This is a genomic window from Streptococcus ictaluri 707-05, assembly GCF_000188015.2.
Classification (GTDB): domain Bacteria; phylum Bacillota; class Bacilli; order Lactobacillales; family Streptococcaceae; genus Streptococcus; species Streptococcus ictaluri.
Genome location: NZ_AEUX02000005.1, coordinates 57,672 through 114,042 on the forward strand (window position 1 = coordinate 57,672; position 56,371 = coordinate 114,042).

60 protein-coding genes and 3 pseudogenes (2 of these 63 only partly in view) are annotated in these 56,371 nt (G+C 39.4%); 44 read left to right on the forward strand and 19 right to left on the reverse strand.

The window, feature by feature from the left end; translation table 11 throughout:
* The 4 genes from pflA to STRIC_RS03535 all read left to right on the forward strand — a co-directional run.
* Positions 1–129: the final stretch of a pyruvate formate-lyase-activating protein gene (pflA, locus tag STRIC_RS03520; protein ID WP_008088629.1), read on the forward strand. Its footprint begins 663 nt before the window's first position; only the last 129 of its 792 coding nucleotides appear in the window; its start codon lies off the left edge, out of view; the stop codon is at positions 127–129.
* Positions 130–261: 132 nt separating this feature from the next.
* A complete protein-coding gene (locus tag STRIC_RS03525; protein ID WP_008088410.1) occupies positions 262–1,197 on the forward strand; it encodes a manganese-dependent inorganic pyrophosphatase in 936 nt (311 codons plus the stop codon).
* 71 nt (positions 1,198–1,268) lie between these two features.
* Positions 1,269–1,928, forward strand: a complete 660-nt coding sequence (locus STRIC_RS03530; RefSeq protein WP_040831999.1) for a DUF1803 domain-containing protein — start codon at positions 1,269–1,271, stop codon at positions 1,926–1,928.
* 30 nt (positions 1,929–1,958) lie between these two features.
* The gene (locus STRIC_RS03535) at positions 1,959–3,026 is read left to right on the forward strand and encodes a hypothetical protein (protein WP_008088633.1); all 1,068 of its coding nucleotides are present in this window, start codon (positions 1,959–1,961) and stop codon (positions 3,024–3,026) included.
* A gap of 28 nt (positions 3,027–3,054) precedes the next feature.
* Here the strand turns inward: STRIC_RS03535 and STRIC_RS03540 are convergent, their stop codons facing one another.
* The 6 genes from STRIC_RS03540 to STRIC_RS03565 all read right to left on the reverse strand — a co-directional run bounded on the left by STRIC_RS03540 (position 3,055) and on the right by STRIC_RS03565 (position 9,647).
* Positions 3,055–4,062 carry a FecCD family ABC transporter permease gene (locus STRIC_RS03540; RefSeq protein ID WP_008088333.1) on the reverse strand — a complete coding sequence of 336 codons (1,008 nt, stop codon included), beginning with the start codon at positions 4,060–4,062 and terminating at the stop codon, positions 3,055–3,057.
* Positions 4,059–5,024, reverse strand: a complete 966-nt coding sequence (locus tag STRIC_RS03545; protein ID WP_234944188.1) for a FecCD family ABC transporter permease — start codon at positions 5,022–5,024, stop codon at positions 4,059–4,061. The genes STRIC_RS03540 and STRIC_RS03545 overlap by 4 nt, the downstream gene beginning before the upstream one ends.
* A 76-nt stretch (positions 5,025–5,100) precedes the next feature.
* Positions 5,101–6,024 carry an iron-hydroxamate ABC transporter substrate-binding protein gene (locus STRIC_RS03550; RefSeq protein WP_008088074.1) on the reverse strand — a complete coding sequence of 308 codons (924 nt, stop codon included), beginning with the start codon at positions 6,022–6,024 and terminating at the stop codon, positions 5,101–5,103.
* Positions 6,025–6,048: 24 nt separating this feature from the next.
* The gene (locus tag STRIC_RS03555) at positions 6,049–6,831 is read right to left on the reverse strand and encodes an ABC transporter ATP-binding protein (protein ID WP_008088567.1); all 783 of its coding nucleotides are present in this window, start codon (positions 6,829–6,831) and stop codon (positions 6,049–6,051) included.
* 192 nt (positions 6,832–7,023) lie between these two features.
* On the reverse strand, positions 7,024–8,046 hold the full coding sequence (locus STRIC_RS03560; RefSeq protein ID WP_200857370.1) for an IS30 family transposase: 1,023 nt from the start codon (positions 8,044–8,046) through the stop codon (positions 7,024–7,026).
* Between the two features lie 155 nt (positions 8,047–8,201).
* Positions 8,202–9,647 (reverse strand): UDP-N-acetylmuramoyl-L-alanyl-D-glutamate--L-lysine ligase, encoded by a 1,446-nt coding sequence (locus STRIC_RS03565; protein WP_008088281.1) that lies wholly within the window; start codon positions 9,645–9,647, stop codon positions 8,202–8,204.
* Positions 9,648–9,734: 87 nt separating this feature from the next.
* On the opposite strand from STRIC_RS03565, the gene STRIC_RS03570 reads away from it, so the two are divergent.
* Together STRIC_RS03570 and STRIC_RS03575 are read left to right on the forward strand one after the other, a co-directional pair.
* On the forward strand, positions 9,735–11,369 hold the full coding sequence (locus tag STRIC_RS03570) for a putative polysaccharide biosynthesis protein (protein WP_008088427.1): 1,635 nt from the start codon (positions 9,735–9,737) through the stop codon (positions 11,367–11,369).
* Positions 11,370–11,664: 295 nt separating this feature from the next.
* A complete protein-coding gene (locus STRIC_RS03575) occupies positions 11,665–11,838 on the forward strand; it encodes a hypothetical protein (RefSeq protein WP_156033578.1) in 174 nt (57 codons plus the stop codon).
* Positions 11,839–12,336: 498 nt separating this feature from the next.
* On the opposite strand, the gene STRIC_RS03580 is transcribed toward STRIC_RS03575, so the two are convergent.
* Complete coding sequence (locus tag STRIC_RS03580; protein WP_200857358.1) at positions 12,337–13,359, reverse strand: IS30 family transposase; 1,023 nt, start codon at positions 13,357–13,359, stop codon at positions 12,337–12,339.
* A gap of 181 nt (positions 13,360–13,540) precedes the next feature.
* On the opposite strand from STRIC_RS03580, the gene STRIC_RS03585 reads away from it, so the two are divergent.
* From STRIC_RS03585 to STRIC_RS03600, 4 genes are all read left to right on the forward strand, one after another.
* On the forward strand, positions 13,541–13,876 hold the full coding sequence (locus STRIC_RS03585; protein WP_008088060.1) for a hypothetical protein: 336 nt from the start codon (positions 13,541–13,543) through the stop codon (positions 13,874–13,876).
* A gap of 138 nt (positions 13,877–14,014) precedes the next feature.
* Positions 14,015–14,644: a uracil phosphoribosyltransferase gene (gene upp / locus STRIC_RS03590; RefSeq protein ID WP_008088459.1), complete on the forward strand. Its 630-nt coding sequence runs from the start codon at positions 14,015–14,017 to the stop codon at positions 14,642–14,644.
* 214 nt (positions 14,645–14,858) lie between these two features.
* Positions 14,859–15,449, forward strand: coding sequence for an ATP-dependent Clp protease proteolytic subunit (locus STRIC_RS03595; RefSeq protein ID WP_008088122.1), 591 nt, complete (start codon positions 14,859–14,861; stop codon positions 15,447–15,449).
* Positions 15,450–15,560: 111 nt separating this feature from the next.
* Complete coding sequence (locus tag STRIC_RS03600) at positions 15,561–16,142, forward strand: hypothetical protein (RefSeq protein WP_008088560.1); 582 nt, start codon at positions 15,561–15,563, stop codon at positions 16,140–16,142.
* A gap of 86 nt (positions 16,143–16,228) precedes the next feature.
* On the opposite strand, the gene STRIC_RS11540 is transcribed toward STRIC_RS03600, so the two are convergent.
* Positions 16,229–17,194 carry a zinc-binding metallopeptidase family protein gene (locus STRIC_RS11540; protein ID WP_008088150.1) on the reverse strand — a complete coding sequence of 322 codons (966 nt, stop codon included), beginning with the start codon at positions 17,192–17,194 and terminating at the stop codon, positions 16,229–16,231.
* Positions 17,182–18,360, reverse strand: coding sequence for a M28 family peptidase (locus STRIC_RS11545; RefSeq protein ID WP_234944189.1), 1,179 nt, complete (start codon positions 18,358–18,360; stop codon positions 17,182–17,184). Before STRIC_RS11545 ends, STRIC_RS11540 begins: the two co-directional genes overlap by 13 nt.
* Before the next feature lie 187 nt (positions 18,361–18,547).
* Between STRIC_RS11545 and STRIC_RS03610 the strand changes: the two genes are divergently transcribed.
* From STRIC_RS03610 to STRIC_RS03650, 10 genes are all read left to right on the forward strand, one after another.
* The gene (locus STRIC_RS03610) at positions 18,548–18,844 is read left to right on the forward strand and encodes a DUF4298 domain-containing protein (RefSeq protein WP_008088385.1); all 297 of its coding nucleotides are present in this window, start codon (positions 18,548–18,550) and stop codon (positions 18,842–18,844) included.
* A gap of 63 nt (positions 18,845–18,907) precedes the next feature.
* Positions 18,908–19,129 (forward strand): YlbF family regulator, encoded by a 222-nt coding sequence (locus STRIC_RS12590; RefSeq protein WP_008088223.1) that lies wholly within the window; start codon positions 18,908–18,910, stop codon positions 19,127–19,129.
* Entirely contained in the window at positions 19,126–19,353 is a 228-nt protein-coding gene (locus tag STRIC_RS12595; protein WP_008088105.1) for a hypothetical protein, read from the forward strand. The genes STRIC_RS12590 and STRIC_RS12595 overlap by 4 nt, the downstream gene beginning before the upstream one ends.
* Positions 19,353–19,631: a YlbG family protein gene (locus STRIC_RS03620; protein WP_008088616.1), complete on the forward strand. Its 279-nt coding sequence runs from the start codon at positions 19,353–19,355 to the stop codon at positions 19,629–19,631. The genes STRIC_RS12595 and STRIC_RS03620 overlap by 1 nt, the downstream gene beginning before the upstream one ends.
* 163 nt (positions 19,632–19,794) lie before the next feature.
* On the forward strand, positions 19,795–20,430 hold the full coding sequence (gene tmk / locus STRIC_RS03625; protein WP_008088476.1) for a dTMP kinase: 636 nt from the start codon (positions 19,795–19,797) through the stop codon (positions 20,428–20,430).
* 13 nt (positions 20,431–20,443) lie between these two features.
* A complete protein-coding gene (locus STRIC_RS03630) occupies positions 20,444–21,319 on the forward strand; it encodes a DNA polymerase III subunit delta' (RefSeq protein ID WP_008088115.1) in 876 nt (291 codons plus the stop codon).
* Positions 21,316–22,116 (forward strand): regulatory iron-sulfur-containing complex subunit RicT, encoded by an 801-nt coding sequence (gene ricT, locus STRIC_RS03635; protein ID WP_008088607.1) that lies wholly within the window; start codon positions 21,316–21,318, stop codon positions 22,114–22,116. Before STRIC_RS03630 ends, ricT begins: the two co-directional genes overlap by 4 nt.
* Positions 22,109–22,432, forward strand: coding sequence for a DNA replication initiation control protein YabA (yabA, locus tag STRIC_RS03640; protein WP_008088120.1), 324 nt, complete (start codon positions 22,109–22,111; stop codon positions 22,430–22,432). The genes ricT and yabA overlap by 8 nt, the downstream gene beginning before the upstream one ends.
* Positions 22,433–22,436: 4 nt before the next feature.
* Positions 22,437–23,300, forward strand: a complete 864-nt coding sequence (rsmI, locus tag STRIC_RS03645) for a 16S rRNA (cytidine(1402)-2'-O)-methyltransferase (protein ID WP_008088606.1) — start codon at positions 22,437–22,439, stop codon at positions 23,298–23,300.
* Positions 23,301–23,318: 18 nt separating this feature from the next.
* Entirely contained in the window at positions 23,319–23,714 is a 396-nt protein-coding gene (locus tag STRIC_RS03650) for a DUF5684 domain-containing protein (RefSeq protein ID WP_008088482.1), read from the forward strand.
* Positions 23,715–23,748: 34 nt separating this feature from the next.
* On the opposite strand, the gene STRIC_RS03655 is transcribed toward STRIC_RS03650, so the two are convergent.
* Positions 23,749–24,378, reverse strand: coding sequence for a copper homeostasis protein CutC (locus STRIC_RS03655; RefSeq protein WP_008088265.1), 630 nt, complete (start codon positions 24,376–24,378; stop codon positions 23,749–23,751).
* A gap of 119 nt (positions 24,379–24,497) precedes the next feature.
* Between STRIC_RS03655 and serC the strand changes: the two genes are divergently transcribed.
* From serC to STRIC_RS03675, 4 genes and pseudogenes are all read left to right on the forward strand, one after another.
* The gene (gene serC / locus STRIC_RS03660; RefSeq protein WP_008088179.1) at positions 24,498–25,598 is read left to right on the forward strand and encodes a 3-phosphoserine/phosphohydroxythreonine transaminase; all 1,101 of its coding nucleotides are present in this window, start codon (positions 24,498–24,500) and stop codon (positions 25,596–25,598) included.
* A gap of 10 nt (positions 25,599–25,608) precedes the next feature.
* Complete coding sequence (locus STRIC_RS03665) at positions 25,609–26,109, forward strand: GNAT family N-acetyltransferase (protein WP_008088626.1); 501 nt, start codon at positions 25,609–25,611, stop codon at positions 26,107–26,109.
* A gap of 110 nt (positions 26,110–26,219) precedes the next feature.
* A pseudogene (locus STRIC_RS03670) lies at positions 26,220–26,755 on the forward strand (methylated-DNA--[protein]-cysteine S-methyltransferase).
* Complete coding sequence (locus STRIC_RS03675) at positions 26,752–27,105, forward strand: arsenate reductase family protein (RefSeq protein ID WP_008088026.1); 354 nt, start codon at positions 26,752–26,754, stop codon at positions 27,103–27,105. The pseudogene STRIC_RS03670 and the gene STRIC_RS03675 overlap by 4 nt, the downstream one beginning before the upstream one ends.
* Positions 27,106–27,168: 63 nt before the next feature.
* Here STRIC_RS03675 and STRIC_RS03680 read toward each other — a convergent pair whose 3' ends face one another.
* The 6 genes from STRIC_RS03680 to STRIC_RS03700 all read right to left on the reverse strand — a co-directional run bounded on the left by STRIC_RS03680 (position 27,169) and on the right by STRIC_RS03700 (position 30,762).
* A complete protein-coding gene (locus tag STRIC_RS03680) occupies positions 27,169–27,585 on the reverse strand; it encodes a VOC family protein (protein WP_008088151.1) in 417 nt (138 codons plus the stop codon).
* Between the two features lie 11 nt (positions 27,586–27,596).
* Entirely contained in the window at positions 27,597–27,974 is a 378-nt protein-coding gene (locus STRIC_RS03685; protein WP_008088339.1) for a glyoxalase/bleomycin resistance/extradiol dioxygenase family protein, read from the reverse strand.
* A 105-nt stretch (positions 27,975–28,079) separates the two neighbouring features.
* Positions 28,080–28,706, reverse strand: coding sequence for a type 1 periplasmic-binding domain-containing protein (locus STRIC_RS03690; RefSeq protein ID WP_008088463.1), 627 nt, complete (start codon positions 28,704–28,706; stop codon positions 28,080–28,082).
* A gap of 29 nt (positions 28,707–28,735) precedes the next feature.
* Positions 28,736–29,011 (reverse strand): LacI family DNA-binding transcriptional regulator, encoded by a 276-nt coding sequence (locus STRIC_RS12600; RefSeq protein ID WP_008088248.1) that lies wholly within the window; start codon positions 29,009–29,011, stop codon positions 28,736–28,738.
* Complete coding sequence (locus STRIC_RS03695) at positions 29,004–29,825, reverse strand: Cof-type HAD-IIB family hydrolase (protein ID WP_008088114.1); 822 nt, start codon at positions 29,823–29,825, stop codon at positions 29,004–29,006. The genes STRIC_RS12600 and STRIC_RS03695 overlap by 8 nt, the downstream gene beginning before the upstream one ends.
* Before the next feature lie 109 nt (positions 29,826–29,934).
* A complete protein-coding gene (locus STRIC_RS03700) occupies positions 29,935–30,762 on the reverse strand; it encodes an exodeoxyribonuclease III (RefSeq protein WP_008088646.1) in 828 nt (275 codons plus the stop codon).
* A 309-nt stretch (positions 30,763–31,071) separates the two neighbouring features.
* Between STRIC_RS03700 and STRIC_RS03705 the strand changes: the two genes are divergently transcribed.
* From STRIC_RS03705 to STRIC_RS03775, 14 genes and pseudogenes are all read left to right on the forward strand, one after another.
* Positions 31,072–32,589: an L-lactate permease gene (locus STRIC_RS03705; RefSeq protein ID WP_008088183.1), complete on the forward strand. Its 1,518-nt coding sequence runs from the start codon at positions 31,072–31,074 to the stop codon at positions 32,587–32,589.
* 196 nt (positions 32,590–32,785) lie between these two features.
* Positions 32,786–33,922, forward strand: coding sequence for an L-lactate oxidase (lctO, locus tag STRIC_RS03710; protein ID WP_008088140.1), 1,137 nt, complete (start codon positions 32,786–32,788; stop codon positions 33,920–33,922).
* 180 nt (positions 33,923–34,102) lie between these two features.
* A complete protein-coding gene (locus STRIC_RS03715) occupies positions 34,103–35,773 on the forward strand; it encodes a hypothetical protein (protein WP_008088558.1) in 1,671 nt (556 codons plus the stop codon).
* Between the two features lie 314 nt (positions 35,774–36,087).
* A pseudogene (locus tag STRIC_RS03720) lies at positions 36,088–36,795 on the forward strand (YoaK family protein).
* Between the two features lie 139 nt (positions 36,796–36,934).
* Positions 36,935–38,938, forward strand: coding sequence for a methionine--tRNA ligase (gene metG, locus STRIC_RS03725; protein ID WP_008088538.1), 2,004 nt, complete (start codon positions 36,935–36,937; stop codon positions 38,936–38,938).
* 302 nt (positions 38,939–39,240) lie between these two features.
* Positions 39,241–40,254: a class 1b ribonucleoside-diphosphate reductase subunit beta gene (nrdF, locus tag STRIC_RS03730; protein ID WP_008088352.1), complete on the forward strand. Its 1,014-nt coding sequence runs from the start codon at positions 39,241–39,243 to the stop codon at positions 40,252–40,254.
* Between the two features lie 4 nt (positions 40,255–40,258).
* A complete protein-coding gene (gene nrdI / locus STRIC_RS03735; RefSeq protein ID WP_050897385.1) occupies positions 40,259–40,678 on the forward strand; it encodes a class Ib ribonucleoside-diphosphate reductase assembly flavoprotein NrdI in 420 nt (139 codons plus the stop codon).
* 25 nt (positions 40,679–40,703) lie between these two features.
* Positions 40,704–42,878 (forward strand): class 1b ribonucleoside-diphosphate reductase subunit alpha, encoded by a 2,175-nt coding sequence (gene nrdE / locus STRIC_RS03740; RefSeq protein WP_008088055.1) that lies wholly within the window; start codon positions 40,704–40,706, stop codon positions 42,876–42,878.
* Between the two features lie 51 nt (positions 42,879–42,929).
* Positions 42,930–44,035, forward strand: a protein-coding gene (locus STRIC_RS03750; RefSeq protein WP_156033570.1) for an IS3 family transposase whose coding sequence is annotated in 2 segments (ribosomal slippage) — positions 42,930–43,206 and positions 43,206–44,035 — 1,107 coding nt in all. Because the reading frame shifts where the segments join, the coding sequence is not laid out codon by codon here.
* 348 nt (positions 44,036–44,383) lie between these two features.
* The gene (gene brnQ / locus STRIC_RS03755) at positions 44,384–45,727 is read left to right on the forward strand and encodes a branched-chain amino acid transport system II carrier protein (protein WP_008088612.1); all 1,344 of its coding nucleotides are present in this window, start codon (positions 44,384–44,386) and stop codon (positions 45,725–45,727) included.
* 99 nt (positions 45,728–45,826) lie between these two features.
* Positions 45,827–46,441, forward strand: a complete 615-nt coding sequence (locus tag STRIC_RS03760) for a L,D-transpeptidase (RefSeq protein ID WP_008088149.1) — start codon at positions 45,827–45,829, stop codon at positions 46,439–46,441.
* Positions 46,442–46,542: 101 nt separating this feature from the next.
* Positions 46,543–46,779: a DUF2829 domain-containing protein gene (locus tag STRIC_RS03765; RefSeq protein ID WP_008088044.1), complete on the forward strand. Its 237-nt coding sequence runs from the start codon at positions 46,543–46,545 to the stop codon at positions 46,777–46,779.
* Positions 46,772–47,470 (forward strand): 3-oxoacyl-ACP reductase, encoded by a 699-nt coding sequence (locus tag STRIC_RS03770; protein WP_008088404.1) that lies wholly within the window; start codon positions 46,772–46,774, stop codon positions 47,468–47,470. Before STRIC_RS03765 ends, STRIC_RS03770 begins: the two co-directional genes overlap by 8 nt.
* Before the next feature lie 16 nt (positions 47,471–47,486).
* Positions 47,487–47,936: an ASCH domain-containing protein gene (locus STRIC_RS03775; RefSeq protein WP_008088128.1), complete on the forward strand. Its 450-nt coding sequence runs from the start codon at positions 47,487–47,489 to the stop codon at positions 47,934–47,936.
* A 46-nt stretch (positions 47,937–47,982) separates the two neighbouring features.
* On the opposite strand, the gene STRIC_RS03780 is transcribed toward STRIC_RS03775, so the two are convergent.
* Positions 47,983–49,089 carry a hypothetical protein gene (locus STRIC_RS03780; protein WP_162097582.1) on the reverse strand — a complete coding sequence of 369 codons (1,107 nt, stop codon included), beginning with the start codon at positions 49,087–49,089 and terminating at the stop codon, positions 47,983–47,985.
* Positions 49,090–49,428: 339 nt separating this feature from the next.
* Between STRIC_RS03780 and STRIC_RS03785 the strand changes: the two genes are divergently transcribed.
* The 5 genes from STRIC_RS03785 to STRIC_RS03805 all read left to right on the forward strand — a co-directional run bounded on the left by STRIC_RS03785 (position 49,429) and on the right by STRIC_RS03805 (position 53,492).
* A complete protein-coding gene (locus tag STRIC_RS03785) occupies positions 49,429–50,391 on the forward strand; it encodes a Gfo/Idh/MocA family protein (RefSeq protein WP_008088587.1) in 963 nt (320 codons plus the stop codon).
* Between the two features lie 173 nt (positions 50,392–50,564).
* Complete coding sequence (gene glmU / locus STRIC_RS03790) at positions 50,565–51,947, forward strand: bifunctional UDP-N-acetylglucosamine diphosphorylase/glucosamine-1-phosphate N-acetyltransferase GlmU (protein ID WP_008088501.1); 1,383 nt, start codon at positions 50,565–50,567, stop codon at positions 51,945–51,947.
* Between the two features lie 34 nt (positions 51,948–51,981).
* On the forward strand, positions 51,982–52,536 hold the full coding sequence (locus STRIC_RS03795) for an NUDIX hydrolase (protein WP_008088187.1): 555 nt from the start codon (positions 51,982–51,984) through the stop codon (positions 52,534–52,536).
* Positions 52,537–52,782 (forward strand): cell wall synthase accessory phosphoprotein MacP, encoded by a 246-nt coding sequence (gene macP / locus STRIC_RS03800; protein ID WP_008088349.1) that lies wholly within the window; start codon positions 52,537–52,539, stop codon positions 52,780–52,782.
* 14 nt (positions 52,783–52,796) lie between these two features.
* The gene (locus tag STRIC_RS03805) at positions 52,797–53,492 is read left to right on the forward strand and encodes a 5'-methylthioadenosine/adenosylhomocysteine nucleosidase (protein ID WP_008088608.1); all 696 of its coding nucleotides are present in this window, start codon (positions 52,797–52,799) and stop codon (positions 53,490–53,492) included.
* Between the two features lie 61 nt (positions 53,493–53,553).
* Here STRIC_RS03805 and STRIC_RS03810 read toward each other — a convergent pair whose 3' ends face one another.
* The gene (locus STRIC_RS03810; RefSeq protein WP_008088126.1) at positions 53,554–54,201 is read right to left on the reverse strand and encodes a metal-dependent transcriptional regulator; all 648 of its coding nucleotides are present in this window, start codon (positions 54,199–54,201) and stop codon (positions 53,554–53,556) included.
* A gap of 98 nt (positions 54,202–54,299) precedes the next feature.
* Positions 54,300–55,324: pseudogene (locus STRIC_RS03815) on the reverse strand (IS30 family transposase).
* A gap of 208 nt (positions 55,325–55,532) precedes the next feature.
* Here STRIC_RS03815 and STRIC_RS03820 point away from each other — a divergent pair.
* Positions 55,533–56,371: the 5' portion of a metal ABC transporter substrate-binding protein gene (locus STRIC_RS03820; protein ID WP_008088054.1), read on the forward strand. 94 nt of this gene lie beyond the right edge of the window; the window shows 839 of its 933 coding nt (coding positions 1–839); its start codon is at positions 55,533–55,535; the stop codon falls past the right edge of the window.

Below are 56,371 nucleotides of genomic sequence, written 5' to 3' on the forward strand. Positions count from 1 at the left end.
CGCGAGCTTGGCATTCCCTACCCACTAGAAGGGGTTAAACCACCTACAAAAGAACGGGTTCAAAATGCTAAGGAGCTGATGAAGACAGAATCTTATACCGAATACATGAAACGTGTTCATCAATCATAATAGGGATAGAGTTGGGATGATTTCCCAGCTTTTTTGATCTACTTAGCTCTCGTTAAGCAGGCATTCTCCCTTTGATTTTAGGGCTTTTTTCTGCTAAAATAAGATGAATAAAGAGAATGAGGTAGAAATATTATGTCAAAAATTTTAGTTTTTGGTCATCAAAATCCGGATACGGATGCCATTGCATCATCCTATGCTTTTGATTACCTATGCCAGAAGGCCTTTGGTTTAGATACAGAAGTGGTTGCACTTGGTGAGCCAAATGAAGAAACAGCTTTTGCTTTAGATTACTTTGGTGTCACAGCACCGCGCGTGGTGACATCAGCTAAAGAAGAAGGAGCTGAAAAAGTTATTTTGACAGACCATAATGAATTCCAACAATCCATTTCAGATATCCGTGAGGTTGAAGTACATGGTATTGTGGATCATCACCGTGTGGCTAACTTTGAAACAGCAAACCCTCTTTATATGCGTTTAGAGCCAGTTGGATCAGCATCATCAATCGTTTACCGTCTTTTTAAAGAAAACAATGTTGACGTGCCAAAAGAAATGGCAGGCTTATTGTTATCAGGTTTAATCTCTGATACTTTGCTTTTGAAATCTCCAACTACTCATCCATCTGACCGTCAAGTGGCTCAAGAATTATCTGAGCTAGCAGGTGTTAATTTTGAAGAGTATGGTATGGCATTACTAAAAGCAGGGACAAACCTTGCTAACAAATCAGAAGTTGAATTGATTGATATTGATGCTAAGACTTTTGAGTTAAATGGCAATGCCGTGCGTGTCGCTCAGGTCAATACCGTTGATATTGCAGATGTTTTAGAGCGTCAAGAAGCTATTGAAACAGCCATTAAAGATGCTATGGCAACAGAAGGCTATTCTGACTTTGTCTTGATGATTACTGATATTGTTAATTCTAATTCAGAAATCCTTGCCTTAGGCGCAAACATGGACAAGGTTGAAGCTGCTTTTGACTTTACTTTAGAGAATAACCATGCGTTCTTAGCGGGAGCTGTTTCTCGTAAGAAACAAGTGGTTCCACAATTAACAGAGAGCTTTGGAGCCTAAATCACTAAAAGAGCTTATTGCATATGAAAAGTCACCTGTTGTTGCAGGTGACTTTTTGCTATAATAAAGGCATGATAAAAGCACTGAATCCTAATAAGCTAACTTGCCAACCCTTTTTTCAGAGTTTGATCAACTACTTGGCAACTAACCAAGAGGTGACCTTGCGAGCGATCAAAAAATCCTTTCCTCATGTCAAAAATGTAGATCGCTCTATTGAAGCTTATGTGCAGGCTAACTATATTCTTCGAGAAGAGAAGCGTTATTACCTTAATCTCCCTATGCTTGAACAGTTAGATGACCTTATCTTAGACCAGCAAGTGTTTGTTGAGACCAAAAGTTCTGCCTATCAAGATTTACTGCGATTACGTTTTGAGACTTGCCTGACCAATCAGACCAATCAAGTACTGATTAAAGAAATCACAGGTTTTGAGCGTGAGGAGCTGACTCTGGCAAATTATTTTTATCGCCTCAATCGACAAGAACCTCTTTCTGATGCTCAAAAAGTGCTCTATGACTTGCTTGGAGATGTGAATCCTCAATATGCCTTGAAGTACATGACTACTTTTTTGATGAAATATAGCCGAAAAACAGAGCTTATGCAAAAGCGTCGAGACATCTTTGTCGAAGCATTAGTTTTATTAGGTTATATTACCAAAAATGAGGCTGGAAAATATGAGTTGCTAATGGATTTTGACAGTGAGAGCTTGACCTTTAGCTCTCCGATCGAGTAGTTGTTGACGTCAAAAAGGAAGGTTCTTTGAATGATTAGAGAGAAATTCTTATGTCTTCTTTTCTTCTTTTTAACCAGTCTTTTGGTTTTAGGAGGCTGTTCCCAACAAGTGCCGAGTAAAGACTATGACATAGCCATTTTTGACCAAAAGTCAGTGATGACTTTTGCATTTGATAATGACAAATTGCAGCTGATCGAAAAGTTGAAGCGGCAAAAAAGTCTGGCTTTTGATCAGGAGAGTTTTCAAAAAGCTAAGGGAACCTATGTCGCTAAAACTAAGGAAGGGAAAGATTTTAGCACTTATCTAGCTAGTATTAACAGTTCTACCCTTCAAGAGACTTTTCGTAAAGCCAAAGCTGGTGAGGCTTATAGTTCAACCACAGATGGGACTTATTTTTACACCAGTCAGAATTCCTCAGATGGGATTGATTTTTACCGATACGATAAGGCCTTAAATGAAAAGAAACATGGCTCTATAGCGAGTGAGAATGCTGTGCTTGTCTGTTGTCATCAGATGCTTGTTATTGATGATAGTCTCTATGCTTTAATAAGTACTCTTAATACGGATACTCAACGTACTTCTACAGAAATTTGGAAACTAGATAAGTCTTTAGCCTTACTGGAAAAAATGGATTTGGAAGAAGAAGCTGCTTATATCCGAATGGTTAATGTTGGAAAGACCCTTTATCTGCCTGAGGCTTATAAAGCTAAGGATAGTCATGGTGAGCCTCAATCAGGAGATATACTCTTGGTTTATGATGTGGACACGAAGACCAAAGATTTTATCCCATTAGCTAATGCCTTTCCAAAGCGCATTGTCTATCAAGAAGCATCCCATCAGTTGCTGATAGAATATGACCACAATTCCAATGGGCAAACCGCATGGTCGACACTAGCTTTAGATACTTTAGCCGAAAAGCCTTTAACAATAGGGACTAAAAAAGATCAGTTATCAGCTTATCTGACGATTAATGGCCCGGATGTGTATTTTCTCTTTCCAGATAGACTTGTCTCTTATCATAGTCTGACTGGTAAAATCACAGATTTTTCTCTAGCAAAGTATGGCATGACAAAGGCTCATGCCATGATTATTAAATAAAAAAGGTTATCTCAAGTGAGATAGCCTTTTAATGTTGTTTTGTCATTTGCATCAGGTATAAGAAGTAGGGTGCTCCAATAATAGAAACCAAAAGGCCAGTTGGAATTGAATGTCCAACTAGAAAGACCCTTCCGATAGTATCTGCCGTTAGAAGCAGCAACATCCCCAAGAGCAGGCTAAAGGGTATCAGTCGTCGGTGATCATTTCCTAGTAGTTGTCGACTAGCGTGCCCTGCCATCAGTCCAATAAAAGTGATATTGCCAATTAAAAGCACACTTAGGGCAGCTAAAGCAGTAGCTAAAAGGAGGCAAATTTGTCGACTTTGCTTTAAAGGAAAGCCAAGTGAAAGACTAGTTTCATCAGATAAGGTCATCAGATTTAGTTGGTAACCTTGTGTCAATGTTAGTCCCCACAATAGGATTAAGAAAGGTCCCAAGAGACTTAAACTGTGCCAGTCATCTCCTTTAATCTGACCGCTTAGCCAGTTAATGACGTAATCGATTTTGTAACGATTGACATTCCCAACAAGAGCAACCATCAAACTGGCTAGCATGGTAGAGATACCAACACCACTGATAATTAACTTGGTAGGGTTAATGGAATGATCTGGATTAAGGGATAAAAGGTAAACAACTAAAATAGTTAGTCCTGACCCTAATAGGCTAAAGAGTGGAAGCCAGTGTTGGATTGTTGGATTTTCAATAGTACCAAAGGCAACTAAGACAGAGATACTAATGCCGGCACCGGTGTTGATACCTAAAATACCAGAATCTGCCAAGGGGTTTTTAGTTAAACTTTGCAGGAGCAAGCCAGATAGGGCTAATGAACCTCCTCCTAAGCAAGCTGCCAAGAGGCGTGGAAGACGTATCTTAGTAATGATTAAGGTCATGGCAGGAGATGATTTGCCTATCAAAACCTTGAGCACTTCTAGAAAAGAGAACTTTGCTTCACCAATAGAAAGTGATAAAATGATTAGACAAAGTAAGACAAGCGTCACGCTAACAAATAACATCATTTGATAAGTCAGAGATTTCAAGAACTTCCTCCTTTCTTCACCAGCCATAAAAAGCAAGGCAAACCAATAAGACTTACTAAAGCAGACAAAGGTGTTTCATAAGGTGGGTTTATGTTACGACAGGCGAAATCAACCCACAACATAAAACTAGCACCCAAAAGTCCGGTCAATGGAATCATTTGGCGATAATTTTTAGCACTATAGGGTTTAATCAAGTGAGGGATGATTAAACCGACAAAGGCAATGCTACCAGCAATAGCAACAGCAGCTGAAGCCAGAACTAAGACGAGGAGCATAAAGAAGCTAGTTATTAAAAAGGTTTTCTGACCAAGTGCTTTAGCATGATTGTCGCTTAAACTTAAAATCGTTAACTGATAAGAAAAAAGGTAAGCTAAGCTCAGCGCTATAAGGATGAGAGGGGCAATATAAGTTAACATTTTCCAATTAACACCAACTAGGCCACCAGCTTGCCAACCAATAATGGCATTAGCTAAATGAAAATAGTTAGTCAAGGCTTGTCCTAGAGCTGATAATAGGAGGGAAACCATAGCACCAGCTAAAATGAGTCGCATCTGCTGATAGCCACGTCCTCTTTGATGAGCCAGGCCAAAAACAAGGAGAGCAGATAAGGTAGATCCTGTCAGACATAAAGCCATAATAGCAGAATAATGAAGATGAGGAAAAAAGGCATAGCCCAGAACCAGAGCCAAACCAGCACCAGATTGGATACCTAATATACCAGGATCAGCAATGGGATTTCGTGTCAGTCCTTGCATGATTGCTCCAGAAACAGCTAAAGCAGCCCCTACTAAAGCAGCTGCCAACTGACGAGGTAAACGAATAGTCCAAAAGATCGTAGCCAGTCGACTGCTCCTATCACCTGTCAATAATAAGTGGAGTAGCGCACGATTTGAGATTGAAATAGCACCAAAACGACTGTTACAGTAGAGAGCTAATAAAAGACTGCTGCTAATCAGTATCAAAAGAAGATAAAAGCTGCGATTTGAAGGAACTTTGGCTTTATATTGGGAGCCTAGCTTAGTTTTTGCAGGTAAAGAATTAGGATTGGTTTTCACTTGAGAGGATAGCCTTTCGCAAGGTTTGAAGTTGATGTTCTAAAGACATGGGATCTGTAAAGTAAAAGACATTAGCATCTACTTTAATCACATGATTTGCTTTTACTGCAGGAATATTTTTCCAAAGTTGGCTTTCATAAAGTGCAGAGCCTGTTTTATCATCTTCTGCTGCAACAAGGACATAGTCACCGATGTAGTCAGGCAGCATTTCTTGGGAAATAGAGAGATAACCTTGTTTAAAAACGTCTTTTTGCACGGATTCAGGTGCTTGGTAGTGGAAAGCTTGATGGATAATTTCACCACCGCGTCCCCAATCTTTACCAAAGAGATAGACTTCTTTTTCGTATAGACCCATGATGGTAAAGGTTGCCTCTTTACCAGTAACAGCTTTGACCTCTTTTTCATAGTTAGCTGTTTTTTCTTTCCAATCTTTCAACCATTTATTGGTTGTTTTTTCTCGGTTAAAGATACGACCAAAATCAGAAAAGACCTGTAGGTAATCACGTTTACGGTATTCAATAGAGATAAGAGGAGAAATTTCAGCTAATTGCTTACTATTTTCTTCTGTTGAACCAACAATAATAAGGTCAGGTTTTAGAGCAGCAATAGCCTCAAGATCAGTGGCATCAACTTGTTTTGCTTTTTGAACAGCATCTTTTAAGACAGGATTCTTTTTATCATAAGAAGTAACGCCGACAAGAGGCATATCTAATTTAGCTAGATATCCTGTGTAAGTAGAGGCTAGGCTGACAATACGTTTAGGAGTAGCAGGGATGTCCCCATGATAAGTGACACCCGCAATTTTAGGTTGATGGTTTCTCTCTTCTTGAGTCGTTTGTCCTTGTGAGCAGCCGATTAGAGTCAATCCTGTCACACAAAGGGTTACTAATAGTAATAGTTTTTTCATGAATTCTATTCTCCTAGAATAATATTATATAAGCTGATAAGTCAGCAAGATAGGGCAATGATGAATGGGGTCTTCGACCACTTGAGCTTGAATATGGAAAAGGTCTCTTATCATCTGTGGGGTCATGATTTCTCTTACACTACCTGAGTTTAGGATTTTACCTTCTTTCATGGCAATAAGCATATCAGAATAACGTGCGGATAGATTTAAGTCGTGCAAGACCATAATGAGTGTTTTACCGGATGTTTGATTAAGGTTTTTGAGTAAATCCAGTATCTCAAGTTGGTGATTGATATCCAAATAAGTGGTTGGCTCATCCAAAAAAATAGTATCTGTATCTTGAGCCAATGCCATAGCAATCCAAACCCGTTGACGTTGACCACCTGATAGGGAATCAACACTCTGATTGGCGAAGGCTGTTACCTGTGTTGCCTCCATGGCCCAGTGAATCTTGTCTTTGTCAAGTTGGTTCAGATGACCTAAATAAGATTGGTGTGGATAGCGACCATAAGAAATAAGCTCATAGACACTTGTCCCTTCGATGGCTTCTTGACTCTGAGGTAAGAGTGCCATTTTTTTGGCAACCTCTTTAGTGCTTAAGGTAGCAATGTCATGACCGTCTAGATAAACCTGCCCTTTTGTGGTAGGTAAAATACGGATTAAAGCTTTAAGAAGCGTTGACTTGCCACAACCATTGGCACCAATAATAGTCGTTATCTTACCTTCTGCCAACTCAAGCGATAAATCAGAGATAATGGTTTTCTGACCGTATGAAATAGTGAGATCTTCCCCACGAATAATAGCCATTTATTCCTTCTTTCTAGATGCCTTTTGGGGCTAATCACTAAGATTAGTCTGGGCATTTTTATCAAATCTTTTTCATTATAGCATAGAAAAAAGGCCCTCAACAGCCTTTTTTAAGTATTATATTAATTTTTTCGAAAACGCAAGTTGTCAAGTCAAGTGCAACCAGTTCATAGATAACTAGAGTTCCAGATGTTAAGCTGTTCGGGATAGCTCAAACAGGAATTTTGAGGATTGATATTGAAGAAGTCGTCTTGGGCGCTCATTGATGGCAGTAATATAATTGTCAAGTTCTTCAGAGGTTAGTGGATTAAGTGAGACTCCTTTAGGGACATATTCTCTGAGGAGGCCATTGAAGTTCTCGTTTTTTCCTCTCTCATGTGAAGAATAGGGATGTGCAAAGTAAACTTCAACAGCTTCTAAGTTTGAGAGTAAACTAAACTCAGAACCATTATCCGCTGTGATGGATGCAATAGGATACTGACTGATGAGATGCGTGACAACTCGGTTAATGGTTTGGGACTGCTTGTCTTCTAGCTTAACTCCTAGTGCATAGCGTGTCTGGCGCTCTACCAAAGTCAACATAACAGCTTCACCTTTGGTTTTCTTGCCGAGAACCAAATCAATCTCCCAATGCCCAAATTCAGAACGATCATTAATATATTCTGGACGTTCTTCGATAGATTTACCTAAAGTCTTCTTATTCGTCTTCATGACTTTCTTAGAACGTTTTCTGATACTAACCATCTTAGGCAAATCGATTGGTTTAATAGCTAATACCCCCTCTTTGATATAACGATAAATCGTTTTGGTAGAGGGGACGACTTCTTCAGGATGGTTCACTTTGTAAGTCTGAACAAAACTATCCACACTATGGAGACGAATGTTAGCCGTCAAGGCAGATTCTAATTGTTCAATGAACCTAGCGGAGCAGTCATTCAACTTGAGATAAGAACTCTTTTGACGATTGGTTTCATAGACACGTTGCCCACTATCAGCGAAATAGGCGTTGAAGAAGGTTTGTTTTCCATTCTTATCCTTTACCTGTTCTACTGAACCACGTTTTATTTCTCGGCAGATTGTAGAACGGTGACGACCCAAGAGTCGAGCAATCTCAGCGGGTTTCTTTCCCATTTTAAGATAAGCAGCAATTTCACCCCGTTCTGTGGCTGAAAGATGAGAATAGGATGATTTTCTGGTAAAATTAATGTTGGACATGTTCATCTGCTTTCCATACTGAATTGGGGAATTCTAGTATATCAGACGAACATGTCTTTTTTGTTGCACTTCATTTTACAACGCGGGATTTTTTCGAAAAAACAAATTAAATTAGAATGGTTTTAGTTATTAGCGAGAATGGTTATTGATAAGGTCTACAAAAAGCTCTTAGCAACCTCTAAGTCACCAGGGTAGTCAGCTTTTTGCCCCTCGACAATCTGATAGGCATCCGCTCCCTTTCCAGCAATAATAAGAGCATCCTCTTTCTGATGGCAAAGAGACATCCCTTTTTGGATAGCTAAGGTGCGGTCTGTCATGATATCAACTTCTCGATTAATGTGAGCAGCAATTTCTTCAGAAATCGCCTGAGGGTCTTCAAAGTTAGGGTCATCAGCAGTTAAAATGACATTGATGTGAGGGTGCTGATTAATCACACGACCAAAATCAGCTCGTCGACTTTCACCCTTGTTACCTGGGGCTCCCAAAATAAGCGTCACTTCTCCTTTTTGATGTGTTTCGACCACGGTCAATAATTTTTCTAGGCTATCACCATTATGAGCGTAATCCACAAAAATTTTGGCTTGATTGGACATGGTCAAGACTTCCATACGACCAGGAACACGGGTCTTTGCAATACCTTTTTGAATATCTTCTAGGGAGGTTCCTAGGCGCAGACAAGCTAGTCCAGCAGCCATGGCATTTTCTTGATTGAAGTGTCCAATCAATTGGATATCATAGTGACCAGCCAGTTTGCCAGTTGCGGTGAAGGAAAAGGCATGACTTTGACAAATCTGATTGTCAGATTGACTACCGTAAAAATCATGGCTTTGATTGGCTACCTGTTCAGCTAAAATCCCAAAATGATCCATATCACTATTAATGACAACAGCTTTGCTATTAGCCATTAAAAGGCGTTTATGATAGAAATAATCTTCAAAGCTAGGATGCTCAATAGGACCAATATGGTCAGGGCTGATGTTTAAAAAGACCCCAACATCAAATCTTATACCGTAGACCCGGTCTACCAAATAAGCTTGACTTGAGACTTCCATAACCAGGTGTGTCATCCCATTTGAGACACAAGTTGCCATCATGGCAAATAGATCTAAACTCTCAGGTGTCGTGAGTTCTGATTTGAAGAAGATCTTGCCATCTAGGGTGGTATTCATGGTAGAAAGCATGGCTGGCTTATGTGACTCTTCTAAGATATTAAAGGCAAAATAAGCAGCTGTTGTCTTCCCTTTTGTCCCAGTAAAGGCTAATAATTTTAACTTTTCTTGTGGGTTGTCATAGAAAGCCATTGCAATTAGGCTCATGGCTTTTTTGATATCCGTTACCAAAATAACAGGAATGGCAACATCATAAGCAACCTCTGAAACGTAGAAAGTAAGGCCTTGCTCGATGGCTTTTTGAAGATAATCTAGCTTAAATTGACGTCCCTTAGCAAAAAAGAGCGTCTTAGCATCTGTCTGTCTACTATCATAGCTGAGCTTTTCAAAAGTGATGCCTGAGTAATCATAGTGGTATCCGTCTTGGTCAATGACTTCACGGAAATTATGGTTTTCTTTTAAAATGGTTAATAAGTGTTCAATGGTAATCATAACCTTATTCTATCCTTAAAGTTCTTGTTTTACAAGTAACAAGCAAAAGTTTATAATAAAGCTAATAAAAACTTTGAAAGTATAGATATGTCGACAGAAAAAAGAGAATTGACACAAGAAGAACTGATGGTTCAAGGCGCAGCCTGGTCCACAGCTGGGAACTTTATCAGCCGCCTTCTAGGCGTTTTGTATATTATTCCTTGGTACATCTGGATGGGAGAGCACAAGGTAGAAGCTAATGCCTTGTTTAATATGGGCTATAATGTATATGCCTATTTTTTATTGATTTCAACGACTGGATTGAATGTTGCCATTGCTAAACAAGTGGCCAAATACAACTCCATGGGGCAAAAAGAGCATAGTTATCAGTTGATTCGAAGTACCTTGAAAGTGATGGTAGTGCTAGGCATTATTTTCTCTACCATTATGTATATCGGCTCTCCTGTTTTTGCAAGCTTATCTGGAGGAGTTGATAAGCTAGTTCCAATCATGCATAGTTTGTCTTTAGCTGTCTTGGTCTTTCCGGTGATGAGTGTCATTCGAGGCGTTTTTCAAGGCTACAAAGACATTAAACCTAATGCCTTGAGTCAGATTGCAGAGCAATTAATCCGTGTGATTTGGATGCTTTTGACGACTTTCTTTATCATGAAGTTAGGGTCTGGAGACTACCTTAAAGCAGTTGTCCAATCAACCTTTGCGGCATTTATTGGGATGATTGCTAGTATGGTGGTATTAGGTTATTATCTTTGGAAACAAGGGTTGTTACAAGCTATTTTTGCAAAAAGTAATCACGATATTCCTATTGATATCAAGGGACTTTTGCTGGAAACCTTAAAAGAATCCATTCCCTTCATCATTACAGGAAGTGCCATTCAAGCTTTTCAATTGATTGACCAATGGACCTTTATCAATACCATGACCTTGTTTACGGCTCAAAGTAAGGCCCAATTATTGGTTTTACTTGGTTATTTTAATGCCAATCCTGCTAAAATCACCATGGTCTTGATTGCCGTAGCGGCTTCTATTGGTGGCGTTGGGATTGCCTTATTGACTGAAAATTATGTGAAGAGAGACATGAGAGCCGCGGCGCGCTTGATCATTAATAATCTTGAGATGTTAATGATGTTCTTGCTACCGTCTTTAACAGGTGCTATTATTTTAGCCAAACCCCTCTACACCATTTTTTATGGGGTTAGTGAACCTGAAGCAATTCATCTCTTTATAGCGGTACTTTTTCAGACACTCTTGTTAGCCTTATACACGCTCTTTGCACCGATGCTTCAGGCTTTATTTGAAAACCGGAAAGCCATTGTTTATTTCTTATATGGTGTAGTGGTCAAATTGGTCTTACAAGTACCTTTTATTTACTTCTTTCATGCTTATGGCCCACTATTAGCCAGTACCTTTGGATTGATGTTGCCCATCTACTTGATGTACCGACGATTGCATCAAGTGACGCGCTTTAACCGACGTTTGTTACAAAAACGATTGTTGTTAACATTTATTCAAACAGTTGTTATGGGGATTTTTGTCTTCTTCTTAAATTGGGCATTAGGTTTTGCCTTCCAACCTAATAGTCGTTTGACCAGTCTTTTATACCTCTTTATCATAGGAGGACTGGGAGGTTTACTCTATACATACCTCACCTTATTGACTCATCAGTTGGATAAGTTAATTGGTTCACGGGCTGTAAGCCTTCGTCAGAAATTATACTTAAAATAAGAATTGAAAAAATCAGGCAAGTCTATAACTCTTGTCTGATTTTAAATTAGTTAGTTGATATCAGTTATTTGCTATAAATGATTAAAAAAATAAAAAGTGGCAGAAAATTAACAATTCAATGAGTTATATTGACATTTTAAGTGTTTATTATTATAATTTTATGAAACTCACTGTTTGAATAGTAAAAGAGAATAAGATAGAAAAGATTTTTGCTTATTAAAAAAATAAAAGGCGCACTAGACGCCTTTTTCAGCGCTATTCAGATATAGAGGAAAAGAAATTAAGGATGGGGAAAATGACAACCAAAAAAACAGTAACACAAAGATTAACACGCTTAGCGCTCTTATCAGCAGCCTGCCTAACAATCGCAGCATCAGCCAGTTCGGTAAAAGCAGATGAGAATAATCAACAATTATTAGATCAAGCTATAGCTAAGGTTGAGGGATATAGAAATGTTTACAGAGACTAGGTTATTGATGCTATTAAAAATAAATTACATCACAAGTTAAATTCCCGTCGTTTTTTAGAAAACGCAGTAAATAATGATTATTTAATTTTACAGTTATTAATTTCAGAAAATCGAAGAGATCCAGGTTATGATTCAGAAGAAGCTGTTTCAATAACTGAAAATGAAGAAGTATCTATTAAGTCGAGAGATACAGATACAATAAGTGGCAACAGTCAAAGTAGAATCTATTACTCAAGTAAAAATGTTGCTAATACAGAAAATAGAAAACGTCATATTCGGCAACTTGTATTAAATGAAATAAATTCAGGAAAATATGATTTTATTGAAGGGTTTAAAGAACATAGAAAGGACAAGATTAGTGATGGTAAGCTTGCCCTAAGCTCTTTTTCTACTATTCCCTCCGCGGAAAGCAATATTTTTAATGAATTAAAGAAATTTATTAAGCGCAAGTTGTCAAGTCAAGTGCAACCAGTTCATAGATAACTAGAGTTCCAGATGTTAAGCTGTTCGGGATAGCTCAAACAGGAATTTTGAGGATTGATATTGAAGAAGTCGTCTTGGGCGCTCATTGATGGCAGTAATATAATTGTCAAGTTCTTCAGAGGTTAGTGGATTAAGTGAGACTCCTTTAGGGACATATTCTCTGAGGAGGCCATTGAAGTTCTCGTTTTTTCCTCTCTCATGTGAAGAATAGGGATGTGCAAAGTAAACTTCAACAGCTTCTAAGTTTGAGAGTAAACTAAACTCAGAACCATTATCCGCTGTGATGGATGCAATAGGATACTGACTGATGAGATGCGTGACAGCACGGTTAATGGTTTGGGACTGCTTGTCTTCTAGCTTAACTCCTAGTGCATAGCGTGTCTGGCGCTCTACCAAAGTCAACATAACAGCTTCACCTTTGGTTTTCTTGCCGAGAACCAAATCAATCTCCCAATGCCCAAATTCAGAACGATCATTAATATATTCTGGACGTTCTTCGATAGATTTACCTAAAGTCTTCTTATTCGTCTTCATGACTTTCTTAGAACGTTTTCTGATACTAACCATCTTAGGCAAATCGATTGGTTTAATAGCTAATACCCCCTCTTTGATATAACGATAAATCGTTTTGGTAGAGGGGACGACTTCTTCAGGATGGTTCACTTTGTAAGTCTGAACAAAACTATCCACACTATGGAGACGAATGTTAGCCGTCAAGGCAGATTCTAATTGTTCAATGAACCTAGCGGAGCAGTCATTCAACTTGAGATAAGAACTCTTTTGACGATTGGTTTCATAGACACGTTGCCCACTATCAGCGAAATAGGCGTTGAAGAAGGTTTGTTTTCCATTCTTATCCTTTACCTGTTCTACTGAACCACGTTTTATTTCTCGGCAGATTGTAGAACGGTGACGACCCAAGAGTCGAGCAATCTCAGCGGGTTTCTTTCCCATTTTAAGATAAGCAGCAATTTCACCCCGTTCTGTGGCTGAAAGATGAGAATAGGATGATTTTCTGGTAGAATTAATGTTGGACATGTTCATCTGCTTTCCATACTGAATTGGGGAATTCTAGTATATCAGACGAACATGTCTTTTTTGTTGCACTTCATTTTACAACGCGGGGAAATTTATTAAGGAAGAAAAAAGTGATGTTATCTTTGGAATTGCTGGTATCAATATTGATGGTGAGAAAGCAAATGCGTTTTCAAATGATATAATGCAAGCAAGTTCACTGGATGAAATAAGTAAAATTATTGAAGAAGCAACTAAAACAGGACAACGAATTGTTGAAGTTAGTGAACAAAAAGAAGAAGCGAAAAATAAAATTTTGAGCCACAAAGCAAAATATGACTCTATGTATGAGTATAGACTTCCTAATGAAGATTACCAAGAGGCTTTACGATTAGTTGAAGAAGCCAAATCTACTATTCAATTAAATAAAGCCCTTCAATACATTGAGGAAAAAGCAGATAAGAAGAAGGGTAGACGTCGCTATATTGCTTCTTATAACTTGTTACATACAGATTTCTGGGATCTTGGGGAAATAAAATAAAAACTTAAATCTCCCTTAGCCACCACTTTTGGCGGCTAAGGGTTTTCTTTTGAAAAAATCATGATTTTCTTAAGCCAAGGTTTACTATTTTTGGTATAATAGTAGAAGTGTAAAAAATTTAGAAGGAAGTATTTCAACATGGGAAAATGTCAAGTTATTTCACATCCGCTTATTCAGCACAAACTTTCAATCTTGCGCCGTCAAGATACTTCAACAAAAGATTTCCGTGAATTAGTCAACGAAATTGCAATGCTTATGGGATATGAAGTATCACGTGATCTTCCAGTCGAAGATGTTGAGATTCAAACGCCTGTAGCAAAGACTGTTCAAAAACAATTGGCTGGTAAGAAGCTAGCAATTGTGCCTATTTTAAGAGCTGGTATTGGTATGGTTGATGGTTTCCTTAGCTTAGTTCCAGCTGCAAAAGTTGGGCATATCGGGATGTATCGTGATGAAGAAACCTTAGAACCAGTTGAATACTTGGTTAAACTTCCTGAAGATATTGATCAACGCCAAATTTTCTTGGTTGATCCTATGCTAGCAACTGGTGGTTCAGCTATTTTGGCTATTGATTCCTTAAAAAAACGTGGTTCAGCTAATATTAAATTCATTTGTTTAGTTGCTGCTCCAGAAGGGGTTGAAAAATTACAAGAAGCTCATCCAGATATTGATATCTTCACAGCTGCCTTAGACGAACAATTGAATGATCATGGCTATATTGTCCCAGGGCTTGGAGATGCTGGCGACCGTTTGTTTGGTACAAAATAAAACTAGTAGTGATTTGCTTTAAGCAATCGCTTAAATGGATAAAAACTTTCTGGGTCACACTGGAAAGTTTTTTGGAAGTAAGTTTATTATTTGACCTTAATTGACCAATAGATTATAATAAGGTCAATTACTATAAAATCTGTCTGTTTTAAGGCTTTTAGCTGTTTTTAATAGTTATTAAGCGATGGTGGACAAACCTAGATTGGAGAAAGTTATGATTCCTGTTGTTATTGAACAAACAAGTCGTGGGGAACGTTCTTATGACATTTACTCACGTTTATTAAAAGATCGTATTATTATGCTAACGGGTGCTGTGGAAGACAATATGGCTAATTCTATTATTGCCCAGCTCTTATTCTTAGATGCCCAAGATAATACCAAGGATATCTACCTTTATGTTAATACACCTGGAGGTTCTGTGTCTGCTGGGTTAGCGATTGTGGATACTATGAATTTCATTAAAGCTGACGTGCAAACCATTGTTATGGGTATGGCCGCTTCAATGGGAACTGTTATTGCATCATCTGGTACTAAAGGCAAACGCTTTATGTTGCCAAACGCTGAATACATGATTCACCAACCAATGGGTGGAACAGATGGCGGTACTCAACAAACAGATATGGCAATTGCAGCAGAACATCTTTTAAAAACACGCCATCGTTTAGAGAAAATCTTGGCACAAAATGCTGGTAAAACTATCAAACAGATCCATAAAGACGGGGAACGTGATTATTGGATGACTGCCGAAGAGACACTTGCTTACGGCTTCATTGATGAAATTATGGAAAATAATGAGTTAAAATAAGCAAAGAAAAGAAGATTATTTAAATCTTCTTTTTTATTTTTAATAAAACTATTGAATCATTAACTTAAAGCTAATATAATTATATTATTAAAAATAAAAAAGGAGTTTACTATGTTTAGCTTAAAAAAGAAAACAACAGCAGTTGTATTAGCTAGTGGTCTAGCCCTATCGTTAGGTGTAGCTACTGATCTTTTATTAGGGCAATCACATCAAGTTCAAGCTGATACTCATCAATTGGAGGAGGATAATCCACTAAATATTTCTTATAATCAATATAAAACTGTTGAGAAATGGTACACTTATCAGGACTCTCTCATTCCGCTAACTTTTACTAATAAGGGTGATAAAACACTTACTATAACGAAAACAGAATTCGCAGATAGTCTTGAGGATTGGGATTCATTTTTCTTTGGTTTATCAGAGGAAATTGAAGGGAAAACAATAGCGCCGGGTCAAACATTAAAAGTTAATGTGTATCCAAAATTTGCATTAATTCCTAGCCTTTACAACTTTAACTTGAAAATTGATTACAGGGTAGAAGGACGTGATTGGGGTAACGATTATACACTTCATGGACAATTCGACGTGAAAGAGGCCAAGGACGAAAAAGAAGCATATAAGAGATGGAAAGCTTATAAAGATAGAGCAGCAGCTAAAAAAGTAGAACAAGCCACTGATGTAACATCTCAGTAAGTATTGAAACTAGTCAATCACTAAAAAGAGCCCTACAAGTGTAAGGCTCTTTTCTCTATACTTATTGAGAAGCATAGTGGTGGTGATTAGTTTATTTTGTTCAATTCTGCTTCTAATGAGGCAATAACTTCCATTTCTTGTGTGAGGGAAACTTTTAGAACAGCTTTTTCGTCAGCAATTGCTTGATCAATGACTGCGATTTCATCTTTAAAGTCCTTGGACTTGTTGTTGGCTTTGCCTTTTAAGCTAGCAATTAAGTCGTATAAGTCACGGTGGGAGACGATTTTACCAGTTCCCCAGAGAAGTTTTTCTTTTCCTGGTTTAAGGACATAGTCTGTGAAGTAGTTATAGACCTCTTTGTCAAAATCGTAAGCGTACCAGTTGTTGTCAACTTTGTAGAGTTCTTGATCAAGAGCTTCTTGAGCTTTGCCTTTTTGTAACAGGTCTCTTGCTTTTTCTAAGGCTTGAATATTGTTTTGAGAATGTTCATGAGCAAAGATTGGTTCATCTTCCCAAGTTAATTTCACTAATTGGCTTTCAGCCTTTTTAAAGATAGCTAGCAGTTCTTGGTTTTGTGACACCTGATCAGCCATTAATTGACTAGCCTTTTCAGGATTCTTGGCTTTAAGGATTTGGTAATCCTTATTGATGGCCTTAGCTTTTTTAGCAACCTTTTGGGCGGTCTTATTGGCCTGATCGAGTTTTTGGATCAAGCTTTGGTACTGGTCTTTAGGAGCCATGTCACTATCGGACTTGAGTGATGCTTTTAAAGCCTTAAAGCGCTCAGAGAAATCAAGTGGCAAGCGTGCTGTTTGATCGTGATAGATTCCTAGTAAGCCATAGAGATTTTGATGGTAACGAAGGGCTTTTTCATTATAAGTCTCTTCATTGTCAAACTGGGTATGGTAGTGGGTCTGCATGTACTTGCTATCTTGGAAATCATTACGCAAAGCAGGAATTCCAAGCGTGGCAAATGAAAAATCATCTGACCAAGTACGAAGAGGAGAGACCACGCGCAAACCGTCTTTATAGACTCCTTTTACCTTTGGCACATATTGGCTAAAGGTAAAAGGTAATTCTTTAGTTCATAGCTAGAACGTATCTCATCACGGCTTTCGTGCTCATAAGCTGGTAGCTCAAAATTGATGTTCATGAGAGCTTTTCCAACCCATTCAGGTCTAGCCTGATCAATTTGGAGGTAAGCGCCAGTACTCCAGTCGTAACGGGTATCTGACACGCCCCATTCCTCAGCAGCCAAGGCTGTGAAAACAATGGTACATTCTGGTTTGTAGTCAGAGTCAATCATGGCTTTAGCGATACTCATCATGAGAGCGACAGCCATGTTATTATCCTGGAAGCCGCTGAAATAAGCATCGTAGTGGGCAGAATAGACAATAAAGTGTTCCTTATCTTTACCTTCGATTTTTCCAGAATAGTTGTAGGTTTTTTGATTGAGATCAACCTTAGATTTGGCATCAAAAGTGACCTTTTGGTGTCCCTTGTCAATAGCTGCTTTTAGCTTATTGCGGTCATGCTTAGCAATCGAAAAAATAGGAGCATCAGCTGGCCCGCACATGTCTTGAGCGTTTAAAGCTTTATCACTGACTTCTGAGAAGCCAGCTTCTTGAGACACTAGAACTGCAGCAGCTCCCTTGAAGCGTGCTTGAAGAGCTGGGTAATTGACCCACCATTCTTCTTTTTGATTGATATCAATCAAAACCAATTTTCCGGTAACATCAAGTTGATCATAATCACTAGCTCTTCCTTTGCCAGTATAGACAACCTGGAAGTCTTTAGGGCCATTGGTATCAAAATTGACATGATAGCCTCCTAAAATAGCCTTTTCCTTCTTACCATTTTTGGCAGTAAAGGTCAGATTGGCTTTTTCAAATTCCCATTTATCAACGGAGATTTGATCAGCAGAGATATCCGTTAAGCCAATACGTTTCATCTCTTCTTCTAAGTACTTTCCTGCTGGGTATTCAGCAGAACTACCAGCAGTACGATAGCCAAGGTCTTTATTTTGTTTGAAAGTTCCGAGATGCTTACCAATGGTGTAAGCGCACCGGCTATCGACTTTAGCTAAATAGCGATCAAAGTCAGCATCATGAGCCATTTTAGCTTTGGGTGTTGGCTCAGGTGCGGTTTGTGGCTTTTGGCCACTAGAACAAGCCGCTAGAGTTACTAGACTCGTAGTAGCAGCAATGATCGTTAACAAGGTTTTTTTCAATCCTTTTTACCTCACTTATTTTTGATAACTTCTATATTAAACAATTTTTTAGCCTCTTTTTCAATCCCTTTTTGAAAATAAAATGACGGTTTGAAAAATCCTTTTTAAGACGCTCTTTTAGCCAGGCTTTTCTTGGCCTATGATATAATAATGATAAGAAAGAAGAGGACGTGAGATGCTGCCAGATGATAAGAAATACATTGAAGAACTTGAAGCAAAATATGATCAATTTAAACCTAAGTTAGACCAATTGCAGACAAGTCTTGAAGTTATGCAAGCAGCTTATCAGGACTATATTGACTTGAGGAATTTTTATGCGAGTCCTAAATGGTTTGACATGCAAGAACAGGATTACCAAGATGTCAAATGTGGTATTCTTAGTCAAGATCAGCTTTATGATTTGATTGGACAACATAATCATATCCTGGGGGAGCTCTTAGCCTTATCCTCTCAAATGTATAAACATCTATAGGAAGTCTTTGCCTTTGTAGCGGCAGAAGATTGGCTTCTTTTGAAAATATGGTATAATCGATGTATGTTAGTCATAAATGAAGAATTACTTGCTATTGAAGATGTTATTGATGACTTAGTGGATGCTATCAGACAGACCAGTCAGTTTCAAGCTTATGCTTTGGCTAAAAAAGCCTTTGACGAGGATGCTCTTCTAAAAAGTAAAGTGACCCACTTTCAAGAGTTGAAGCAAGTTTATGAAGTGTCTGAAAAGACTTTGGCTTATCACCCTGAAGGAAAAAAATGAGGCGGCAAGTCTTACAAGCAAAGCGTCAATTAGATTTAGATCCTCTTGTGAGTCAATTACGCTTGGCTCAAGTGGATTTACAAGCTATCTTGGCTAATATATCACAGGAAATTGCCAAAACTGTGTCCGAAGATATTTTTGTCGACACAGGTCTTCCCTTGGCAGCTAAAAGGCCTAAACATGGGTCTGGTCCTTATCAAAATATCAAAGAAAAGAGCCTATAATGTTTCAAAAAAAAGACCGAATTGGCTTGGTTATTTACCTTTACTATAACCGTGATGCCAGAAAAGTAATGAAATACGGTGATTTATACTACCACTCAAAGCGTTCGCGTTATTTAGTTATTTATATCAATAAAGAAGACTTGGAAGCTAAAGTGCAAGAAATCAGCAAGTTAAAATTTGTCAGAGAGGTTAAGCCTTCTGTGTTAGATACGATTGATTGTGACTTTGTCGGAAATTTGCACCGTGAAGAGCCAGAAAATCAGGCTGAATTATCGTAATAGTTAGAACAAACAAGCAAAGATTGACTTTGCTTGTTTTTAGTTGACACTAGCAAAATCAATCTGCTGGTAGAAATGGAAAAAGACATAGGGACAATGAAATTACCGTGCCTTTTCCCTCAAATTTTGGTAAAATAGAACTAATAAAAACAAAGGAAATAAGATGGTAAAAGGAAAACTAATCACATTTGAAGGCCCAGATGGGGCAGGAAAAACTACGGTATTGGAAGCTTTATTCCCCCGCTTGCAAGAAGGACTTGAGCAAACGGTCGTAAGAACCAGAGAGCCTGGTGGAGTTGCTATCGCCGAAAATATCCGTCATCTTATTTTGGATGTTAACAATACACAAATGGACAAGAAGACAGAGCTTTTGCTTTATATTGCTGCCAGAAGGCAACATATGGTTGAAAAAGTGCTACCAGCTCTGCATGCTGGGCAATTAATCTTGGTAGACCGCTTTATTGATAGTTCAGTCGCTTACCAAGGTGCTGGTCGAGGTCTTGATAAGTCAGCCATCCAATGGTTAAATAATTTTGCTACAGATGGCATTAGTCCTGATTTAACTCTTTATTTTGATGTGCCTTCTGAAGTGGGCTTAGCACGAATTGCACAAAATAAAGACCGTGAAATCAATCGACTTGACCTTGAACAGTTGGATATGCATCAGCGGGTTCGTCAAGGTTATCTGGATCTAGCTAAGGAAAATCCAGATCGCATCGTGACTATTGATGCGTCGCAAGCTTTAGAGTCTGTTATTTCAGATGCCTTAAAGGCTATTTTAAGACTTGTGGAGGCATAAAAGGAGAAAAGGAATGGATTTAGCTCAAAAGGCTCCAAAAGTTTATCACGCTTTTCAAGAGATTTTACAAAAAGACCGACTAAACCATGCCTATCTCTTTTCAGGAGATTTTGCGAATTTTGATATGGCTATTTTCTTAGCACAAGCCATTTTTTGTGACCAAAAAGAAGGGCCTTTTCCTTGCAAGCAGTGCCGCTCTTGTCAGCTCATAGCACAAGGAGAGTTTGCAGATGTTACCATCCTAGAGCCTACCGGACAGATTATTAAGACTGAAGCAGTAAAAGAGATGATGAGTCATTTCTCTCAGACAGGTATTGAAGGCAAACAGCAGGTTTTTATTATTCGTGAGTGCGAAAAAATGCATGTCAATGCTGCTAATAGTCTTTTGAAATACATGGAAGAACCGCAAGGTGATGCTTACCTCTTTTTGCTAACCAACGACGATAATCAGGTTTTGCCTACGATTAGAAGCCGCACACAGACCTTTTATTTTCCTAAAAATGACGCTTATCTGTGTGACTTGGCTCAACAAATGGGACTTTTAAAAAGTCAAGCTCAGTTATTAGCTAAATTATCCAAGAATGAGCAACAATTAGAAATTTTTGCTCAAAATACAAAAGTTTTAGATCTGGTGGCACAAACAGAACGCTTTGTGACTATTTGGTTGAAAGAAGAGTGGCAAGCTTACTTAGAACTGAATCGCCTAGTGCAGTTGGCAGCTGAAAAAGACGAGCAAGACATGGTTTTGACCCTGCTGACCTTGATTTTAGCCAAGGATTATCACAAAGAAAAGGTCTTACCGTTTTTGGATAAGGTCTATCAGACCAGGCTGATGTGGCAACGCAATGTCAATTTCCAAAATAGCTTAGAATATATGGTGATATCATGATAAGTGCAATCGGAATTAAATATAAAGAATCAGAACCTCTTAAATATAGTCAAACAGATGCCGATTTTCCAGAAGGAACATGGCTTCTTGTGAGAGATGATAAGGGAAGTCGCTTAGCAAAGGTCTATCAAAGCAAGACAGCCTTTAATCCTAAATCTCTTCCTAAAGATATGCCGACGGTTGCTCGGCAAGCCAATCAGATGGATCTAAAAGCACATCAAGAGAATCAGGAATTAGCTTTAGGGTCTTATGCCAGGGTATCTGAGTTGATTGCCCAGAATCAATTACCCATGAAGCTGATTGACATTGTTTTTTCTTTGGATCGTAATTACGTCTTGATTACCTTTTCTTCTGAGGAGAGGGTGGATTTTCGTCAGTTGCTAAGAGACTTAGCGGCTTATTTTAAAACACGAATCGAATTGCGTCAAATCAACAGCCGAGAGGAAGCTAAAATTTATGGGGGATTAGGCCCCTGTGGACGGCCTCTGTGTTGCTCTAGTTTTTTAGGAGAGTTTCCTGCTGTTTCGATTAAGATGTTGAAAAATCAAGGACTTTCCTTAAATTCAGGTAAAGGAACCGGCTATTGCGGTAGACTTTTATGTTGCCTTCACTATGAAGATCATTTTTATCAAGAAAGTAAGAAAAAATTTCCGGATTATGGTACCATAGTCCAGACAGCAGAAGGACCGGCTACTGTTGCTGGGATAGATCTATTTACAGATACTATTAAGGTGCGTTTTGCTGACAAAATGACCCTAATAACATATGCTTTAGAGGAGGTTAAAGTAGGTGAATAAAAAAGAATTATTTGATGCTTTTGATGGCTTTTCACAGAATTTGATGGTTACTTTAGCTGAAATTGAAGCCATGAAAAAACAAGTACAGTCTTTGGTTGAAGAAAATACGGTACTACGCTTAGAAAATACCAAACTGCGTGAGCGCTTGAGTCAACTAGAACATGAAGCACCTACTAAAAACAGCTCCAAGCAAGGAAAAGAACACTTAGAAAGCATCTACGATGAAGGCTTTCACATTTGTAATTTCTTTTATGGTCAACGTCGTGAAAACGATGAAGAATGCATGTTTTGTAGGGAACTTCTAGACAGAAAGTAGGCTTATGCAGGTTCAAAAAAGTTTTAAAGAAGAAAAAAGTTCTGGCACTCTCTATCTTGTACCGACACCGATTGGTAATTTGCAAGACATGACCTTTCGAGCTGTCGAGACGCTTAAACAAGTAGATTTTATCTGTGCTGAAGATACCCGTAATACGGGTTTACTCTTGAAGCAGTTTGCGATTGAGACTAAGCAAATCAGTTTTCATGAGCATAATGCCTTTGAGAAGATTCCGGATTTAGTGGCTCTTTTACAAGAAGGGAAGTCTTTGGCTCAAGTTTCAGATGCTGGCATGCCTTCGATTTCAGATCCGGGACACGATTTGGTCAAAGAGGCGATTGCTCATGATGTGACAGTGGTGGCTTTACCAGGGGCATCGGCTGGTATTACCGCTTTAATTGCTAGTGGGTTAGCTCCTCAGCCCCATGTCTTTTATGGCTTTTTACCGAGAAAAGCAGGGCAACAAAAGGCCTTCTTCCAAGAGAAAAAAGACTATCCAGAGACTCAAATTTTTTACGAATCACCTTTTAGGGTTGCTGATACGCTAAAAAACATGCAAGCTGTTTATGGGGACCGTCAGATTGTTTTGGTTAGGGAATTAACCAAACTCTTTGAAGAGTACCAAAGAGGTAGCTTGTCTCAGATTTTAGATTACATTCAAGAAGTGCCGCTTAAAGGGGAGTGCCTACTCATTGTTTCTGGGAATGACGGTTGTCATCAAGAGCAAGATTTGGCATCAATAGACCCGTTAGCTATGGTACAAGACTATATCTCAGCAGGAGATAAGCCCAATCAAGCTATTAAAAAAGTCGCTAAGTCACTGCAGCTCAATAGACAGGAACTATACGCTCAGTTTCATCAATTATAAGAAAAAAGAGGAAAATATATGAATGCAGAAGATTCAACTTTTATCGTTATCGCTTTAGTTTATGGTGTGATATTGTTCCTATTCTTGATATCTGCCTTATTATGTGTTATTGCTAACTGGCGCTTGTTTCGAAGAGCAGGCTATAAAGGTTGGTATAGCTTAGTACCCATATATGCCGGTTTTACCAAACAAAAAATTGCTTTTGGTGATGAAAATAAATGGTTTTATTTCATTGGTTGGGTTTTGGCAGCTTATTATTATTACACCCGTTTTGCTTTTGCTCGCGCTTTTGGGGGCTCAAAGGGGTTTGCTGTCCTTTCCCTATTCTTTCCAGGTATAACTAGTCTGGTACTTGCTTTCTCAGCTAGCTATCAAGAGACTGATTATCATCCGGTTTCACATGTTCTTAATTAAAAAAGGTTGTCATCCCATTGGGATGACGACCTTTTTAGATGATTTTGGTTCCATGAACGATAGAAGTACCGGTTAATTGGCTGAGTTCTTGACAGTTGTCACTTGTCACACCACCGCCAATCATGATTTCAATTCGTCCCTTAGCAGCTCTGACCAATGTTGAAATATAATCAATATTGTCATAAATGGAGTTAGCTTCTTTGGAACCGTGCAAGAGGATGCGCTCAAAGCCATAATCAATCAGCGCTTCTAGGCTTTCTAACTGTTGCTCAGGGACAATGTGGTCAAAAGCCATGTGAAAAACCAGTGGCAATCCCTGGGTGGCAGGTAATAATTGTTCAATAGCTTCGGTATCTAAATGTCCCTCATCAGTTAAGAGTCCTAGAACTAGACAATCACTACCAGCTTCGATAGCTTTTAAGATGTCTTCTTCCATAACCCTTAGTTCAATGTCATTATAAACAAAATCACCACCACGTGGACGAATCATAGTGGCAACACTGATACCCTTATCGTGTAAAAGTTGGCAGGCTTCTTTGATGACACCATAAGAAGGGGTGGTTCCTCCCACAGCTAGATTGTCACAGAGCTCAACACGTTGAATGTCTTGAGGATTGAGTTGGCTTAAGTGAGTTAGGTTTTCAGCGCAAAATTCTTTAATCATCTTTAGAATCTCCTTTATAATAGTTCTGTTATAACATGATTTGGTAGATGCTGCAGGCACTCTTTTTGTGAAAAGCCTTTTGCTATGCTATACTTTCTATATTGATTGGGAGGTCTACTATGGTTATTTTTAATTTTTCAGCAGGTCCAGCCCTCATCCCAAAACCTGTTTTAGAAAAAGCACAAAAAGCTTTGCTAGATTATAAGGAGAGTGGGATGAGCATTTTAGAGATGTCTCATCGTTCAGACCTTGTGGTAGAAATGATGGCGCAAGTTGAGAGCTTATTACGAGATCTAATGTCCATTCCGGATCATTACAAGGTCTTGTTCCTTCAGGGGGGAGCTTCGACTCAATTTACGATGATTCCCATGAATCTAGCACGAGGGAAAAAGGCCTATTATCATATTGGAGGAGTTTGGGGTAAAAAAGCTTATACAGAAGCGTTTAAGCTATCAGAGCTTATTGATTTTGAGCCTCAAATTCTTGCTTCTTCTGAGGATGTCTCTTACCAATATCTTCCTGTTTTTGATGCCAATAGGATAAATCCTGATGGAGCTTATCTTCATCTGACAACTAATAATACTATTGAAGGCACCAGCCTTTATAGCTTACCTGATAGTAATGGACTTCCTATTGTGGCTGACATGTCTTCCAACCTTTTAGCCTTTCCTTACAAGGTAGAAGAATTTGGACTGATTTATGCAAGTGCTCAGAAAAATTTGGGAATTGCAGGGTTGACTGTTCTTGTTATTCGAGAAGATTTAGTGGAAACTTGGTCTAGTCTCCCTCATATGATGGCCCATGAGACTCACATACAAGCCCAATCACGCTATAACACACCTCCTGTTTTTGGCATCTACATGGCAGGTTTGGTATTAGAATGGTTAAAAGAGGAGGGTGGTGTGCCAGAAATCACTCGACGCAATCACGAAAAGGCTGCATTACTTTATGACTGTATTGACCAATCATCTTTTTATCATAGTCCTGTTCAAAAAAGAGAAGAGCGTTCTTTAACCACAATTCCTTTTCGAACACCAAGTTCAGAATTAGATGAGCTTTTCATTCAAAAAGCAGAAGCTTGTGGACTCATGAATCTACGTGGTCATGCTAGTGTGGGAGGTATGCGAGCTTGTCTTTATAATGGTTTTCCTCTTGAAGGTGTCCACGCCTTAATCCAATTTATGGCTGATTTTGAAGCCATTTATCAAAAGAGATTGTGAGAGAAAAATAATGCAGATACGATTAGCCACCCCAGACGATCTCTCAGAGATTATGTTGATGATAGCTCATGCCAAAGAACAGATAGCTGCTTATGGGAGCGACCAATGGCAAAATGGTTACCCAAACGATCAAGTCATCCTTGAAGATATTTTGACATCTAGGGCTTTTGTTGGGCAAGATCAAATGGGTCACTTGTTAGCTTACACTGCTGTCATTTATGGCAATGAAACAGCCTATAATGCTATTTATGAGGGGCAGTGGCAGAATGATAACCAGCAGTATGTGACCTTTCACCGTATTGTCGTCGCCAAGAATTATCAAGGGCAAGGACTAGCTCAGCTCTTTTTACAAGGCTTAATTGAAGATTCTAAACATTGGGATTTTCGATGTGATACCCATGAGAAAAATGTGGCTATGCAAGCTCTTTTGATGAAGCTTGGTTATGCTTATTGTGGCAAGGTACCATTAGACGGTGTCCGACTAGCTTATCAAAAACTAAAAGAACTCTAAGGTGTTATGCTTTTATACGAGATAAAAACGAGATTGTTGGATTTTCAGATCAAAGCCTTTACTTAGCCAACTAAACTTGTCCATTGCTTTCCCCTTATCTTTTCTTTATAATGACAATAGATGTCTTAAAGAGAGAAAGGAGTTTTTGGGTGCCTTTAGTTGAGCAGTATTATCAGTCTCCCTTGGGTGTTATCTCTTTGGTGGCTTCTGAAAAAGCCTTAATTGGAGCCTGGTTTTTGGATCAAAAACATTTTCACCATGGTTTAGAAGAAGCGTGTGTGAAGGGTATTAATCCTATTCTAAAACAAGCAAGTGACTGGTTAGACGCTTATTTTAGAGGGGAAATTCAGCCTCTTCCTGATTACTTAATCCCAAATGGAACAGCTTTTCAAAAAGAGGTTTGGCAAAAACTCCTGACCATTCCTTATGGAGAGACCACAAGCTATGGCAAGATTGCTAAAGACCTAGGCTGTGCTTCTGCTCAAGCTGTAGGAGGAGCAGTTGGCCGTAATCCACTAAGCCTATTTATCCCTTGTCACCGTGTCCTAAGTGCAGATGGTGGCTTGACACAGGCTATGCGGGAGGCTTGGACCGAAAAGACTGGCTCTTAAGACACGAAGAAACCTATCAAAAGGAGACGACATGATTACGTTTTACCAATACCCTAAGTGCAGCACTTGTCAGAAAGCTTTAAAAGAGTTGTCAGCTCTAGGGCTTGATGTAGCGACTATTGACATCAAAGCCAATCCTCCTAAAGCAGAAATCATCAAAAAATGGATGATAACGTCTGACTATAGCATCAAAAATTTCTTTAATACCAGTGGTAATAGTTACCGACAACTTGGGTTGAAAGATAAAATCGATGGCTTGACGATCGATCAAGCAGCAGAGCTTTTAGCCAAAGACGGCATGCTCATCAAACGACCTATTCTGGTCAAAGATGATAAAGTCTTACAAGTGGGCTACCGTAAGCCTTATCAGGACTTGAATTTATAAGACTAAACACTCTTTCAATAACAGATAAAAGTAAACTAAAAAAGGATTCCGAGGAATCCTTTTTTAGTTTGTTATTTCCGTGTTTAATTGCCACATCATGCCAAATTGATCGGTAAAGTTGGCATAAGCAGGACTCCAAAAGGTCTCTTGAAGTGGTAAAGAAATGGCTTTAGCATTCACTGTTAACTTGTGATAAAGTTCTTTGGCTTCTTTCACATTGTCCACCATGATAGATGCGGTCATATTGACACCAGCTTGGTAATCAAAATCAGGGTTTTCATCAGAAAGGTCGAGGTGTATGCCATTGATATCTAATTGAGCGTTCATGACCAAGTCTTGACGTTCAGGAGGGCAGTCAGGAACAGCATCTTTCCAAAAGAGCAGGTTTTTAATGTCAGCATTGAAAGCCTCTTTGTAAAAAGCAAGAGCTTCTTTACCATTTCCATTTGTGACCAGGTAGACGTTAATTGCAGTAACCATGTGTGTTCTCCTTAATCATTGTGTTGACTAATAGCGATATAGTGGCCTTCGTTGTCGGTAAAGGTAAAATGGCGCATGCCTTGGTATTCCATAATGGGATTGATGGTAACACCAGCATCATCTAGCCTTTGGTATTCCTCTTCAAGATTGGCAACTGAAAAAAGTAAAGAAGGAAAAGCTAGAGGCATTCCTGGATTGGCCTTAGCAACTGTTTCTTTGTCATGAAGTCCAAAAGCAATGGCTGATTCAGCACTTGGCGCTACTTCGTAAGAAGTTGAGTCACCATTTGTTGATTGATCTATGAGAACAAACCCCATTTTTTCAGTCCAAAAGGTAAGGGCAGCTTTGGTGTCAGCGACGTAAAGCATGGTAGTAGATTTGATAATCATGTATTTCTCCATTTCTAAGAGCCATTTTGATAAGTCATTATACCTTTTGTTAATTAGATTAACAAAATATTTAACTGAACATCACCATTTTTTGAGTGACAGTTACTATCTTAATAAAAAGTCTGAGTCTAAACTTTGGTGCTGACAAGTTACTTGAGTGGCTAACTGAAAGGCGGTTTTTCCAAGCTCAAAACTATGGTTATTAACACTTGGGATTTTTAACAATTTCCCTGACAGTTGACTTTCTTGACTGACTATAAGAGGTAGTCGCAAACCTTTTTCTTGATAATAAGTTAGAAGGCCTGCAGCAACATCATCCCCATTGGCTATAATAGCTCCAATTTCTGAATCTTTTTCCAATAGTTTCGCTAAGTCATAAGCGTCTTGGTAGGTAGAAATATTTCCGTAGGTTTCAAAGGCTTGTTGCTTCCCAAAAACATTGTGAAAAGCCTTCATAGTCGCCTTGTAAGTGACACTAGTTTCTTTTTTGCGACTAAAAAGCAGAGCGCATTTTTTGATGTCTTGTTTTTTAAGCCATTGGCATAGAGCCATCAAACCTTGAGAGCGGTCAACAGAGATACTAGAAAGAAGGGGGGACTTTGAGGGTTCTAGTAAAACAATCTGTCCATATTTAGCGTAATTTTCAATGATAGACACAGGAATTTTACGTGAGCTGAAAATCAGACTATCAAATGCTTTACCTTTTAACTGCTCTAAATAGTCCTGTTCCAAGGCTTGATCATAATCGGAAGGTAAAAAGGTCAGTTGGATTGTGACTCTAATGAAGCTGCCATTAAACCACGAATAATATCGATAAAATAAGGGTGTTTGGTATGTGGAATAATCACACCAATGCGATGATTCTTACCTCTACTCAAGTCACGTGCTGTCAAGTTGGGACTGTAGTCAGAGGCATCGATGATGGTTTGAATCTTTTCTCCCGTTTTTTGAGAAACATAGCCTGATTGATTGAGATAACGAGACACTGTGGAAGGAGCAACTCCTGCTAAAGCAGCGATATCGCGAATACTAGTCATGAACCCTCTCTTTCATCAAATAAGTCCAGATGCCATAAGCTACTCCATCTTCTTCATTAGAAGTGGTGATATGATTGGCTTTTTTTAAAACGTCTAAATGAGCGTTAGCCATGGCAATAGAATGACCGACCTGATCAAACATGGCTAAATCGTTATGTCCATCACCAAAGGCAGCACAATCTTCTTTTGCGATACTCTCTTGCTTCAAAATATAGTCAATACCTCTCGATTTTTCGGCATCTTTATGGGTAATTTCCAAATAATAAGAGCCAGATTGTTGGATGGTAACTCGGTCTAAAGGTAATTGTAACAAATTTTCTTTAAGAGCTTGCATTTGAAGATCATCAAAAGTCATAATCATTATTTTAAAAATTTTTTCGGATGGATTAAGATACTGCTCTACTGGTAGGATGTGAGGCTCTTGTAGCGTCAGTTGTTTCTCGTAGTCGATTCCAGCATCTTCTTTAAAAGTGACCCATCGGTCACGGTGGTAGTAGGATTGGCTGAGGTCTGGGAAAGCTTCATGGATATGCTTGATTAAGATATGACTATCTTGCTCCTCCAAGGGAAGCTCAGAAATCACTTTTAAATTATCTTTTTCGAAGCGGTAAATAATACCACCATTGAATCCCACTTGAACCCCATCCAAATTTAGAGCTTCAACAGCTTCTTTCATCTCCATTGGAGCGCGTGCAGAAACTAGACTAATAGGGATTTCAGCGTCTTTGATTTGTTGGGCATTACTTGTTGCCACTCGTCCCCGGCGATTTAAAAGGGTTCCGTCCATATCTAGAAAAAGTTTTTTGATTGTCATTGCTTGAATCTCCTTTAACATCTAAGTAAAAGTAGTATAAGGTGTGGAACGCGTTCCATGTCAAGCAAAAAATTTAGAAGCTCTTGAAAGCTTCTAAATTGTTGATATCTTATAAATCAATTTCTAAAAGAATAGGCGTGTGATCTTGGCGTTCTCCAGAAGAAATCATCTCTGATTTCAGAATCCGCTCATCAAGGCGTTTAGACGTTAACCAATAGTCAATTCTCCAACCAGTGTTGTTAATTTTACTGGTTTTGCTGCGTTGTGCCCACCAAGTGTAGACATTTGGCACATGACCATGCATGAAACGAAAAGTATCGGTAAAGCCACGATTGAGAAGGTTGGTGAAACCTTGACGCTCTTCATCGGTAAAACCAGCTGAGCGGCGATTACTTGCGGGATTAGCAAGGTCGATTTCTTTATGAGCGACATTATAATCACCGGTTGCTAAGACCGGTTTTTGAGCGTCTAGTTGTGCCAAATAATCAGCATACTTTTGATCCCAAATCTGACGGTCATCCAAACGTCTCAAAGCATCTCCGGCATTTGGTGTATAGACTTGTGTCACAAAGAAATCATCAAACTCCAAGGTAATGATACGGCCTTCAGCGTCCATGGTAGTTGGAGCCCCAATTTCTGGGAAGGTAATAATGGGATTGAGTTCTTTTTTATAAAGAAACATGGTTCCAGCATAGCCCTTACGAGCTGGCTCAACCGATGATCGCCAAACATGTAAGTGATCAGGGAAGTAGCTGAGAAGGCATTCCAAATGTTTTTGGGTAGGTCCTTTAGCAGATAGTTTGGTCTCTTGAATGGCAATAATATCGGCATCTTGAACTACTAAAGTATCAAGAACTGCACGTGATAAGAGGGCACGAGGGGATTCTCCTGTAAGAGCAGCATTTAAGGAATCAATATTCCATGAGATCAGTTTCATTTGAGTTCACTTTCTAAAAGATAATCTTGATTTTATTCTAACAAAAAAGAGACGAGCAAGCGAGTGAAGACTATTTTTGATTTTTTTACAGGCTTATCTGATGTATAACAGAGCTTGATTTTATAGGCTTTTCCCTGACTGATTTCATCTATTTCGACTGAAAAAATTCACAAATTCCAATTTTTAAAAAAAGTTGTGAGCATTAAATTTGACGGGAGAGATTAGCTTTTATAAAATTAAACTATATTTGTAATCGCTAACAAATTAAAACTTTCACTTACTTTTTAATAGAGAGGTCATTATATAACAATGTTTCAGACAATACTTGCAATTATTCCTATTGCCTGGCTTATATTATCTCTGGCAGTATTTCGGATTCGAGGCGATTTATCGTGTTTTATCGGATTACTCTTAACCATTCTGATTAGTATACTTGGTTTTGATTTTCAGATTATGGACAGTTTAACGGCCGCTCTAGAAGGTGCATTGATGGGCTTTTGGCCTATTGTTTACATTATCGTAGCAGCAGTTTTTACTTACAATGTCACAACCGCATCAGGCGGCATGTCCGTTATTAAAGATTTGTTGACCAGTATTTCCAAGGATCAGCGTATATTAGTTCTCATTTTAGCTTGGGGATTTGGTGGTTTCCTTGAAGCAATTGCTGGATTTGGTACGGCAGTTGCTATTCCGGCTAGTATCTTAGTGGCTCTTGGCATGAAGCCAATGCGAGCGGCCTTGATTTGTTTGATCGCAAATACCACATCTACGGCATTTGGAGCTATTGGGCTTCCTGTTACCACCCTAGCACAAGTAACACAGCTGGAAGTGACACAACTGTCGGTTATTGTTTCTTTGCAGCTCTTTATTTTGATTGCTGCAATCCCATTTTTCTTAGTCGCTTTAGCAGGAAAAGGGGTGTCTTCGATTAAAGGAGTCTTTTGGATCACCCTAGCTTCTGGTTTAGCTTTTGCGGTTCCACAAGTTATCGTTTCAAACTACCTAGGGGCAGAATTACCATCTGTTGTTGGATCCCTTCTTTGTATTTTTGTTACCATCCTTTTAGCTAAAGTTTTTGAACGCAAATCAGAACAAGTAAGTAAAACAGATATTACTTTAAAACAAGGGATTATTGAAGCTCTGCCATTTATTTTGGTTTTTGTCTTCATTATCCTAAGTTCTTCGCTCTTCCCAGCCATTAATGAAAAACTAGCTAGTGTCACCACAAAAATCAGTGTCTACACAGGAGAACATGCCAAACCCTACAAAATCAATTGGTTGACCTCTCCAGGAACCATGATTATTCTAGCTACTATGATTGCTGGTTTGATTCAAGGACTATCCTTATCTCGTATTGGCCAGATTTTATGGCAAAGTATTAAGCAACTGACTAAAACAATGGTGATCGTAGCCTCTATTGTGGCTCTATCAAAAGTCATGAGTTACAGTGGCATGATTGGAACTATTGCCGTTAGTTTAGTAGCAGTCACTGGTGGATTTTATCCCGTCATTGCACCTATTATTGGCTCCTTAGGGACCTTTATTACAGGAAGTGATACTTCAGCCAATGTCTTATTTGGCGAACTGCAAGTTAAGGCTGCCAATAATTTGAACATGAACCTTTACTGGCTCGCTGCTGCCAATATGTCTGGTGCCACAGCAGGGAAAATGATTTCCCCACAAAGTATTGCCGTAGCTGCAGTAGCTATTGGACTAGAAGGTGAAGAAGGAACACTTTTAAAAGCAGTCATGAAGTTCTGTTTGCTTTACATCCTAATCACTTGCTTGGTGGTTTATGTACTTGGTAAAGTTTTAGGTTATATCTAAACAGACTATCATATTTTAAACATCTTATTATTATTAATCTTATTTAAAAATATAGTGAGCATATATTTTGACATAAAAAAATCATTAACATATAATTTATGTATAATTTGAAAGCGCTAACAAATCAATCTAAAAAAGAGGAGAATTTAAAATAGAATTTAAGACAGTTGTAACCGAAGAGAGCACAGACTTTGTCATGGACTATAAAACAAGTAGCGCTGAAGGCAGCGTTGACTTTATCAATGTCTTTGACTTAGAAAAAATGGCTCAACAAGTGATTCCTAAAGGAGCATTCGGCTACATTGCCAGTGGTGCAGGGGATACCTTTACCCTACATGAAAATATTAGATCCTTTAACCATAAATTGATCGTTCCTCACGGTCTAAAGGGTGTAGATAATCCAAGTACACAAATCACCTTTAATGGTGATACCTTAACCTCTCCAATCATTATGGCACCTGTCGCTGCTCACAAATTGGCCAATGAACAAGGTGAAGTGGCAACTGCTAAAGGGGTTAGTGAATTTGGAACCATCTACACAACTAGTTCTTATTCAACCACTGATTTACCAGAAATAAGCTCAGCCCTAAACGGAGCTCCTCACTGGTTCCAATTCTATTACAGTAAAGATGATGGCATCAACCGTCACATCATGGATCACTTGAAAGCTGAAGGGGTTAAATCAATCGTCCTAACCGTAGATGCGACTGTTGGTGGTAACCGTGAGGTTGACAAACGTAATGGTTTTGTCTTCCCAGTAGGCATGCCTATTGTTCAAGAATACCTGCCAAACGGCGCTGGTAAAACAATGGACTTTGTTTATAAATCAGCAAAACAAGCTCTTTCTCCTAAAGATGTCGAATACATTGCTCAGTATTCAGGTTTGCCAGTTTACGTTAAGGGACCACAATGTGCTGAAGATACACTACGTGCCCTTGATGCTGGTGCTTCAGGTATCTGGGTAACTAACCATGGTGGCCGTCAGCTCGATGGTGGACCTGCTGCCTTTGATTCCTTGCAAGAAGTGGCTGAAACAGTTGATAAACGTGTTCCGATTGTCTTTGATTCAGGTGTCCGTCGTGGTCAACACATCTTTAAAGCCATCGCTTCAGGTGCAGACTTAGTTGCACTTGGTCGTCCCGTTATTTATGGATTGGCTATGGGTGGAAGTATGGGAACTCGCCAAGTCTTTGAAAAACTCAATGATGAGCTCAAGATGGTTATGCAATTGGCTGGTACGCAAACTATCCAAGAAGTGAGAGACTTCAAGCTTCGCCACAATCCATATGACTCTTCCATTCCATTTGATCAAAATGCCTTAAAATTAGACTAAACAATTAAAGTTCCTTTGACACCAATGCTTCACAAGAAGTATCGGTGTTTTTTGATTGAACTTGCTTAGTTGAGGCAAATCACTGATGGCGGTTAATTCCCATAGAAGGGTGAAGTATTAGGGCTGCAATGTGGTATAATAGGGGTTAAGAAGCTAGGAGACACATTAAAGGAGATACTTATGACAAAACAGATACGACTAGGAGTCGGTTTAATTAGTTTATTACTGATTGCTACTTACTATTGGACCAAATTGCCCCCACTCAATATTTGGAGTGGCGCCTTTTGGAATTTTATCATCTTTCTTTTGATTCTATTAATCATCAATGTTTTTGTTGGCTCTTTTTCAAACTCTTTGTCTGATCTATTAAAGCAAGGGCCTAAGCAAGGTGGACGAAAAGATGTGACATCAAGATTTCGTTTTGGAGAGGTCAAAGGCCTTCTAAAAGCTAGTCTTTTGGCAATTGCCTTTATCTTTTTAGCGTTAAGTTTCTTGACCTTTATTAATAGTCGGATCTTTCGAGCAAAGTCATACGCCAATGTTATTAAGGTTAAGAATGCTGATTTTGTCAAGGATTTTCCTGAAACGGATCTCTCCACCTTGGCACTTCTTGACCGAGAATCAGCTGAAAAGATTGGAGACACCTATCTAGGAACTATTGACAAGGTTTCTCAATTTGGTATTTCAGATGAATATCGCCAAATTACCATAGGCAAATTGCCTTTTCGCGTTTCCCCTTTAGAATACAAATCCTTCTGGAAATGGGTAACCAATCGTAAAGACGGGATTGATTACTATATCAAGGTCAATCAAACAACTGGTAAAGCTGAGCTAGTGAAACTCAAGCAAGCCATGAAATATTCGCATTCGGAATACCTCTTTAGAGATACCTTAAGACACCTTCGTTTCCAACATCCTATGACTATTTTTTCAGACCCTTCGTTTGAAGTGGATGACGAGGGTAATCCTTATTACGTGGCAACCACTTATGCTCCTAAATTTGGCCTTTCTTCACCAGATCCGACAGGTGTCATCTTATTAGATGCGGTGACTGGAAAATCTAAGAAATACGATCTCAAGTCTGTTCCAAAGTGGGTGGACAGGGTTTACTCTTCTGAAAATGTTTTGGAGCGGGTCAATGACCACTATACTTATCAAAAAGGTTATTGGAACACCGTCTTTAGTCAGACCGGAGTCAAACAGACTACAGATAGCTATAATTATATTACGATTGGTTCAGATGTCTATCTCTATACAGGTATTACTTCAGCAACAGCAGACTCGTCAAATCTAGGCTTTATCTTGGTTAATATGAGAACCAGAGAAATCACCAATTATAAATTGGCCTCAGCGACAGAAAGATCAGCCATGAAGTCAGCTGAAGGGGAAGTTCAAGAGAAGAAATACCGTGCGACAGCACCAACCTTGGTGAAATTGAACAACAAGGCTTATTATTTGATTTCCTTAAAAGATGGTGCCGATTTGGTTAAGTCTTATGCTTTAGTGGATGCCGAAGATTACCAACAAGTTACTGTAAACAATGACATTCAACCTTTAATAGCTCAATTTACAGACAAAGATACCAGTAGTTTATCTATGAAGAATGGCTCTGCTAAGAAGGTAACCCTTATTTCTGGTCAGGTTGAGCAAGTGGTCAGTCAGATTATTTCAGGCACAACAGTCTATTATATTGAAAGCCAAGGGAAAATCTATAAAATCAAAGCTAGCAGTGACAGCCCAGATCGCTTGCCTTTCCTAAAAGCAGGAGATCATTTTGAAGCTGAACTGGGAGAGGAGAATTTCCTTAAAACTATCAGATTTATGGACGAAACGGTAGCAAATCAAGATTAATAAAGTATCCCGTAGGATAGCAAAAAGAGTGGTGAATATCTTTCGCCACTCTTTTTGCTATCTAGGCAGTTTTATCATGAACTTGTCAGAGGTTTTTTAAGGCTTCTTTTGAAAACTAATCAATTAGTTAATAAAACTCTTAAGCTTCTAAGGAGATGTCTCTCCTAAAAGACCATGAATAGAATAGTTTGATGTGCTATACTAAATAGGCATTTAAAGCTTGGACTCCTTAGTCGGATCAGGTTTTCTATAAGTGAGCAAATACTGTTGGTCAGTATTTTTTCTTTTCTATTAAAAAATGAAGAAGGGTTCGCATGTCCAAGAAAAAACGGAAAAAATATCAAGTCTATGAGGACTTACGCTGTGCCATGATGCTTTGTTTTATCAGTGGTTACGTCAATGCCTTTACCTATATGACGCAAGGTAAGCGTTTTGCCGGTGTCCAGACGGGAAATTTATTGTCCTTTGCCATTCGTTTATCTCAAAAAGAAGTTCAGGAGGCCTTGCAGTTTCTATTGCCTATGATTGTTTTTATGTTAGGTCAGTCTTTTACCTATTTTATGCATCGATGGGCTAAGAAAAATGGCTTGCATTGATACCTTTTGTCCAGCTTTATCTTGACATTAATTGCTTTAGTGACTTCTTTGTTGACGCCTTTTTTATCTTCTTTTTTCACGGTTTCTGCCTTGGCTTTTTTTGCTTCGATTCAGGTTGATACCTTTAAGACCCTTAGAGGTGCTAGTTATGCTAATGTCATGATGACCGGTAATATCAAGAATGCGGCCTATTTGCTAACCAAGGGTATTTATGAGAAAAACCAGGAGATGATTCACATTGGCCGCAACACGCTTATTATTATTTTGGCCTTTGCTTTGGGGGTAGTTTCTTCAACTGTTTTGTCTTTGACCTACAAAGAATGTGCCCTAGCTCCCATTTTGATCCCTCTTTTTTATGTTAACTATTTATTGGCCCAAGAATTTTACCTGATTCAATCGAAACTTAAACCAATTAGACGCTCTTAAAAGCTGATAATTGGTTTTTTTGCCTTTTAAAATATGGTATAATGGACTACTGATAACTGAGCAGGTCAGTGCCTGTTTGGTTAGGTCTCTTTGAGACGCCATTATAAAAAGGTTTCATTAGCCTTGAAAGGAAATTAAGATGACAGAGAAAAAATCCTTCTACATTACAACTCCCATTTACTACCCTTCAGGAAAGCTCCATATCGGGTCTGCCTACACTACTATAGCCTGTGATGTTTTGGCGCGTTACAAACGCTTGATGAATCATGAGGTTTTCTATTTGACTGGTCTTGATGAGCATGGTCAAAAAATCCAAACTAAGGCTGAAGAAGCTGGAATCACTCCTCAAGCTTATGTGGATGGCATGGCTAAAGAGGTCAAAGACTTGTGGTCACTTTTAGATATTTCTTATGATAAGTTTATTCGTACCACAGATGATTATCATGAAAAAGTAGTAGCAGATGTATTTGAACGCTTACTTGCCCAAGATGATATTTATTTAGGGGAATACTCAGGTTGGTATTCTGTCTCTGATGAAGAATTCTTTACAGAAAGTCAATTAGAAGAAGTTTTTCGTGATGAGGCTGGCAAGGTTACTGGCGGTATTGCACCTTCTGGACATGAGGTAGAGTGGGTCTCAGAAGAATCTTATTTCCTTCGTCTTAGCAAGTATGCTGATAGACTTGTTACCTTCTTTAATGAACATCCAGAATTCATTCAGCCTGATGGTCGTATGAATGAAATGCTGAAAAACTTTATTGAGCCAGGTCTTGAGGATTTGGCGGTTTCTAGAACAACCTTTACATGGGGTGTTCAAGTACCGTCAAATCCTAAGCATGTGGTTTATGTCTGGATTGATGCTCTTCTTAACTATGCGACAGCTCTAGGCTATGGTCAGGCAGATTCGACTGACTTTGAGCGTTTCTGGAATGGCACAGTTTTCCATATGGTTGGTAAAGATATTTTACGTTTCCATTCTATCTACTGGCCAATCCTTCTGATGATGCTTGATTTACCAATGCCAGAACGCTTAATTGCCCATGGTTGGTTTGTTATGAAAGATGGTAAAATGTCTAAATCAAAAGGTAACGTGGTTTACCCAGAGATGCTTGTAGAGCGTTTTGGCCTTGACCCACTGCGTTACTACGTGATGAGAAGTCTACCAGTTGGCTCTGACGGTACCTTTACACCAGAAGACTATGTGGGACGTATCAATTATGAATTGGCTAACGATTTAGGAAATCTTCTTAATCGTACGGTTGCCATGATTAACAAATATTTCGGTGGACAAGTGCCTTCATACGTGGAAAATGTCACTGAATTTGACCACGAATTGGCTGTATTAGTAGATGAAAAAATTGCTGATTACCACAAATACATGGAAGCAGTGGACTACCCACGTGCGCTAGAAGCGATTTGGTCTATTATTTCACGCGCTAATAAATACATTGATGAAACAGCTCCTTGGCTCTTGGCTAAAGAAGAAGGAGATAAGGATCAGTTAGCTTCTGTGATGGCTCATTTGGCAGCTAGTCTTCGTGTGGTAGCCCATCTGATTCAGCCGTTTATGATGGAAACCTCAAATGCTATTATGACACAACTTGGCTTAGCAGCTGAGTTTGATTTAGAAAATCTTGTACTAGCTAATATGCCAGATAATGTGACAGTTATTGCTAAAGGGCAACCGATTTTCCCACGCTTGGATATGGAAGAAGAAATTGCCTTTATCAAGGAACAGATGGCAGCTACTTCAGTAGCACCTGTCGAAAAAGAATGGATTCCAGAAGAGGTCGAGTTGACGTCAAGCAAGGACCAAATCAAGTTCGAAGACTTCGATGCAGTGGAAATTCGCGTAGCAGAGGTTATTGAAGTGGAAAAAGTGGAAGGCTCAGACAAATTGCTTCGTTTCCGCTTGGACGCAGGAGATGCTGACCACCGCCAAATCTTGTCAGGAATTGCTAAATTCTATCCAAATGAGCAAGAGTTGGTTGGTAAAAAACTTCAAATCGTTGCCAACCTCAAACCACGTAAAATGATGAAAAAATATGTCAGTCAAGGTATGATTCTATCGGCAGAACATGATGGCAAGTTAACTGTTTTAACAGTTGATCCTTCCGTTCCAAATGGTGCAATCATCGGCTAACTAGGATAGCAAAAAAGCCCTATATATTGTATATAAAACTATTGCCATATACTATATCTTGTGTTAATATGGTAATTGTAAAAAGTTAAGCATGCTTAACTATCGTGAGAAAGAACAGGTTTGTCCTGTCAATAAGGCAGTTGAAGAGGGCTCATAGAGGCCTTTTCAAGATATCTTTAAGGGTCAAAATCAAGCTTGTCATACAAGCTTTTTGAGGCTCGAAAAAAACGACTGACTACCTTTCTTAAGCCTCTTTTTAAAAGAGGACAGAAAGAGTAACTATTTTTGATAAAGGAGAAATCATGCCTTCAACTTATTACCGCAATTCCCAATCCCCAATTGCTTACGCCTTATCCAAGACCAAGACATGCCTACGATCTGTCAATTGGAACCAGCTGGATGACGACAAAGATTTGGAAGTTTGGAACCGTCTCACGCAAAACTTTTGGCTCCCTGAAAAGATGCCTGTCTCCAACGATTTACCTTCCTGGCGCTCACTTGGAAAAGATTGGCAAGACTTAATTACAAGAACTTATACTGGTTTGACGCTTCTAGATATGGTGCAAGCAACAGTGGGAGATGTGGCGCAGATTCCCCATGCTTTGACGGACCATGAGCAGGTTATTTACACCAACTTTGCCTTTATGGTGGGCATCCATGCAAGGTCTTACGGTACTATTTTTTCTACCCTTTGTAGTAGTCAGCAGATTGAAGAAGCTCATGAGTGGGTGGTGGCAACCGAAAGCCTGCAGGCACGTGCGCGTGTCTTGATTCCTTTTTACACAGGAGATGATCCCTTAAAATCCAAAGTGGCAGCAGCTATGATGCCAGGATTTCTCTTGTATGGAGGCTTTTACCTTCCTTTTTACCTATCAGCTAGAGGCATTATGCCAAATACCTCTGATATTATCCGATTGATTTTGCGAGATAAGGTCATCCACAATTATTATAGTGGCTATAAATATCAGCAAAAAGTGACTACTTTACCTCCTGAAAAACAAGAGGAGATGAAAACCTTTGTCTTTGATCTCTTAGACCAGCTGATTGACCTTGAGAAGGCTTATTTACGAGAACTCTATCAGGGCTTTGATTTGGCAGAGGATGCCATTCGCTTTAGCTTGTACAATGCTGGGAAATTCCTACAAAATCTAGGCTATGATTCCCCATTCTCGGAAGAAGAAACTAAAATAGCGCCTGAAGTCTTTACCCAGTTATCCGCAAGAGCTGATGAAAACCACGATTTCTTCTCAGGAAATGGTTCTTCCTACGTCATGGGAGTGACTGAGGAAACAGCAGATGAGGATTGGGAGTTTTAAGGGTATGGCAGCATTAGCACTCGTTTATTTTTCCTCCAAATCCAATAATACCCATCGCTTTGTGGCAAAGCTTGGCAGAGAAGCTACTCGTATTCCTATGGATGGTTCTCCCATTAGGGTAGACAAGGACTATCTTTTGATTGTTCCTACCTATGCCGCAGGCGGTGATGATTATAGAGGAGCTGTTCCGAAGCCAGTTATTCAGTTTTTAAATCAGCCTCAAAATCGATTCCACTGCAAGGGAGTCATCTCATCGGGCAACACTAATTTTGGTGATAGCTTTGCCATAGCAGGGCCTATTATCGCTCAAAAGTTACAGGTTCCCCTTTTGCACCAGTTTGAATTATTGGGGACTAAAAAGGATGTTACTCTTGTGAAAAGCATTTTTGAGACCTTTGGGTCACCTGTAAGCACCGACCAATAAGGTCCTAAAACAGAAAGGAATTACCATGACGACAAACGCTTCTTACCTCTCTTTGAATGCCTTGACACGCTTCAAAAAAGAGGACGGAACCTACCATTTTGATAGTGATCAAAAGGCTATACAAGCCTATTTAGATAGCGACATTTACCCTAATTGCTTGACTTTTAGAAGTCAAAAAGAAAAGATAGATTACCTGATTCAAGAAGGTTATTACGATCTTAAGTTATTTGAAAAGTATGACTTATCCTTTATCTTGGAGGCTTTTGCCTATGCGTATCAGCAGGATTTCCATTTTTTGAACCTGATGGGAGCCATGAAATTTTACCAATCTCACGCCCTTAAAAGCCTTGATGGCAAACATTATCTGGAGCATTATGAAGACCGAGTTGTTATGAATGCTCTCTTTTTAGCCAACGGACAGGAAAAAAGGGTTCTAGGATTAATTGATAGCATGCTCTTACGCCAGTTTCAACCAGCTACACCAACCTTCCTAAATGCGGGACGCAAACGACGAGGGGAGTATATTTCTTGTTACCTCCTTAGGGTAGAAGACAATATGGAATCCATTTCACGCGCCATTGGCACTAGTCTTCAGTTGTCAAAGCGTGGTGGTGGTGTTGCTCTGTGCTTAACCAACCTTAGAGAAAGTGGCGCTCCCATAAAGGGCATTGAAAACCAAGCGACAGGCATTGTTCCAGTCATGAAATTGCTAGAAGACTCTTTTTCTTATGCTAATCAGTTGGGACAAAGGCAAGGTGCAGGAGCCGTTTATCTCAATGTCCACCACAAAGAAATCTTGACCTTCTTAGACACCAAACGTGAAAATGCTGACGAAAAAATCTGCATCAAGTCTCTAGCTTTAGGATTAGTTATCCCAGATATTACCTTCCAACTGGCTAAAGACAATAAAGACATGGCTCTCTTTTCCCCTTATGATATTAAGCGCGTCTATGGCAAAGATATGTCCGATATTTCTATCACAGCTGAGTATGATAACCTCGTGGCTAATCCGGAGATTTCTAAGACTTATATTAGCGCTAGAAAACTCTTTCAATTAATCGCAGAACTGCACTTTGAATCGGGCTATCCTTACATGCTTTTTGATGATACGGTCAATGCCCGCAACCCTCACCCTAAAAAAGGGCGTATTGTCATGTCAAACCTCTGTTCAGAGATTGCTCAGGTTAGCACAGCAAGTACCTTTGCTGATGATTTGTCCTTTGAGAGCATGGGAGAGGACATTTGCTGTAACCTAGGTTCACTTAATATCGCTGAGGTCATGAAAGCGGCAAGTGACATAGAGACCATCATCGCAAGGAGCGTCAGAGCCTTAGATCAAGTGTCGCACTTGTCTGATTTATCTTGTACCCCATCGATTGAAAAGGGCAATGCCAACAATCATGCCATCGGACTTGGTGCCATGAACCTTCATGGCTTCTTAGCCACCAATCACATTTATTACGATTCCAAAGAAGCCCTGGACTTCACTGATATCTTCTTTCACACCGTCGCTTACTATGCCTTTAAAGCCTCTCATCAACTGGCTAAAGAGCTGGGCGCTTTTGTCGGTTTTGAAGAGTCTCGCTATGCTGATGCTTCTTATTTTGAGAACTACCTTAAAGAAGAAGCTAAGCCAAAAACGTTAAGAGTCGCAGCTCTGCTTAAGGATTATGGCTTTAGAATACCTAGTTTGGTTGATTGGCAAGCCTTGGTTTCAGAGATACAAAAAGACGGCATTGCCAATGCCCATTTACTAGCTATTGCCCCAACAGGCTCTATTAGTTACCTATCTTCTTGTACCCCTAGTCTTCAGCCTGTGGTGGCGCCATTAGAAGTACGAAAAGAAGGCACCTTAGGAAGAATCTACGTTCCTGCTTATGAGATTTCATCCCAAAATTATCCTTATTATGAAAGAGGAGCCTATGAGATAGGGCCAGAACCTATTATTGCCATTGCGGCCGCAGCCCAAAAGCATGTGGATCAGGCTATCTCCTTGACCCTCTTTATGACTGACAAGGCCACCACTCGTGACCTCAACAAGGCCTATATTCAAGCCTTTAAGTTAAAATGTGCCTCGATTTATTATGTCCGTGTGCGTCAGGAGATTCTAGAAGGCAGTGAGCACTACGAAGAAGATACGCTTTTGGCTCATACAAGCGGTGACACCTCAGCAGAGCTCTGTCTGAATAGGTTACACTAAACTAGACAGAATTTATAAAGTGTTCTACACTAAAGAAAATAGGAGAATATTATGTCTAGAAAAATACGTCGCCACTTCACCGATGACTTTAAGCAACAAATCGTTGACCTTCACAATGCAGGGATGAAACGAAGTGAGCTTATCAAAGAATATGAGTTAACCCCATCAACCTTCGATAAGTGGGTACGTCAGGCTAAAACAACTGGTTCCTTTAAAACTATTGATAATCTTACAGATGAGCAGCGTGAACTGATTGAACTCCGAAAGCGTAATAAAGAACTCGAAATGCAGTTAGATATCCTAAAGCAAGCGGCGGTGATTATGGCACGAAAAGAGAAGTAATCACTGCTAATAAAGACAAATATAGCATTTCAGCCATGTGTCGTTGGTTGAACATTCCTCGTTCTAGCTATTACTACAAGGCTGTTAAACCAGTCTCTGAAGCGGAACTTGAAGAAAATATCAAAGCTATTTTTCTCGAAAGTAAGGCCAGATACGGGGCTAGGAAAATCAAGAAATGTTTGGAAAATGAAGGCATCCAGCTGTCTCGTCGTCGGATTCGTCGCATCATGCACAAACTCAACTTAGTATCCGTTTATCAGAAAGCAGCCTTCAAGCCACATTCAAAAGGGAAGAATGTGGCAGCTATTCCTAATCACTTAGCCAGACAATTTCATCAAGAAAAGCCTCTAAATGCTTTAGTAACAGACTTAACCTACGTTCGTGTCGGTAATAGCTGGGCTTATGTTTGCTTGATTATTGATCTCTTCAATCGTGAAATCATCGGTTTGTCAGTTGGTTGGCATAAGACCGCCGAATTGGTTAAACAAGCGATTCAGAGCATCCCTTACGCTCTGACCAAGGTCAAGATCTTCCATTCTGATCGTGGGAAGGAGTTTGATAATCAGCTGATTGATGACATGTTGGAAGCTTTTGGAATCAATCGTTCTCTAAGCCAAGCAGGCTGTCCCTATGACAATGCGGTAGCTGAGAGCACCTATCGCGCTTTCAAAATTGAATTTATTCATCAAGAAACCTTTCAGTCACTGGAAGAATTAATCCTTAAAACGAAAGATTATGTGCACTGGTGGAATTACCATCGCATTCATGGCAGTCTCAACTACCAGACACCCATGACATGGAGATTAATTGCTTAAAGAAAAAAGCACTTTATAAATGTTGTACAGAAAAGTGTTGCCTTTTCAGTCAGTCGTGTATGATATAAGAGTTGAAAGGGCATAGCTGTCACCTTAACTTTTTAAAGCTAAATCCCAGTCCTAGGAAACATTTCCTAGGACTTTTAAGAGGGATTAAAAATAAATAGAAAGAATAATCAGAAAATTTTGAAAATCTATAGATTTTCAAAATTTTGCTATAATAAAAAACAACTAATCCAAGAAAGGGTTAAAAACGTGTTTCAAACAGGTTATTAGCTCTTGTTATGAGTTGGTTTGGAAAACGATATAAAGAAAGGGTGCAATCATTTACTTGCACAGTGGTAACTTATGCTTAAGAAGGGATTTTTAACGGGTCTGCTTTTATTTGGAATCTTTTTTGGAGCAGGTAATCTGATTTTTCCACCAGCATTAGGGGTTGCCTCAGGCAACAAATTTTGGTCTGCTATTTTAGGATTTTGTTTGTCAGGAGTAGGACTAGCTGTGGTAACTCTCCTACTTGGTACACTGACTAATGGTGGTTACAAAGAAGAAATGACTCAGAAATTTAGTTCTTGGTTTGCCTTGACTTTTTTAGTGGTCTTATACTTAACTATCGGACCTTTATTTGCTATTCCAAGGACAGCCTCTGTTTCTTTTGAGGTTGGATTGAGTCCTATGATTGGCCATAGTTGGTTAGCGCTTTTTATCTTTTCAGCTTTCTTTTTTGCGGCAGCCTACTTTTTAGCCGTTAGACCAAGTGGTATCTTAGATAGCGTCGGCAAGATATTAACACCGACATTTGCATTACTGATTCTCTTATTAGTAGTCATTGGTGCTGTCGTTTATGGAAGTCATGATAGTAGTCAAATTAGTGCAGAATATGCAGGAAAAGCTTTTGGAAGTGGCGTTTTAGCAGGTTATAACACCCTAGATGCCCTAGCAGCAGTAGCTTTTTGCTTGGTGGCTACAGAGACTTTGAAACAATTTGGCTTTAAGAGTAAGAAAGAATACTTATCAACCATATGGGTAGTTGGTTTGGTGACTAGTTTAGCCTTTAGCATTCTTTATATCGGCTTAGGTTATTTAGGAAATAAGTTTCCAGTGCCAGCTGATGTCTTAGCAGATCCATTCATCAATAAGGGAGCTTATGTCTTGTCTCAGGCTTCTTATCAGCTTTTTGGACCGTTAGGGAGCCTCTTTTTAAGTGTCATGGTTACTTTGACTTGTTTTACCACCACGGTTGGCTTGATTGTGTCGGTATCTGAATTCTTTGATAAGCATTTTTCTTTTGCTAATTATAAGGTATTTGCGGCTGTTTTTAGCTTTGTTGGTTTTGTCATTGCTAACTTGGGGTTAAACACGGTTATCACCTTCTCTGTTCCGGTATTAACCCTCTTATATCCTATAGTGATTGTTGTGGTCTTGATTATTTTATTAAATAAGTTTGTGCCCTTATCTAAAAAAGGGATGTCCTTAACTATTGCTTTGGTAACACTCGTATCTTTCTTAGAAGTCTTGGCTTCACAGATGAAAGTAGACGCTTTAAATGGTATGGTGGCTGCTTTACCTTTCCATGATATTTCTATGGGCTGGCTACTACCAACTGCTATTGGTCTTTTGGTTGCTTTACTTTTACCAGATAAGCAAAAAGGACAAGCTTTTAGCCTTGCTCAATTTGAAGAAGATGTCTAAAGAGAAATCCATTTAAAAGAGCTTTAAAGCTCTTTTTTGATATACTAAGCAGGATGATAGCAAGAGGATAACTACAAAAGAAAGGAAATCTAAGCAGACATGACAAAAATAGTCTATAGATTACTAGGCTTCTTATTAGTGACTGTCGTTTTGCTTATAGGAGGTCTTCGCTTTTTTTATCAATCAAGACCAAATAGGCCAAGTAGACATGTAACAACCACTAAACATCAAAAAAACACACCTACTAGTGCATCCAAGGAGAAAGATTCTCAGGAAGAAAACGTCATCCAGGAAGAAGATAAGCCAAAGGTTTATCCTGATTTGTCCCAGTATGAGCAGCTAGCTATTGAGGTTTCCACGCAAAAACAAGAGATGAGCATCAGCTCAAACCATCAGCTTATTTTTAAAACCAAGGTGTCAACAGGTGCTATCCAAAGTCCTACCCCTAAGGGGAACTTTGATATCCAAGCGGAGCGTGGAGAGTTTTTCTTCAATGCCTCCTCAGGTGAAGGAGCTCTTTACTGGGTCTCTTTCAAAGATCATGGTATCTACCTTTTTCATAGTATTCCCACAGATCAAGAGGGCAATGAGCTTCCAGATGAGGCAGCTAAACTAGGTAGCCCTGCTTCTCATGGCTGTATCCGAATGACTAGAGAAGATGCCAAGTGGTTTTATGAGTCAATCCCGAAAGGCACTAGTGTGACTATCCAGTAGTTAATGAGATTTTATAAAGCAAGAAGCCGTCCTAAAAGTGCTCAAACAAAGAACTTCCATGGTATAATAAGAGAAGAATTTTAAGGAAGAAAGGGTAAGAAATGACATTTGAAGAGATTTTACCAGGTTTAAAAGCGAAGAAAAAATATGTCCGTACCGGTTGGGGTGGGGCTGAGAATTATGTGCAGTTATTTGATTCCATTGAGCAAAACGGGCAGGCGCTTGAAGTGACACCTTATTTCTTGATTAATGTTTCTGGTGAGGGGGAAGGCTTTTCCATGTGGGCCCCAACTCCTTGTGATGTTCTAGCTGAGGATTGGGTTGAAGTCCATGACTAGGCGGGTGCTGATTACTGGTGTTTCATCTGGCATTGGCCTTGCCCAAGCTAAGCTCTTTTTGGCTAATGTCTATGAGGTTTACGGGGTTGATCGGTCTGAATGTCCTCCTTTATCAGGAGCTTTTCATTTTTTACAGCTAGATATCACGCAAGACTTGACAACCTTATTTGACTTTGCACCAGATGTGCAGGTTCTCTGTCACACAGCGGGGGTATTGGATGACTTTAAGTCTCTCCTCGAGATTAGTGATCAGGCTATCCAAGACCTCTTTCAAGTCAATTTTTTTGCTAATCTTCGAATTACGCGCTATTACTTGTCTAAAATGCGAGCAAGAAAGTCTGGTATCATCATTAATATGTGCTCTATCGCCAGCTTTTTAGCTGGAGGTGGCGGAGCTGCCTACACTAGTTCTAAGCATGCCTTAGCGGGCTTCACTCGTCAGCTAGCTTTGGATTATGCCAAGGATGGGATTCAAGTCTTTGGGATTGCTCCAGGTGCTGTGCAGACTGCCATGACAAAAGCTGACTTTGAACCAGGCGGTTTAGCAGATTGGGTTGCCACAGAAACGCCTATCGGACGATGGTTGCAAGCTGATGAGATTGCTGAATTGACTCTCTTTTTAGCATCAGGAAAAGCTGCCGCCATGCAAGGGGAAATTGTCAAAATAGATGGCGGTTGGAGTTTGAAATAAGACAAAGGAGGCTAACATGACAGCAGAAGAATTATGGAAAGCATACCAGACGATTAATCCAGAAATAGGAGATGAAGTAGGTGCTTGGGCCTTCGGGGCAAAGCCAGATGAATTAGCTGATTTAGTCTTAAAGGGGATCAAAACGGCTACTGCCTCAGCTTACGATCTCTATCAACTTGATCAGGAAGCCTTACCACAAGTGGGGACTTATGATGTGATTTTAAATGGCAAAGGAGAGGGTGTTTGTATCGTTCAGCTTACCAAAGTTTCTATCGTACCCTTTGATGAGGTCTCAGCTGAGCATGCCTATAAAGAAGGAGAAGATGATAGGACTCTAGACACTTGGCGTCAAGTTCATCAAGTTTTCTTTGAGCCTTATTTTAAGGCTGCTAACCTGGTATTTAATCAAAATTCTATGATTGTTTTAGAAGAATTTAAGGTAGTTTATCCAACGACAAAGAGATAATTCTTTAAGAAGAGAAGAAAAGGATGAGGCGTGATGCCTCATCCTTTTAGGATATCTTTGATGATTTAGCTGGTACCCAAATATAAAGAGCTTCATTTTCTTTGTGACTAAGCTGAGTGCTTGATTGTAGCTCTCGATTCAGAATATCATAGTGTAATAAGGTATTACCAACTAAAATAAGAATACTTTTATCATCGTACCTGCGAATATCTTTAATACGATGATTTTTAAAAGGAATCCCTAATTGCCCTAAATCTACAAAGAAAGAACTCTTATCTTTGGTATTAAAGAGACTGAATCCAAGTTTTCCAAGGTCGTTGCTTTCATGTTCGATAGCCAGATAGTCTTTGTCTAAATCGAAAATAGTAAAAGGGGCGATATCGCTTAGAGGGATAAGTTCTTTTTTCTTGGAACTTAAGTGATAATGGAACAGTTCCTTGGCAGGAAATTTTTCCTTGCTAGTTTTATGTCTGACACCATTTACCACAGCATAAAAATCATTTTGCTTTAAGAGGCTACCACCAAAAGAGTAGTTATAATCTGGGTCATTCAAAAGAGGTTCTTGGCTTTTCAGAGTTAGCTTGCCTTCTGGGCTTATGGTGACATTTACTAAGAAGGGTTGATAGCCACCTTTTACAGCTTTAACACTGGTAAAGTAAAGAGATTGACCGCTGATGGAAAAGTTATTGATAAAGAGAGAATCTTTAAAAATAAAATGATCTTTTTGCTTTAAGTCTTTGTCAAAAACCGCCAAAAAAGTACCTTCCGAACTTGCCTTCGAACTGAAATAGTAGGATTTGCTAGCGCCAGAAGAAGAGTAGGCATAATCTTTTGTCTTAAATTGTCTTAGTTTGCCCTCTAAAAAATCAATAGAAATCACTTTTCCTTCAATGCCAAGCGGGGGACCTTCTTCTGAAAAGAGTAAGTAACGATTAGCAATTGTGCGAGCTGGCACAGCTGTATTGACTTGTCCTTTGATGACGGGGAGCTTAGTCTCAACAATTTGCTCAGCTCTTTGTTTTGTTAACTTGAATCCACTAATACTATGACGTTTGACAATATAGAGGTCTGCCTTAGATGAAAGGCTGAAGTCTTTTGGAGCATTACTAAGGAATGATTTTTGGCTTACTAAAAAGATTAATAAACCTATCAAACAAGTCAACACGATGACTAGAGATCTTTTGTATTTGCTCAATATCAAGGACTCCTCTAACAATATTAATAAAATCAATAAAAATGAAAACGTTTTACCTAAACTAAAGCTAGCATATTTCCAAAAACGTGTCAATATCTCATCTCAATCCTTGCGATTTCTCAAAAGATAAAGAGTAGAGCTTGTCAAATGACACTTAAGCTAAAGTATTAAATAAGTCCATGTTCTAGTGTTTTAAAATGGGTTATGGCCCTAGGGTGTGATAAAATAATAAAGAACCTTATGATAATCACGTTACTCAAGTATTTGACTTACTTGAGAAGTATAAAGGAGATACCTATGAAATTAGCGATACTTGGAACAGGAATGATTGTGGAGGATGTCTTGCCTGTCTTGAAAGAGATTGATGGCATTGACTTGGTATCCATCGTATCGACGCCTAGGAGCATTGACAAGGCTGAAGCCTTGGCTGAGGCTTTTGGGATTGATCAGGCTAGCAGTAGTTATGAAGAGGTGCTTGACCAGGAAGCTATTGACACGGTTTACATTGCTACCCCTAATCACCTGCACTATGAAGGGGCTAAAAAAGCGTTGGAATCCGGGAAACATGTTATTTGTGAAAAGCCATTTACCATGACCTTGGCTGAGTTGGATGACTTGATTGCCCTTGCTGAGAAAAAAGGACTCATGCTTTTAGAAGCCATCACCAACCAATACTTAGGCAATAGCCTCTATCTCAAAGAACATCTGGCTGATCTAGGTGACATCAAAATTGTGGATTGTAATTACTCCCAATATTCGTCACGCTATGATGCCTTTAAAGAGGGCAAAATTGCGCCAGCTTTTGATCCTGCTAAAGGCGGAGGCGCTCTTAGGGATTTGAATATCTACAATATCCACTTGGTGGTTGGTTTGTTTGGACAACCTGAAAAGGTTCATTATTTGCCAAATGTGGAAAACGGTGTGGACACTTCAGGCATTCTGATGATGGACTACCCAGATTTCAAAGTCTCTTGTATCGGAGCTAAAGATTGTAGCGAAGCTATTCGCTCGACTATTCAAGGCAATAAGGGAACCCTAACCATTTTTGGTGGAACCAATACCCTACCAGAAGTAGCTTTAGCTATTCGAGGACAAGAAGAAGTTGTGGTGAACCACAACCAACACAGTCACCGCATGTATGAGGAATTCATTGCCTTCAAAGATATTATTGATGGAGCGGATACAGCAGCTAGCGCCAAAGCGCTTGAGCATAGCAGAGAGGTTATGGCTGTCTTAGAAGAAGCTGCTAAAGCACTTTAACCTTATCCTATTAAAAAGAAGCTGGTGACAGATGACTGTCATCAGCTTTTTGCTTGTCGCTTTTTTGAGGAGTTTGTCGGATAAGCTTACCAGTCGCTTCTGCAAAATCAAGCCATTTATGCTATAATGGAATAGCATTTTATAGAATACGAAATCATTAGAGGAAATTGTTTATGACAAATTACGCTATTATTTTAGCAGCGGGTAAAGGAACTCGCATGAAATCAGATTTACCAAAAGTCTTACATCAAGTCTCAGGACTTAGCATGGTTGAGCATGTCTTTCGCAGTGTGCAAGCTATTGCCCCAGAAAAAAAAGTTACTGTGATTGGGCATAAGGCAGAGATGGTTGAAGCGGTTTTAGCTGAGCGTTCAGACTTTGTCCTCCAAAATGAACAACTCGGAACAGGTCATGCGGTCATGATGGCAGAAGACTGTCTGGCTGGTTTAGAAGGTCATACTCTTGTGATTGCAGGAGATACCCCTTTAATCACAGGAGAAAGCCTTGAGAGCTTGATTGACTTTCATATTAATCATAAAAATGTGGCAACTATTTTAACGGCTACAGCTGAAAATCCTTTTGGTTATGGCCGTATTATCCGCAATACCCACGGTGAAGTGGTTAAGATTGTGGAAGAAAAAGATGCCAATGATTTTGAAAAGCAAATCACTGAAATCAATACTGGAACTTATGTCTTTGACAACAAACGCCTGTTTGAAGCCCTTAAAAGCATCACTACAGATAATGCTCAAGGCGAGTACTACCTGACCGATGTCATCTCTATTTTTAGGGAAAATAAAGAAAAGGTGGGTGCTTACATTCTCAAAGACTTTAACGAAAGTCTAGGGGTTAATGACCGCTTAGCCTTAGCCACAGCAGAAGGTATTATGCGTCAGCGCATCACTCAAAAACATATGCTTAATGGGGTCACCTTCCAAAATCCTGAAGCGACTTATATTGACAGTGATGTGACTATTGCCCCAGATGTGACTATTGAAGCCAATGTTACTCTTAAAGGTCATACCAAGATTGGTTCACAAACCATCTTAACCAATGGCGCTTACATTGTGGACTCAGAGATTGGCCAAGGCGCTGTTATTACCAATTCCATGATTGAGTCTTCAGTGATTGGTGATGGGGTGACAGTAGGTCCTTACGCCCACCTTCGTCCAGGTTCAAGCTTAGCCCAAGACGTTCACATTGGGAATTTCGTAGAAGTTAAAGGCTCACGTATCGGAAAAGGCAGTAAAGCAGGTCATTTGACTTATATCGGCAATGCGGAAATTGGTGCCGAAGTCAATGTAGGAGCAGGAACCATTACCGTCAACTATGATGGGCAAAACAAATACAAAACCATCGTTGGTGATCATGCCTTCATTGGAAGCAATTCTACTTTAATTGCGCCACTTGAAATTGGAGACAGTGCCTTAACGGCAGCAGGCTCCACCATTTCCAAATCAGTACCCGCAGACGGTATTGGAATTGGACGAAGTCGACAAGTCACTAAAGAAGACTATGCCAAACGTTTACCGCATCACCCAAGCAAGAATCACTAAGCCTATTGAAATGGTCTAGACAAGGAGGACAGGTATGGATTTTGAAGAAAAAACACTGAAGCGAGAGCTAATTTTTGACGGTCATATCATCAAGGTAGTGGTGGATGATGTCCAGTTACCAAATGACCTAGGGCAAGCCAAAAGAGAACTGGTTTTTCATAATGGAGCCGTGGCTGTTTTGGCTGTCACACCCCAAGATAAGATTGTCCTAGTCAAGCAATTTCGAAAAGCTATTGAAGACGTTTCTTATGAGATTCCAGCTGGCAAACTCGAACAAGGGGAAGCTAAAGAAAAAAAAGAAGCAGCAGCGCGTGAGCTGGAGGAAGAAACAGGCTACCAAGGCGACTTGGAAGAGCTTTATGACTTTTACACCTCTATTGGCTTTTGTAATGAAAAGATTACCCTCTTTTTAGCCAATAACCTAATAAAAGTAGAAACTCCAAGACCACAAGATGAAGACGAAGTCATCAGTCTCTTGGAGTTGACCTATAAGGAGTGTATGGACTTGGTCGCTCAAGGAAAGATTGTGGATGCTAAAACCATTACTGCCCTCCAATATTACGGCCTCCACCTAGGAGGTGACCGTTAAATGGGAAGACCCTTACTAACAGATGATATTATCGAAAAAGCCAAGCAGGGCCAAGACTTTGAAGCAGATGATTATGCCGATATGGAAACCAAGATTATTCATTTAGAGGATGACTCTGACCGTATTTACAAGAGCCGTCGTATCGAAAATGCCAAGCGCAGTCAATTTCAATCACGACTCAATCTCATCCTTATTGCTGTCTTTATCTTGATTGCTTTCTTGATTTACGCTGTTTTTAATCTCTAACAAAAGGAAGAACGATGAAAATTGGAATTATTGCCGCAATGGAAGAAGAGTTACTTCTTCTAGTAGAGGCCTTAGAAAACAGACAAGACCATGAGGTCTTAGCAAATACTTATCATACTGGCCGTTTAGGTCAGCATGAACTGATTTTGGTTCAGTCAGGAATCGGTAAAGTCATGTCAGCCATGACAGTAGCTATTTTAGTGGATCACTTCCAAGCAGATGCCATTATCAATACCGGATCTGCTGGGGCTCTAGCACCTGGATTGGCTATTGGAGATGTTGTGGTTGCTGATCGCTTAGCCTACCATGATGTGGATGTGACCGCTTTTGGCTATGCCTATGGCCAAATGGCTAGACAGCCCCTTTATTTCCAAGCCGATCCTGATTTTGTGGCTACTTTTCAAAAGGTTTTGGCTCAAGAAAAGACGAATAGCCAGATAGGATTGATAGCGACTGGAGACAGCTTTATCACGGGTCAGGAGAAGACAGATGCTATCAAGGCAGCCTTTCCAGATGTCTTGGCGGTGGAAATGGAAGGCGCAGCTATTGCTCAAGCCGCGCAAGCAGCTGGCAAATCCTTTATCGTGGTCAGAGCTATGAGTGATACCGCAGCTCATGATGCCAACATTACCTTTGACGAATTTATTCTAGAAGCAGGCAAACAATCTGCCAAGACCCTAATGGTCTTTTTGAAGGCTTTACCTCAGTAAGAGTCAACAACTCTATTATGAAAACCCCTAGGATTTTTCCTAGGGGTTTTTGTTTTGTAGCCTAAATAGCAGTGACATAAAGTTGCTTGGCGATATTTTCAGGGATAATTAATTCTTTGTCCCCGTAACTAATAGTATAAGTCTTAGCGAAGCTATCAATTTTGGTTAATGCTAGCTCTGTATTTATACTAAGGTGATGGGCTTCTAAATATTGAATCAAATCAAACTGGTCATGGACACGACTGAGGCGATACTTGCCTAGCTCTGTAATTGTATTGAGCGTGGTTTGGTTGATCTCCACCAATGGTTGATCCTGCCTAGGAATAGTACCACCGTGCGGACAAAAAGTAGGAAAACCGAGGGTTTCATCCAAGCGGTTGATAAAGGTATCAGAAACCGTATGTTCCAAGACTTCGGCTTCTTGGTGCACTTCTTGAGCGTTATAACCCAGTTCATTGATTAAAAAGACTTCAATCAGGCGGTGTTTGCGGTAGAGATTGGCAACCAATACCAAGCCTTTTTCAGTCAAATAATAGCCGCGAGCCTTTTCTTTAACAATCCAGCCCTGTGAAATCATTTTTTTGATCATTTCTGAAACGGCAGGAGCAGACACTTGCATGCGTTCTGCTACCATCTTGTTTGAAATCTTGCTGCCCTGCTCTCCAATTTCATAGATACATTTTAAATAATCTTCTTTATTAGGCGTCATTAGTGTAAGTCTTTCTCTTATTTATAATCATTATTATATATTATCGCAAGTTGTCAAGTCAAGTGCAACCAGTTCATAGATAACTAGAGTTCCAGATGTTAAGCTGTTCGGGATAGCTTAACATCTGGAATTTTGAGGATTGATATTGAAGAAGTCGTCTTGGGCGCTCATTGATGGCAGTAATATAATTGTCAAGTTCTTCAGAGGTTAGTGGATTAAGTGAGACTCCTTTAGGGACATATTCTCTGAGGAGGCCATTGAAGTTCTCGTTTTTTCCTCTCTCATGTGAAGAATAGGGATGTGCAAAATAAACTTCAACAGCTTCTAAGTTTGAGAGTAAACTAAACTCAGAACCATTATCCGCTGTGATGGATGCAATAGGATACTGACTGATGAGATGCGTGACAGCACGGTTAATGGTTTGGGACTGCTTGTCTTCTAGCTTAACTCCTAGTGCATAGCGTGTCTGGCGCTCTACCAAAGTCAACATAACAGCTTCACCTTTGGTTTTCTTGCCGAGAACCAAATCAATCTCCTAATGCCCAAATTCAGAACGATCATTAATATATTCTGGACGTTCTTCGATAGATTTACCTAAAGTCTTCTTATTCGTCTTCATGACTTTCTTAGAACGTTTTCTGATACTAACCATCTTAGGCAAATCGATTGGTTTAATAGCTAATACCCCCTCTTTGATATAACGATAAATCGTTTTGGTAGAGGGGACGACTTCTTCAGGATGGTTCACTTTGTAAGTCTGAACAAAACTATCCACACTATGGAGACGAATGTTAGCCGTCAAGGCAGATTCTAATTGTTCAATGAACCTAGCGGAGCAGTCATTCAACTTGAGATAAGAACTCTTTTGACGATTGGTTTCATAGACACGTTGCCCACTATCAGCGAAATAGGCGTTGAAGAAGGTTTGTTTTCCATTCTTATCCTTTACCTGTTCTACTGAACCACGTTTTATTTCTCGGCAGATTGTAGAACGGTGACGACCCAAGAGTCGAGCAATCTCAGCGGGTTTCTTTCCCATTTTAAGATAAGCAGCAATTTCACCCCGTTCTGTGGCTGAAAGATGAGAATAGGATGATTTTCTGGTAGAATTAATGTTGGACATGTTCATCTGCTTTCCATACTGAATTGGGGAATTCTAGTATATCAGACGAACATGTCTTTTTTGTTGCACTTCATTTTACAACGCGGGTATTATATATTATAACAAATAAATAGGAAAAAATCTTGACAAAAAACTGAAAAAAAGATATCCTTATACCATAATTAACTATACTTAATTAAATACATAACATATCTTAAGGAGATAAGTGATGAGAAAGAAACTAAGCCTGATTCTTGGGGCTATTTTATCAGTCTTTCTTTTAGTAGCTTGTGGCAATGCTGGCGACAAGAGTGCTAAAAGTGACAAACTCAAAGTAGTGGTAACCAATTCGATTATTGCTGACATGACTAAAAACATTGCTGGTGACAAGATTGATCTGCACAGCATCGTACCCATTGGCAAAGACCCACATGAGTATGAGCCACTACCAGAAGATGTTGAAAAAACCAGTTCAGCTGATTTGATTTTCTATAACGGTATTAACCTAGAAGACGGTGGTCAAGCTTGGTTCACCAAACTGGTTAAAAATGCTAAAAAGCAAAAAAACAAAGATTACTTTGCGGTATCAGACGGGATTGATGTCATTTACCTAGAAGGTGAAAGCGAAAAAGGTAAGGAAGACCCACATGCTTGGTTGAACCTTGAAAATGGTATCATCTACTCAAAAAATATCGCCAAACAATTGATTGCTAAAGATCCTAAGAATAAGGACACTTACGAGAAAAACTTAAAAACCTACGTGGCTAAATTGGAAAGCTTAGATAAAGAAGCAAAATCAAAATTTGATGCCATCGATGATGCTAAAAAACTCATCGTAACCAGTGAAGGTTGCTTCAAGTACTTCTCAAAAGCTTATCAAGTCCCTTCAGCATACATCTGGGAAATCAACACAGAAGAAGAAGGAACACCAGATCAAATTTCATCATTGATTGAAAAACTCAAAGTGACAAGACCATCTGCTCTCTTTGTAGAGTCTAGTGTGGACAAACGTCCTATGAAATCTGTCGCAAAAGACAGTGGTATCCCAATCTACGCTGAAATCTTCAC

Coding starts and splice junctions, on each gene's coding strand:
- STRIC_RS03525 (WP_008088410.1), top strand. CDS start 262: ATGTCAAAAATTTTAGTTTTTGGTCATCAAAATCCGGATACGGATGCC.
- STRIC_RS03530 (WP_040831999.1), top strand. CDS start 1,269: ATGATAAAAGCACTGAATCCTAATAAGCTAACTTGCCAACCCTTTTTT.
- STRIC_RS03535 (WP_008088633.1), top strand. CDS start 1,959: ATGATTAGAGAGAAATTCTTATGTCTTCTTTTCTTCTTTTTAACCAGT.
- STRIC_RS03550 (WP_008088074.1), bottom strand. CDS start 6,024: ATGAAAAAACTATTACTATTAGTAACCCTTTGTGTGACAGGATTGACT.
- STRIC_RS03555 (WP_008088567.1), bottom strand. CDS start 6,831: ATGGCTATTATTCGTGGGGAAGATCTCACTATTTCATACGGTCAGAAA.
- STRIC_RS03560 (WP_200857370.1), bottom strand. CDS start 8,046: ATGTCCAACATTAATTTTACCAGAAAATCATCCTATTCTCATCTTTCA.
- STRIC_RS03565 (WP_008088281.1), bottom strand. CDS start 9,647: ATGATTACCATTGAACACTTATTAACCATTTTAAAAGAAAACCATAAT.
- STRIC_RS03570 (WP_008088427.1), top strand. CDS start 9,735: ATGTCGACAGAAAAAAGAGAATTGACACAAGAAGAACTGATGGTTCAA.
- STRIC_RS03575 (WP_156033578.1), top strand. CDS start 11,665: ATGACAACCAAAAAAACAGTAACACAAAGATTAACACGCTTAGCGCTC.
- STRIC_RS03580 (WP_200857358.1), bottom strand. CDS start 13,359: ATGTCCAACATTAATTCTACCAGAAAATCATCCTATTCTCATCTTTCA.
- STRIC_RS03585 (WP_008088060.1), top strand. CDS start 13,541: ATGCAAGCAAGTTCACTGGATGAAATAAGTAAAATTATTGAAGAAGCA.
- upp (WP_008088459.1), top strand. CDS start 14,015: ATGGGAAAATGTCAAGTTATTTCACATCCGCTTATTCAGCACAAACTT.
- STRIC_RS03595 (WP_008088122.1), top strand. CDS start 14,859: ATGATTCCTGTTGTTATTGAACAAACAAGTCGTGGGGAACGTTCTTAT.
- STRIC_RS03600 (WP_008088560.1), top strand. CDS start 15,561: ATGTTTAGCTTAAAAAAGAAAACAACAGCAGTTGTATTAGCTAGTGGT.
- STRIC_RS03610 (WP_008088385.1), top strand. CDS start 18,548: ATGCTGCCAGATGATAAGAAATACATTGAAGAACTTGAAGCAAAATAT.
- STRIC_RS12590 (WP_008088223.1), top strand. CDS start 18,908: ATGTTAGTCATAAATGAAGAATTACTTGCTATTGAAGATGTTATTGAT.
- STRIC_RS12595 (WP_008088105.1), top strand. CDS start 19,126: ATGAGGCGGCAAGTCTTACAAGCAAAGCGTCAATTAGATTTAGATCCT.
- STRIC_RS03620 (WP_008088616.1), top strand. CDS start 19,353: ATGTTTCAAAAAAAAGACCGAATTGGCTTGGTTATTTACCTTTACTAT.
- tmk (WP_008088476.1), top strand. CDS start 19,795: ATGGTAAAAGGAAAACTAATCACATTTGAAGGCCCAGATGGGGCAGGA.
- STRIC_RS03630 (WP_008088115.1), top strand. CDS start 20,444: ATGGATTTAGCTCAAAAGGCTCCAAAAGTTTATCACGCTTTTCAAGAG.
- ricT (WP_008088607.1), top strand. CDS start 21,316: ATGATAAGTGCAATCGGAATTAAATATAAAGAATCAGAACCTCTTAAA.
- rsmI (WP_008088606.1), top strand. CDS start 22,437: ATGCAGGTTCAAAAAAGTTTTAAAGAAGAAAAAAGTTCTGGCACTCTC.
- STRIC_RS03650 (WP_008088482.1), top strand. CDS start 23,319: ATGAATGCAGAAGATTCAACTTTTATCGTTATCGCTTTAGTTTATGGT.
- STRIC_RS03655 (WP_008088265.1), bottom strand. CDS start 24,378: ATGATTAAAGAATTTTGCGCTGAAAACCTAACTCACTTAAGCCAACTC.
- serC (WP_008088179.1), top strand. CDS start 24,498: ATGGTTATTTTTAATTTTTCAGCAGGTCCAGCCCTCATCCCAAAACCT.
- STRIC_RS03665 (WP_008088626.1), top strand. CDS start 25,609: ATGCAGATACGATTAGCCACCCCAGACGATCTCTCAGAGATTATGTTG.
- STRIC_RS03675 (WP_008088026.1), top strand. CDS start 26,752: ATGATTACGTTTTACCAATACCCTAAGTGCAGCACTTGTCAGAAAGCT.
- STRIC_RS03680 (WP_008088151.1), bottom strand. CDS start 27,585: ATGGTTACTGCAATTAACGTCTACCTGGTCACAAATGGAAATGGTAAA.
- STRIC_RS03685 (WP_008088339.1), bottom strand. CDS start 27,974: ATGATTATCAAATCTACTACCATGCTTTACGTCGCTGACACCAAAGCT.
- STRIC_RS12600 (WP_008088248.1), bottom strand. CDS start 29,011: ATGACTAGTATTCGCGATATCGCTGCTTTAGCAGGAGTTGCTCCTTCC.
- STRIC_RS03695 (WP_008088114.1), bottom strand. CDS start 29,825: ATGACAATCAAAAAACTTTTTCTAGATATGGACGGAACCCTTTTAAAT.
- STRIC_RS03700 (WP_008088646.1), bottom strand. CDS start 30,762: ATGAAACTGATCTCATGGAATATTGATTCCTTAAATGCTGCTCTTACA.
- STRIC_RS03705 (WP_008088183.1), top strand. CDS start 31,072: ATGTTTCAGACAATACTTGCAATTATTCCTATTGCCTGGCTTATATTA.
- lctO (WP_008088140.1), top strand. CDS start 32,786: ATGGACTATAAAACAAGTAGCGCTGAAGGCAGCGTTGACTTTATCAAT.
- STRIC_RS03715 (WP_008088558.1), top strand. CDS start 34,103: ATGACAAAACAGATACGACTAGGAGTCGGTTTAATTAGTTTATTACTG.
- metG (WP_008088538.1), top strand. CDS start 36,935: ATGACAGAGAAAAAATCCTTCTACATTACAACTCCCATTTACTACCCT.
- nrdF (WP_008088352.1), top strand. CDS start 39,241: ATGCCTTCAACTTATTACCGCAATTCCCAATCCCCAATTGCTTACGCC.
- nrdI (WP_050897385.1), top strand. CDS start 40,259: ATGGCAGCATTAGCACTCGTTTATTTTTCCTCCAAATCCAATAATACC.
- nrdE (WP_008088055.1), top strand. CDS start 40,704: ATGACGACAAACGCTTCTTACCTCTCTTTGAATGCCTTGACACGCTTC.
- brnQ (WP_008088612.1), top strand. CDS start 44,384: ATGCTTAAGAAGGGATTTTTAACGGGTCTGCTTTTATTTGGAATCTTT.
- STRIC_RS03760 (WP_008088149.1), top strand. CDS start 45,827: ATGACAAAAATAGTCTATAGATTACTAGGCTTCTTATTAGTGACTGTC.
- STRIC_RS03765 (WP_008088044.1), top strand. CDS start 46,543: ATGACATTTGAAGAGATTTTACCAGGTTTAAAAGCGAAGAAAAAATAT.
- STRIC_RS03770 (WP_008088404.1), top strand. CDS start 46,772: ATGACTAGGCGGGTGCTGATTACTGGTGTTTCATCTGGCATTGGCCTT.
- STRIC_RS03775 (WP_008088128.1), top strand. CDS start 47,487: ATGACAGCAGAAGAATTATGGAAAGCATACCAGACGATTAATCCAGAA.
- STRIC_RS03785 (WP_008088587.1), top strand. CDS start 49,429: ATGAAATTAGCGATACTTGGAACAGGAATGATTGTGGAGGATGTCTTG.
- glmU (WP_008088501.1), top strand. CDS start 50,565: ATGACAAATTACGCTATTATTTTAGCAGCGGGTAAAGGAACTCGCATG.
- STRIC_RS03795 (WP_008088187.1), top strand. CDS start 51,982: ATGGATTTTGAAGAAAAAACACTGAAGCGAGAGCTAATTTTTGACGGT.
- macP (WP_008088349.1), top strand. CDS start 52,537: ATGGGAAGACCCTTACTAACAGATGATATTATCGAAAAAGCCAAGCAG.
- STRIC_RS03805 (WP_008088608.1), top strand. CDS start 52,797: ATGAAAATTGGAATTATTGCCGCAATGGAAGAAGAGTTACTTCTTCTA.
- STRIC_RS03810 (WP_008088126.1), bottom strand. CDS start 54,201: ATGACGCCTAATAAAGAAGATTATTTAAAATGTATCTATGAAATTGGA.